Here is a 46,892-nt window from a genome sequence, read left to right as displayed (position 1 = left end):
GCCCGTCCTTTTTGGACGGGCGGGACGCCCATCCCACAATAACAATTAAAATTGTAAGTTATTTAATTCGCGAGCCTAAATTTAGATGCTTCACACTATTGTGGGGTGTTGTATTTTTTGGGCGTCCTGCCCGCCCAAAAAGGCGTAAGGTACGCAGTGCGTACCCCACAAATAGCGTGGTAAGCCCTCTTCAGAATTTCCTCAGAATTGAGCGTTAGTTTAAATAAACAACGATCGCCCCATTCAATCGATCGAGGAAATTTACCATGAAAACAGATTACCTCATCGTCGGCAGTGGTTTATCAGCACTGGTTTTCGGAGCTTTGATGGCAAACTCCGGCAAAACCGTACATATCCTCGAAGCTCACGAGCATCCCGGAGGCTTTGGTCACACCTTTACGATGGCCAAAAAATACACCTTTAATGCCCAATTCCACTACGTGTGGGACTGCGGCGAAGGACATACAGTCAATCGAGTTCTCAAAAAACTCGGTCTCGATCGAGATGTCACCTTTGAACGGTACGATCCGAATGGCTACGACCACATGAGAATGCCTGGGTATGCGCTGGATATTCCCTCCGAACCAGAGGAACTGATCCGCAGATTGTCGGCGCTGTTTCCCGAAGCGGGCGAGAGAATTCGCCAATTCGTCAACGAAGTCGAGAAAACCGGCGAAGGACTAAGAAAACTCGCTCCTCCCGTCAAACCAATTGAATTGCTCAAAAATTTCGGGGACGTATTCTGTGCTGTCCAACACCTCAACAGCACGCTTCAGGACGTTTTCGACAAGTTCCAACTCCCGCAAGCCGCCCAAACCCTATTAGCCCTGCAATGGCCGGACTTTTTGCTGCCTCCGAACCAGCTTTCTTTCTATGCTTGGATTGCCTTGTTTAGAGGCTATCAAGAAGGTGCATTTTACCCGACGCAGCATTTTGAATATGTCATCAATTCTTTAGTTAAAGTCATTGAATCCAACGGGGGGAAAGTTCTACTAAACCATGAAGTCACGAATTTTAGGGTGACAAACAGAACAGTAACGGGAGTTGAAGCGATGGATTTGACCACCCATCAAACCCATGAATTCACGGGCGACACCGTAATTTGCAACCTAGACCCGAAAAGAGCGGCGAAGATGATTGGAGAGGAACTGTTCTCTAAAACAGTGCGGCGCAAACTCAACTATGAGTATTCTGCATCTAACTACATGGTGTACTGCGTTGTCAAAGATATCGATCTCCGAGACTATGGATTTGGCAAGTGGAATACGTTTCATTCGGAACACTTGGATCTAAATGAAGCGTTTGCTCAAATGTATGACCAAAATGATTTTTCTCGTCCGAGTTTTGCAATTACAACGCCAACTTTACTGACCCAAGCGCGGCGGGATTGTCCAGAAGATTGTCAAATTGTAGAATTTCTGACTGTTGCTAATTACAGTTATTTTAAACAACTTTGGGAGAGCGATCGCAAAGCTTACAGACAGAAGAAACAAGAGATTCTGGACTCGATTTTAGATGTAGTTGAAAAACACTATGTTCCGAATTTCCGCAAACACATGGTCTTTCATGTTACCGGAAGTCCGACGACTAACGAGCGCTTCTGCTGGTGTCCTAACGGTAATTCCTACGGTTCCAGCCTGACGCCGCGCAACATGGGAGTCGATCGGCTAAATCATGAAACATCCCTCAACAATTTCTATTTCTGCAACGCCTCTTCGGGCTATCCAGGCTTTGCACCGACATTTTGGACGGGGGCGCTGCTTTATCAACGTTTATCCGGCGATGCGATTTTAGGCTAAGGAAAATTGGCAATAGGTTATTTTCCTGTTTCTCCTGTTCCTTGGCAAAGCCAAGGAATGAATTTCACTCTTGCTCTGCCTCATCTTAAAAATCTCTCATTTCTGCTCTCATTATCTCGTTCCTTGGCTCTGCCAAGCAATGAATTTCTGGAGGCTCTGCCTCCTCTTAAAAATGACGAGGCATAGCAAGACTGAAATGCGTTTCTAGGTTCTACCTGGAAACGATAATTTCTTCCTTATTCCTTCTTCCCGACATCCGTTACATCCGTTACATCCCGTACATTGCTCGTTGCCGAACTTCCTTCTTCCCGACATCCGTTACATCCCGTACATTGCTCGTTGCCGAACTTCCTTCTATCCTTTACATCCGTTACATCTTGTACAGTGCTCGTTGCCGAACTTCCTTCTATCAATCTAGGAGTGAACTATGAGAATTGCAATTGTTGGGGGCGGAGCGAGCGGTATGGCAGCAGCCTACTGGCTCGATAAACAGGGGCATCACGTCACTGTGTTGGAAAGTCAGCCGATTTTAGGCGGACACATTCGGACGCTGAACAAAAATGTTGTACCCAATCAATCGGAGTGCAATGAAATATTAGAAAATGGGGTGCTGGAATTTCCCACGGTGTTTTACAATTTCGTGGCTTTTATGCAGGAACTAGGCGTTGAATTAGAACCAGTGCAGATTGGTTCCGCGCTGTTTTTTAAAGATGGCACCCACTTTTTGTCGGCAGTATCTATCCAAAAGAATTTCACCGGAATCCAACGCCTGATCGAGTATTTGTGGCTTGATAGTCTCTACGCTCGTTCGGCGGGATTTATTTTAAAAATGCGGTTTGCTAAACAGCACGATTTCTACGATGTGCCGCTTTCTGAGTCTTTGAAAAGCTCGTGTGTCCGCAATTATTGGCTGAAGTTGCTGACGATGTACAGCTACTCGATACCGTTTGAATTGCTCGACAATTTCCCGGCAGAATTAGCGATGCCTGTTCTACGCGAATATGGCTTGGTCAACTGGGTGAGGATTAAAGGCGGGGTGTATTCTTACATTGAAAAGATTTTGGAGCGGTTTAAGGGCGATATACGGCTAAATGTGGAGATTGCCAATATTTTTAGAAGTGCGGATGCTGTAAAAATGGTGCTTTCTGATGGGGAAATCCAGGAATTTGATAAGGTGGTTTTTGCGATGCCACCAGACCAAGTTATGAGGTTATTGTCTGATCCAACGGAGGCGGAAAGGAAGCGGTTTTCGGCGTGGAAAGCCAATTATGCCACCACTGTACTGCATTCGGATACATCGATGTACGATCGCTATGGTATCCGCAAGTTATCAGAATTTGATTTTTTCGAGACGGACAAGGGATGGGGATATAATGCGAGCTTGAATCAGCTTTGCGGTATCTCCTCCCCACGAGAGTACAGTTTAGCTTTTCAACTGCAGGAGTCGATCGCCCAACAGCACATTATTCACATTCAGAAACATCACACGCCGCTGTACACTGTCGAGTCTTTTCGATATCGAGATGAAGTTATCGAGACTAATGGCGAAAACAACACTTATCATGCGGGAGCTTATTTGGGGGATGGTTTGCACGAAGGAGCCATTACCTCTGCTTTGCGAGTCGCGAAATTAATCGGGTGAGCTCAATTGTGATGCTACAAACTCTCGCAAATATCAGTAACTTTCCTGTCGGTGCAACACTCTCACAAAAGTCATGATGTTTGCATCAAAAGTTAAACCAATGCGAGAGTCGTCCACTCGGATGCGAAATTAATTTTTGACCTTGCCTAAGCTGCGACACCACGTGCTGCAGTTAAGTAGACATCATGGCTCACAGATGGAGGCATTGTTGATCCGGCTAACTGAGTACCCTCAAAGTTGGTTCCCGTGAATGTTGCCCCGCTCAAGTCGGCTTCACTCAAGTCTGCATAGCACAGCCTAGCCCAATCGAGGTTTGCCTGCACCAAAGAAACTCCCACCAGATTTGCCCTGGTTAAATCTGCTCCCATCAACTTGACGCCCCGCAACTGAGCTCCGCTGAGATTGGCAGCTAACAAGTTCGAGCCTTCCAGGTTTACCCCGTTCAGTTTGGCTTCGCTCAGGTTAACGCCATTGAGATCCGTCCTGCTCAGGTCGATGCCATTGATGTAAGCTTTCCTGAGATAGATGCCTGTTAGTTGAGCGCCAAAAAGCTTTGCACCGCTGAGTTTTGCCCCTCCGCAGTTTGCCCAGTTGAGGTTGGCTCCCGTGAGGTTGGCTCCCCGCAGGTTGATGAATTGCAGGTCGGCTGTACACAAATTGGCGTTCCAGAGGATGGCGCTCCGCAGGTTGCTACCGATGAGTTGGGCGCCACTCAACTTTGCCCTGGGCAATTTTGCTTTGACGAGGAAAGCTCCGCTGAGATTGGCTTTTGTAAGCTCTGCGTCCGCTAATCTAGCTTGGCCCATTTTGGCAAAACTCAGATTTGCCCTGTAAAGGTTTGCGCCGTTTAGTTCTGCTTTGGTGAGATGCGCCCGACTCAGGTTAGCTCCCGACAGGTTAGCCCTCGAAAGGTTTACGCCAACCAACATAGCTCCGCTGAGGTTTGCTCCGCTGAGGTTTGCGTCAGCAAAGTCTCTGTTTCCATTTTCGTACTCTTTGAGCAGCTCGGTTACTTCCATACGGGTCACATTCCTAATAGCGGAAATTTATCTAGAAATAAACACTCTTTATAAATATTTTATCTCAAAGGGAGCGGACGCGATCGCACTTTCAAGAAAGCTGAACAATTAACTTTATATATATACATATATAGCCTTTCTCAAAAAGGTGAGGTACGAATTTTGACCTAGAAAGCTTGACACTACAGGGTTTCTGTATACCTCATGTTACTGAGAAAGGCTATACTTTGTGCTTTTTCCAGAGTTCCGACTTTTTTGATGTCATAGTCTGAAACCCTTGATTTACTTAGCCTCTAGTGTGCTTCGGCAAGCGTGGCGATCGTACTGAGATCCGTGAAACCGTTATTCTCAGTAGGTAAGCCATCAAACCCTGTCCGAAGTGTTAATCAATAGTTAAAATCAATATTCTTATTGTCCACTGTGGCTAACAGCTTTTTTAAACCGAGACTGCAAATTTGTTGGTTGTGTTTGCGTCAGGTGTCGCGAAGGCTGGCATGGCCATAGCTCCATATTTGATATACTGTCATTTTTCATTAAAATTCAATGTGGAACAACAGTTTAATAAGCGAGAATTTTTCTCGGTTGTCTCGCAGCAGTTAGACGATCGTGCTTTTCAATATTTCCTTTAGTCGATCGGGTGAAAAGTAATTTCAGACATTGTACTTCTGAGGAATTTATCGATATACCTAACGGTAGAGGGTATTCGTTCAAAACCTAGCAGATAATATACTGCAGATGGTACAAAACTAACAGCGAGTAATATCTTTATAGGCTCACCCCCTCAACTGGCAGTTAGGCAAATGTGTCAATCTATGTTATGCTGAGTCAAAACTGAGGAATTATCATGTCAAAAGAAAGAAAAAGCAATAAAGAAGTCAAAAAGCCAAAGAAACAACCTGATGGTGTGGCTAAGCCGAAGGATGACAAAAAAAATTATGGTAGCACGGACGGCCGCAAGTAGAGATAGCTGCCCCTCTCGGAATTGCGATTAATTTTGTTGAATTGTCATTACTATCGATTTTTAACAGATTTAAATATCCTATTTTGGGATTATCCGAAAACAGGTTTATTATATCTAGGGTATATGCAGTGCTAAACCCAAAGTATAATGAAATCTGTTTTTAGCGATGAATATGAAACCTTCCGTTGCTGTATGATTGCTGCTCGTAAAGAAGCGCAACTAACTCAGGAGTCTGTTGCTAAATCTCTTAAAAAGCCCCAGTCTTTCGTAGCCAAATATGAAAACGGTGAACGACGGTTAGATGTAATTGAGTTTCTGTTAGTTGCTCATGTAATTGGTGTAGATCCTTGCGATATTATTAGGAAAATTTCCCAAAAAATATCTAAAGCATCTTGTGAGAGGGAGATATGAATACGCAAGATGTAATCAGACTTGCATCCCACTATCTAGATCGCTTATCGGGTAACACTTTCGACGTTTTAGATGTATCTAAACCTGTTACCGTAGATGCAGCAGTCAACCTGTCTAAAGTTATCTCAAAGCTTTCGCCCTTAGTCGGAAATTTAATCGAATTTAACACCGTTGAATTCTTGAATCAACAAAATGAGTTCGCTGAATTTGGAAAGTGGCATAGGCAAGATCCGGGCTTTCCAGATACTATTTTCCTGGGCATAGTTCAACCAACGCCAGGATTAGAAATTAAAGCGTGGTTCCCACTAGCAACAGAGATAACAGCACGTTTCAAAGATAGTCAGAATCACTTTAGGTTCGATCAGACCTACGTTGCTATCCTGGCATGGCTACCCGATAAAATCATCTATGGCAAGCCTCGCATTCTTGATGTGTGCGTTGTCTCTGGTTTATCGGTAGCTGTAGCGAGAGATACCCACTATCACAATCCGCCGGATTATCTTGTTTTAGAGCCGGAAGATACAACTCAAAGAACAGCAAATTTGCAACAAACAAACACCAGTGGATATAAATTCCAAGGCTCTGCTGAGGAGTTTTTAGAAGCTAAGAAAATAGTTGATTCATGGGGTACTCAAGGAAAAGTCTACAAACCAACAAGAGAGTATCAGCGCCTTCTGCGGGAGCTACGGATACGCTATGAATATAGACTAGATACAAATTTTGCAAAGATGGACAGAATTGTACATCCAGGCATTGAGGAATTTAAGCGACGTGTCTACAATACTGAAGTTTCCGCTATGACCGTTGGTCGGTGGAATAAGCTTTTATCAAGTCGCCTAGAAGGCAGCATCAAGAAATCCCTACAAGATTATCTACAGATTAGAGAAGAGAGTATTGATGAAATTATTGATTAAATCTCTGTACACCATAGTAGAAATAGTCGGGGTCTATCTCGCAAGAAAAGGCTTTTCGTTTTAGTTTACGTGCTGACAAAGCTGCACTGAAAAGTCCACCAAAAGGTTCCCATATAACATCGTTTTCATCGCTCGATGCCTCAACAATAAGGTTCATCAGATCCAGAGGTTTTTGGTTGAGATGTAATGCTTTTCCAGAGAGAGCTTTAACTCTCTCATCGCCCCGTAAAGCTTGACGCTCCCAAACGTTTGTAAAACCGTGAGGGCATCTAAATTTCGATCGCATCTTGCTCCATTCTTGTCCCGTTAAAGGCTGATTGCCATCCAGCGAAAAGTATGGTTTTCCTTGAGGACTACCATACTCATTTGCATAGTTCACTAGCCTTTCAAACATCTCGGTCGGAGGGAAATACCACAAATGCCCTTGATCGAAGTATTTCCTGGTTGCTGCATCCACCAGCCCGCAAGCATTATTGGCCCGTCGTAACGGCAACCCAGAGCGTTTCCACTCTCGCAATAACCACGCCTTTAAGGTAAGTTCATTAACTGTTACTTCTCTAACGTATTGAACGCAGACTTCTGTAACGACGGGGAACCTGCGAATTTTCTGTGTGTTAACATTCCCTGCGATATGACCTTTTCCCTTGTTCCAAATATTGGAATTGACATAGCGCCAACCATATTTTTCTAGAAGTGGATGCACAATAGCCCAACCAATCTCTGAATTCCAAAACCAGAGTGTTGTACAGGGTATCGCTGCTTTTGACCAGGCCTCGATATGAGGTTTATACCAATTAGGTAAATCAATGTGATCTGAGGTATCTCCTTCAAACCCAAGAATACCGTAAGCTCCATCTGAAACTATGACAGTAGGTTGCTCCCAATTGTCGTAGTGCTGGAGACTATCGCCGAGATATAAAGTAACGTATTCGTCACTCCATGTAGAAAAATTAAAATTGGTATTGAGATTAGCTACTTTGCCACGACCAACAGTGCTGCTCGCTTTGCGTTTTAAGATGCTGGGAGAATTCGCTTTTGCGTTAGGACTCATTTATTGACTTACGTGACTGTAAAAATTAAGTACAAATATTTTATCCTGTTTTGGGATATTGAGGGTAAGTGATACCAAAGTTAACCTACCTACTTCCGCTTTGTTGACAAAAAAAATAGTTCGATCGCCCAATCCCATCAAATCCCATCAAATGTATCACAGGGATATCTCAGTCACCGCAATATTACCCTCAAAACACACATCAACATCAGTCCCCGCCGCCCGATCGCGCGACCCATATTCTCCCGCATAATAAAAGTATTCTCCCTCCATGCGGTAAACCACTGGCAGTGGCTGCGTCGAAGGCTGGCAAAACACAATATCCGGTTCCGCACTTCCCGGCGCTAAATGCGGCAAATTCACATTCCAGAAACACCCCGACTTTGGTTCCCGATTCAGCAAATCCGCCAACACCCGCGATGTCCACCGAGTAGCGACATCCCAGTCAATTTCGAGCGGCCTTTTAATCCGGTGGGAAATTGCGATTCCCGGAATACCGTGCATGGCTGCTTCGCGCACAGCCGCCACCGTACCCGAAATATACACGTCAACCCCCAAATTGCCACCCGCGTTAATACCCGAAAGCACCAAATCCGGCTTTGCACAAACGTGATGAAGAGCAATACGCACGCAATCGGCCGGTGTTCCCCCTACAGCATACTCAAATTCCGATCGCCGATCGACATGAATCGGACTGTGAGCAGTCACTTGATGCCCGCAGCCCGACAATTGCCCCTGCGGAGCTACCATAATTGTCTTGCCGCTTACTGCTTGCAAAAGTGCTTGAATGCCGGGAGCATCGATGCCGTCGTCGTTGGTTAAAATTATTGTCATTGAAAATGTGTCGGTTTTATAGAACCGATTTGAGAGCGCAGAGGCTGGCAACCTTCTGGTAGCTCTAGCCCAAATTGGTTGTTGGTTGGTGGCGATCGTCAGTATGAGCATTGCCACACATTTATATCATCGCATTAATTGAACAATTGCCCCAGAAATGTGGCGCGCCACATTTTAGCCCAGTCGCACCTTGAGATGACAGCTAAAGCGACTTGTTACGCTTGCCCCAGTGCAGCATTCATGACATCACTGTCGATGCAAACATCTAATCACATAATTTTTTCCTCGGCTCTCCCCGATGCTTAGTGTTAAAAGTAGCAGATGATACTAACTATCTGAGACTGAACGTTGAAACCCTCGATCGTGCTAAATTATTAGCTTGCGTTATCACCATAAGTATGAGAGAGCCGATAATAAGTTAATGTCGATTCCAATTGCGCTTTGAGGCAGGGGATGGGAGAATATATATGAAATCCTTATCAAAGATAGTATCTAAGTGACAGTCCTCATTTCCCCTTCATAAATCAAATACTTATCTACACTGTTACCATTATTATATTTTAACTCAGGAGAGCCACATGAGCGAACCCACTAAAAGCAATACCAAAGCAGGCTGTCCCCCAGTTCCTCAGTCAATTATGACCGCCAGTCGGAAAGAACTATGTAATGTCCCATTGGAGATTGAGGGGGAACTACCAGAAGAGGTACAGGGTTATATCTTCATTGTTGCGCCAGTAGGAACCGTTGAATCAGGAGGTCTTCCTTTTGCCGACGGAGACTCATTTTTGAATGGCGACGGCATGATTTACCGACTTGATTTTAATCAAAAGGGTCAAGTAATTTTGAAAACGCAGATTGCCAAGCCTCTAGATTACCATTTTGACGAAGCAACTAAAGGCACTAAGTTGGGATTTCGCAATCATGGGATCTTAAGGTTTTCCTTACTTCTGGGCGCTCGCAACGAGTTAAATACAGCTTTTCTGCCCGTAAAATTCTCTCAAGACGAACCTGAGCGCTTGCTAGTAACTTATGACGCGGGTCGTCCTTATGAGATTGATACAAATACCCTTAAGGTGGTGACGCCAGTTGGGTCAAATAAAGAGTGGCGTCCTGAAGCTCCTCTGCCCTATCTTTTTCCACCCATTTTTAGTACCGCCCATCCTGCCTTTGATACCGACACGGGCGAGATGTTCGCAGTTAATTATGGTAGATCGTTAGAAAATTTTCTTGAGACTATACCTTTCATTAAAGAGATAGACGAATGCTTTCCAGAAGTTCGTCAATTTTGGGGAAAATTTAAGGGTTTAGAAGATTTCGTCTATCTGATTCGTTGGGATGGCGTAAATCCCTTAGAGCGGTGGACGCTGGTAAATGCTGATGGTTCACCAGTCAGCATTAAGCAAACTATCCATCAGATTGGAGTAACCGAAAATTATGTAATTTTGATGGACACAGCCTTTAGCACTGGACTGGATCAGTTGCTGGGCAATCCTTTTCCAGGCGACAAGGAGCGAGAAATAATTTTAAGGAACTTATTAGCAAGTCCACCTTCACCCGATTCTATTATTTATATCGTTAGTCGCAACGATCTGCAAAAGGGGCAGCGTCCAGCCTTGAACGAACCAGAAGTTAACGTTGTCGCGCGGAAAGTGGTAATTCCCCTCGAAGCAGCTCACTTTTTGGTGGACTATGAAAATCCTAATGATAAAATTACGCTCCACGTAGCCCATATTTGTGCTTGGGACGTTGCTGAATGGCTGCGTAAATACGATCTTTCCGCTTATCAACCCCACAATCCCGTGCCTAAAAACTTGCCTGGGATGGAACTGAATGAGATGGACATCAGCCGTTTGGGACGCTATGTAATTGACGGAAAAAACCAAGTCGAGCCAAAAGTTATCTGGGATATCGAGTGTACGTGGGGGCTTGGATTATACGCCTACCTTGACCGATTACCATCAGGTAAAACTCCCAGAAAGCTAGATAATATTTACTGGATTTCTTTCGGACTGTGGAAGGATTTAACCACCGAGTTTTTGTGCCACTTATACCGAGATTATAAGTATCAGAAAGTACCGCAGTCAGATGTTCTGGCTCTGGCTAAAAAGGGCGTACCAGCTTGCTTGCTGCGACTGGAAACGCAGTCGATGGAAATTGCCGATCGCTATCAGTTTGATCCAGGCTACATCGTGAGTTCACCGCAGTTTATGCCGCGTCGCGGTAATCAAGGTAGTTCAACTGACGGTTATATAGTTTGCACCGTTTTCACTCCCCAAAGAAATGAAATTTGGATTTTCGAGGCTGACAATTTGTCTGGCGGGGCGAAATGCAAACTCAGCCATGAATCCCTTGACTTTACATTCACATTGCATACAGCTTGGTTAGAACAAATAGGGCCTCGTTCAGCTAAATACAAAATCTCGTTGCCGGAAGATTACGAGGAATTAGCAAAGAACTTCCAATCTCCGCCGGAATTCGAGAAAGAGATTCAGGAGTTGTTTGCTAAAGAGTTGTACCCGCGCTTTGAAAGTGAGTAAAAATTTACTAACAGGCAGATTATCCATGAATCTGCCTGTGATTTTGAATAGTTAATGAAAAGGGTAAGGTGAAAACAATGCTCGTTCTTTCAGGATACGAAATCATAGAAAAAATTTACGATGGAGTAAGGACTGTTGTATATAGAGCTAAAAAAGATGGTTACAGACAACCAGTTATCATGAAAATTATTAAATATGAATATCCTACGCTTGAACAAATCACCAATTTAAGGCAAGAATTTATAATTACTCAAAATTTAGAGTGTGAAGGAATTGTCAAAACTTACAACTTAGAAAATTATCAGAATAGTTTAGCGCTAATATTAGAAGATTTTGGGGGTCTATCCCTTTATCATTTTATGGCAGCCAATAACCTGTCAATAACTGAGTTGCTGAGGGTAGCGATCGCTCTCTCCGAAACTTTGATCTATCTCCATCAAGTACCGATAATTCACAAAGACATTAAGCCCTCAAATATCATTATCAATCCAGCGACCGGAAAAGTAAAACTGACTGACTTTAGTATTTCATCGCGCTTGGAATTAAAAAACCAAAGCATTAGCAATCCCAACTTGCTAGAAGGGACTCTCGCTTATATGTCACCCGAACAAACGGGGAGGATGAATCGAGCAATTGACTACCGCACCGACTTCTACTCTTTGGGAGTGACTTTCTATGAAATGCTGACCAACCAGTTGCCATTTACTACCACCGATCCGATGGAGTTGGTTTACTGTCATATTGCCAAACAACCCGTCCCACCTAAAGAGGTAGCAGAAATTCCTCAAGCGGTTTCAGATATTGTGATGAAACTGTTAGCCAAAAATGCGGAAGACCGATATCAAAGTGCGGCGGGATTAAAATTTGACCTGGAAACTTGTTTGCAGCAATTGCAGACAACTGGCAAGATTGAAAATTTTCCCATCGGTCAACGCGATCGCGGCAACCAATTACTTATTCCCCAGAAGCTTTATGGTAGAGAAACCGAAGTCCAAATTCTTCTAGATGCCTTTGGACGAGTCAGCCTCGGTGCCACCGAGATGATGTTAGTTTCCGGTTATTCCGGGATTGGTAAAACTTCAATCGTCAATGAAGTTCATAAACCAATTGTAGCAGCTAGGGGATATTTTATTGCGGGTAAGTTTGACCAGTTTAAGCGCAATATTCCCTATGCGGCGTTAATCCAAGCATTTCAAGAATTAGTTCGTCAGCTATTAACCGAAAGTTCCGAACAAATTGCTATTTGGAAAGCAAACTTATTAAAAGCGCTAGATAATAACAGTCAAGTTATTATTGATGTTATCCCGGAAGTCGAACTAATTATCGGTAAACAGCCTGAAGTTCCTCAACTGGGTTCATCGGAATCCCAAAACAGATTTAATCGGGTATTTCAACAATTTATTCGCGTTTTTTGTCAACCCGAACACCCGCTCGTCATATTCCTAGACGATTTACAGTGGGCAGATTCGGCATCTCTCAAGCTAATCCAACTCTTAGTCACTGACCCAGATAGCAAATATTTATTAACGATTGGAGCTTATCGAGATAACGAAGTCAGTCCCGTTCATCCTTTAATTCAGACAATAGAAAAAATTCAAGAAACTGAAACGGTGGTGAATAATATCACCATTCAGGCGCTGGCTTTGGATAGCGTCAACCAATTAATCGCGGACACTCTCGATTCCAGCATAAATTCAGACAAAATAAAAGTTTTTTCACAGTTACTTTTTAATAAGACCCAAGGCAATCCGTTTTTCTTAACGCAGCTACTCAAAACCCTGTACTCGGAAAATCTGCTGGTTTATCAAGTAGATATAGACCGCTGGGAGTGGGATATTCAACAAATACAGGCGATTGGTATCGCAGATTTCAATATCGTTGAACTGGTTGCCAGAAATATTCGCAAACTCCCAGAAACAACCCAGAAATCATTAAAATTAGCGGCTTGTATCGGCAACCAATTTAACTTAGAAGTTTTATCAATTGTCAATGAAGAATCAAACATAGCGACGGCTGCTCATTTGTGGGAAGCACTGCAAGCGGGTTTGATTCTGCCGCTGTCTGAAAATTACAAAATTCCTCTAGTGTTTGCCCAGGAAGATTTGGCATCTGTACGCGATATCAAAGTTGACTACAAATTTTTGCACGATCGAGTGCAGCAAGCAGCTTATTCTTTGATTCCAGAGTCAGAGAAAAAAGCCACTCACCTGAAAATTGGTCAACTGTTGCTGAATAATACAACAGAGCAAGAGCGAAAAGATAATATTTTTGCTCTGGTTAACCAACTGAATTTTGGCACAGATTTGCTAACTAATCAGTCAGAAAAAGATGAGTTAGCCCAATTAAACCTGATTGCTGGACAGAAAGCAAAGGCAGCTACTGCATATGAAGCCGCTATTAATTATTTGAATGTAGGTATAGAACTCCTGAGTCAAGATAGCTGGGAAAGTCGATACGATTTGACATTTGATTTTTATCTGGAAGCGGCGGAAGCCGAATATCTCAATGCCAATTTAGAACGAGCGGGGAGCTTGTGCGATCGCACTCTCCAAAAAACCAAAACCATCCTCGAACAAGTCAACTTATACGAACTGAAAATTAGGCTTAACCTCGCTAAAAACCTGAACAATTCTGCGGTAGATACCGGACTGCAAGTTCTAGAAATGCTGGGAGTGACCATATCTCAATCACCGCCGCAAGAACTCAATATTGAGGAGTTAGCTAACCTGCCAGAAATGACCGATCCCTACAAGCTGGCGGCTATGCAGTTTTTAGTTCTGATTTTCCCACCAGCTTGCTTCGCAGAAAGCCCGCTATCGCTACCAATTCTATATACTATGATCGAACTTTCTCGTCAGTATGGGAATTCGCCACAGTGTACTTTTGCATATTCTATTTACGGAATACTCGTGTCTTGGCTCATACCAGATATAGATTTTGCCTATCAACTTGGTGAACTTTCTTTACAAGTATTAGAGCAGTTAGATGCCAAAGAGTTTCGTTCTAAAACATTGGTTAATGTTTCCATCTGTATTACGCACTTCAAAAAGCATACTAGGGAAACTATAGAACCCCTTCGTCAAGCAATTAATAGCGGCTTAGAATTTGGAGATATAGAATATGCTTGTCATGCTGCTGATTACTACTGCGCTCATCTGTTTTTTAATGGCGAGCATCTAGACTACGTGCAAGAACAACAAAAAAACTATATTGATTTTGCAGATAAGTTTTCCCAAGAACATCAGTTTTATCTGCTCAAAATTATTGGTCAATTAGTCGCAAATTTACGAGGCATAACAGATAATAGCCTGATTTTAACTGGTGAATTTTTGAATGAGGGAGAAGCTATTGCTTATTTGACAAAAATTAATAATTTAATGTCTTTATTTAGAGTGCTTTTTGCAAAAACCCTACTTTGCTATTTATTTAAAGATTATAAAAATGCTATAATTTATGCTAAAACAGCGTTAAATAATTCAATGCTTGTTCAAGGTAACATTAGTTTTAATAACCACGTTTATTACTATTCTCTGGCTCTTTTAGCTCAGTATTTTCAGGAAACTGAGGAAAAGCAGCAACAATACCTGAAACAAGTAGAAGAAAATCAGGAAAAGATGAAATATTGGGCGTTTCATTGCCCAGCCAATTACCAGCATAAGTATGACTTAGTAGAAGCAGAAAAAGCCCGCGTCTTAGGGCAATCTTTCTCAGCAATGGAATATTACGACCGGGCGATAGATGGAGCCAAGGAAAATGGATACGTCCAGCACGAAGCCCTCGCCAATGAACTAGCAGCAGAATTTTATTTAGCATTAGGTCGTCAGAAAGTAGCGCGTACCTACCTGATTGACGCTTACTATGCTTATATTCGCTGGGGAGCAAAGGCAAAAGTTAAGGATTTAGAAGAGCGCCATGCTGAATTAATCGCACCTATCGTCGGTAGGAAAAATAGCCTGACGAGTGGAAGAGACGAAAGGATTATTCAGAGCAGAACCACTGTAACTTCTACCAGTTCAGGTGCTGCAAACGAGCTGGATTTATCAACAATTATCAAAGCCTCCCAAGCGCTCTCAGGGGAAGTTCATTTAGATAAGTTACTCTCGAATTTGATGCAAGTCTTGCTGGAAAACGCGGGAGCAGAAAAATTTTATTTCCTCCTACCTGACCCAGCAGGTAAGTGGAAAATTGAAGCTCAATGTACGGGTGAACGATGTGAATTAATCTCCAAGTCAGCGACTGAAAGTCAAGAGATTCCTATCTCGCTGGTTAATTATGTAGAACGCACGCAAGAAACTCTTGCGATCGATGATGCAACGAATAAAAGCAGGTTTGCGTCTGACCCGTATATTATTCAGCAGCGACCTAAATCTATTTTGTGTAGCCCCCTGATTAATCAAGGTAAGTTGGTAGGCATCTTATATCTAGAAAATAATTTAACAGCGGGGGCTTTTACGCGCGATCGCTTAGAAGTCCTCAACATCATTTCCGCCCAAGCTGCGATCTCCATCGAAAATGCCCGTCTCTATCAAACTTTAGAAGAAAAGGTGCAACAACGCACCGCCCAACTCGCCCAAGCAAACCAGGAAATTAGCGACCTCAACAACAAACTTAAAGCCGAAAACATCCGCCTCAGTGCTGAGTTAGAAGTCACCAAACGACTGCAACAAATGATCTTGCCCAAACAATCAGAACTAGATAAAATTAAAGGATTAGAAATAGCTGGATATATGCAACCTGCGGATGAAGTTGGCGGCGACTACTACGACGTGCTAACCCAAAATGATCAGGTAAAAATTAGCATCGGCGATGTTACGGGACATGGTTTAGAAAGTGGCGTATTAATGATTATGGCGCAAACCGCCGTCCGCACTCTCCAACAAATGAACGAAACCGATCCGGTGAAGTTTCTTGATGTGTTAAACCGCACCCTTTATGCCAATATCGAGCGCATCGACTCGTCTAGAAACATGACCTTGGCTTTGTTAGATTATCAAGATAGTAACTTTACCCTCAGCGGTCAACATGAAGAAGTTATCGTAGTCCGTACTGATGGTAACATTGAACGGATCGATACAATAGAACTCGGCTTTCCTCTGGGATTAGAGGAAGATATTGCTGATTTTGTTTCCCAAGTTCAAGTGCATCTTAATCCAGGGGATGTAGTAGTGCTTTACACAGATGGAATTACCGAAGCTGTAAATATAAATAAAGTGTATTACGGCATAGAAAGATTGTGCCAAGTGACCAAAGAAAATCGCCACAAAACGGCTGAAGAAATTCGACAAGCAGTAATTGATCATCTGCTGCAACATATTGACAAACATAAAGTTTTTGACGACATTACGTTGGTAGTCATAAAACAGAAATAACGCAAGTGGGTAATTGGTAAATTGTTTGAGCGTCCGACGATCGAAACCGACTTCACGCCCAACAATTTTGGGAATGGTGCGCGGACTCAGGAAGTGCGATCGGCAAACAGAACCGGCGTATTTGTATAAAAAATAACTATTATCTTAGTAATTTTACGCAAATACGGGTTGTAACAGCCGATGGTACCGAAAGTTGCAATAACGGATAGTTAGGCGTGGAATGCCTCCGCAGCAGTCATCCTAGCCTTGGCGACACAACCGAGTTTACGAAAGGTTTAAGAATAAACCTCGCAAAATATTGTTTTGGTAAAGGTATCAAAAATGTATAGACAAACACTTTTAAATGAGCGATGTTGTAAGTAGATACCAAAGGAAATCAATAAAGTCAATCCCCCCAGCGATATAAAAAAGGTCTTACTCTTATGAAAACCAACTTCGCCCAACCACTAACCGCCTGTCTAGCTACTGCTGGTTTAGTTGTTGCTTCTTCCTTACTAACTGCAACGCAAGCCCAAGCATTCAGTTTATCCGTGGCTCCTCAGTACGGTACTACCAACGGCATTGGCACCGGCGCTACTGCAACATTGGACTTCAACTTTGTCCAAAATGGAGCCGATTTGCTCCTGAATTTGGGCATCACCAATACCACGGGCACTCAGGCTACAGCGGGTGGTGCAACAAACTCTTCTCTCGTTGCGGTGGCATTTGACGTATTGAGCGGCGCTACTGCATCGGTTAAACCTACCGCAGGCAGCGCTTTTACAGAGTTTTGGCAAAACGTTGAAATTAGCGGTTTGCAAAAAGACGGTTTCGACTATGGCATTAGCACTCCGCGTAATAGCTTTGAAGGTGGCAACGCTAATGGAGGCTTATATAAAAATGAGTCTACTTTGGTGAGCTTTTTGCTAACTGGCAGCAGTCTGAGTGCGGCTCAGGCAGAAAGTGCTTTCTTGACCGGATTCCAGAATGGTACGCTCAAGGCAGGGGTTCGCTTCCAACAGGTAGCTGGGTCTAATGTTGGCACCAGTGACAAAGTTATGGCCGGAGTTTCGGCTGATGCTGAGCCAGTGCCCGAACCAACCACTATTGCAGGTATGGTGATGGGATTGGGAAGTTTAGTAGCAGCACGCCGCAAGCAGGCAAAAAAGGCTCTTGCTTAAATTTTATCAGGGGTGCGGGTCATCCATCGGCAGAAAAGCTCGCCGCAGTTCTAGTGAATTCAGCTTAACTTCTAGTATCAACTCATAAGAGCCAGCACAGCTATCGTGCTTCTGGCTCTTATTTTTGTTCTTCACCTTGACAAAAATGTAGATTTTGTCAAGGTGAAAAACAAAAAATTTGCGATGCCCGCATTTCCGCAAAAATTGACCTAAAATCCCAAAATCCCCAGAAAATATCAACCAACTTGTGGTAATGTTTTGTGTCGGTTGCTATGTGGCAATCCTTCTGCAAGTTCAGTTAAACGCGCTCTCAGCAATGTTTTTGCCAATTATACCCTTAGCTCAAGCAATCCCGACACCTCCGACCCAACAAGTCATCATCGAGCGAGAATTCCCGCTACCGGAAAACGAACTGGATTTGCCAGCGCCTCCAACAACCGCCCCGCTGAACACTGTGACGGTGCCCCAGCAAGTGCGCGTTTTACCGGGACAACTCGACAGCATCCCGGTTTTCAACAGCAACAGCCCCGAAGTTGTGCAAACCGAAGGCATTTTGCTCTCCACATTTGGGCCCGAAGGAAAACAAGTACCTTCTGCACACTTAAACTTTCCCTTCAAAGGTCGATTTGACATCTTTGCCCACCACATCGCCAAAGCTAAAAATCGCGAAGAAACTCGCACCTTATTTCAAGGAATAATTGTCCACAATCCTAACTCCGAACCTGTTACTTTAAATGTCTTGCAAGGAGCAACTTATTTAACTCGGCCGGATGCCTTGTTTGTCGATTTGCCGTCGTATTTAGAGAATCGATTCGGCACTGTGTTTGCGGGGCCTGGAAGCCGCATCACTAGCGATGTATTGCGGGGGTTCAGACAAGCCATTTTGCCCGCTGCGATCGAGATTCCGGGCAATCAGAGCCGAATGCTGATGAATTTGCCGATACCTGTGGGGAATATCACGCCTTCTTCCAACGGTCGATCGACCTTAATGCGAATGTCGAGCAGCAATTCGGTTTATGTAGCATCATTAGCAATGTTTGCTCCTACAACTCAAGAAGGAGTCGAGCAATATCCGACTTTAGAAGAGTGGGAAAATATTTTAAATACCAAAGGTTTAGCGGGGCCCAGAGATTTAGCACCAACCCCCAGAGGCGAAAATCCGGTGCAAAAAATTTATGGCCGCGTGGCGGGAGTAGCGGAAGGTTCCCAGTGGCAAGCTAAAATTACGGACAATTCGAGAACCGATTATTTAACTATTCCCAAGCGCGGCGAGTCATTTTCCTATGCTCTGAGCACAACGGATACGGGTACTTTTGGAACTGGTCAAATTCAAAGTGCTAAAATGTTAGCTCGCTATCCCGATACTGCTTATTCTGCTCACGGTAATTATGGGATTCAATACAACTTAACTTTTCCGCTTTACAACAAATCTCGTGAATCCCAATCTGTTAGCATTAAAATGCAAACACCGATCAAAGCAAATATAGAAGCGGGGGGATTGATGTTTTACGATCCTCCTGAAAATCGGATATTTTTCCGAGGTACGGTGCGGGTGATGTTTAAGGATGATACGGGCAAGACTTTGACGCGCTACATTCACATCGTGCAGCGCAGGGGACAGCAGGGGGAACCTTTGGTGAATGTGAATATGAAGCCGGGGGAACGCCGTTTGGTGCAGGTGGATTTCTTGTATCCGCCGGATGCGACGCCGCCGCAAGTTTTGACTGTGCGATCGAGTAATTAATTGGTGGTTATACCAATTTAATATGAAGCTGCACAGAACATAGAGCCAGTAGGTTGAATCTTACTGGCAACAATGATAAAGTTTAGACAACTGTTGAATAAGGAGAATAGTTATGTCTGTTCAGATGCAAAGACGGCTATTTACAGTACAAGAATATCACCTAATGGGTGAGGCTGGCATTTTGAGCGAAGATGACCGAGTAGAATTGATAGAAGGAGAAATTGTTCAAATGGCTGCAATTGGTACTCGTCATGCAAGTTGTGTAAAGCGCCTGATCGCTGTGTTCTCCGATTTGGAGAGAAGACGTGCGATTATAGGCGCCCAAGACCCGATCCAGTTAACTGAACGCACCGAACCTCAACCGGATATTGTATTGCTGCAACCTCGCGCTGACTACTATGCTACTGCACATCCAGTACCATCTGAAGTTTTGTTGTTAGTTGAGGTTTCTGATAGCACTGTTTATTTCGATCGCGATGTGAAAGTACCTAACTATGCTCGTGCTGGTATTCAAGAAGTATGGTTGTGGGATCTTGAGATTAATTGTTTAGAAGTTTACCGTTTTCCGACGGCAAATGGCTATACTTCAATGCAAAAGTTTGAGCGGGGAGAAATGGTGGCGCCGCTAGCTTTTCCTGAGTTTGAAGTAAGCGTTGATTTTATTTTGGGTTAGAGCGATATAGAATTATAGCCTTTCTGGTTTGACATGAGGTGTTCTCGTGGGCGATCCTCTTCGAGGGCTTCGCTAACGGGCGATCGGGGAGCGGTTGGGAGCGGTGCTTACCTCATTTTATTGAGAACCGCTATAGATTCAATATTATAAACTCTTAGCTGATTGACAGTCAACTGTCAACAGTTAACTGTCAACAGTTAACTGTCAACAGTCAACTGATTAAAGTGTCAAAGACTGAGGATTTGTCTCAATCAATTTCGCTAAATCTTGCAAGAAAGATGCAGCATCAGCACCGTAAATAATCCGGTGATCGCAAGTAATATTCACCTGCATTTGCCGCTTCACTCCCATCAAACCATCCTCGTTTGCAACTACTTGCGGCCGCGAAGAACCGATCGCCAAAATCGAGCCTTGATTCGGCGGCAAAATCGCGTCAAACTTGTCTACTCCAAACATTCCCAAATTGGAAAGAGTAAAAGTTCCCGTGCTGTACTCATCAGGCTTCAACTGCTTGGTGCGGGCGCGATCGACTAAATCCTTCCAAGTGCGCGAGAGCGAATAAATATCGAGGCGATCGGCATTTTGCAACACCGGCGTAATCAAACCACCGCCATCCATCGCCACCGCTACCGCCACATTAATATCAGCGCGGTATTGAATTCCCGACTCCACATAAGAAGCATTCAGCAGAGGATGTTTTTGTAAAGTTACAGCTACAGCCTTCGCCAGCATAGCCGTCATCGTGACGCCCTTCGACTTAATTTGTTTGTAGAGTTTGTCGAGATTATCAGTAGTAATTGTGTAACCGACGCGGAAAGACGGCACGCTCAAACTTGCTTCCATATTCCGCACCACCGCATTTTGCAGCGCATTCATCGGTACTCTTTGGCCCGAAAGTGCGATCGCCGGGACTGGTGCGGGTGCGGGTTTGGCTGCTGCGGGGGCGGGTGCTGCAGATGCCGGTGCGGGTGCTGCGGGAACTGTTACCGCTTGCTGAACCGGAGCTGGTTGAGCTTTGCCGGCTGCTGCTTCCACATCCTCTGCGACAATGCGACCGTTGGGCCCGCTGCCTTTGATAGAATTCAAATCTACTTTAAACTCTTTGGCTAATTTGCGAGCGCGGGGAGAAACGACGCTGCGGCCGTTTTGGCGACTAACATTTTGCTGTAAACCTGCTGAGGATGTAGCTGCGATCGCAGGAGCGGGGCTGGGAGCAGGGGCTGCTGCTGCGGTTGGGGCGGCTGCTCCTTGCTGCTGAGCTGCGGCGATTTCGGCTTCTGTTTCTGCTACCAGGGCGATTGCCGCCCCCACCGGAGCTACTTCGCCTGCAGGTACGATAATTATTGCTAAATAGCCTTCGTAGAAAGACTCCACGTCCATGTCGGCTTTGTCGGATTCAACCACCACCACCGTTTCGCCTTTTTCTACTTTGTCTCCGGCGGATTTGACCCAGGAAACAATTTTGCCCTCTGTCATGGTAGAACTCAGGGCTGGCATGAAAACTTCGCGAATCATCTGTAAAAAGTCCTTTTGTGTTGATAATAGGTAATCGGTATTTGGCAATTGAGCATTGGCGATCGGCCACTGGCAATACTTATTATTATGCCAGTGTCTCGCATTCTTGATGTGTGACTGTTGACTCAAAATCAATTGCCAATTACCGATCGCCAATTACCACTTACCAATTTCTAAATATCACCTCGAATTTCTTCGACTATGCCGTCGCGGAGGAGAATTTCTACTTGCATTTTTTGAATCAAGTTTTCTCCCAGCCCGACAGTGAATGTGCCGTCAATTTGACCTTGACTCACTTCTTGTTCCAGGTCTAGCACCTGCACTTGCTGAAGCTGTTGCAGGTTTTGGTTTTTCTGTTCTAGCAGTTCGCTTTTTCTTTGATTCACCTGCACTTGAATGTTTTCTATTTGCTGCATTACTTGCGGGCCTGGGGGCTGCAAATTTGACTTTTGGATTTCTGAAATCATCCGCTGCCCTTGCATTTCTAACTGTTGTAGCTGAGAGTCTATTTGGTTGATTTGGGCTTGGAGTTGCTGTTGAGCTTCTTCTTTCCAGCGAGGAGTAACGACGACTTTAACGTTAATCGATCGCTTCAAGAGTAATTGTGGTTCCATAAAGTTGTTGCTTGTCAATTAGGAATTAGGCATTAGTCATGAGTCATTAGTTGGTAAACCTGAACTAATGGCCCAGGACTGAGGACTCGGAATCGGGACTCGGGTGTTGGGATAATTTTTTCTTTTCCATTCCCCAAGTCCAGCGAATATTTCAAAACATCCCGTCAATCATATCGCGGTAGTGTTGCGTCACAACCGGGCGCTTAATTTTCAGGGTCTGGGTCAACATTCCATTTTCCATCGAAAATGGCTCCTGAATCAACCGGAACGGGCCGATGCGATCGTCCGCGCGGTATCCAGGGCGATTTTGCACCTCTCGGTTCAATTCTTTGCGAAATAAATCTTGAATTGTCTTGCTATTCCAGTCAATTTCGTGTATGGGGGGATTCTGAGTTTCTGCCCATTTCTGCACGGCTTCTGCATTGGGGACAATTAAGGCGCCGACGGATTTCTGGTCTTGACCTACTAGCATAATTTGGTCGATGTAGGGGCTGCGGACGCAGGCGTCTTCTATGGGCTGAGGTTCGATGTTTTCGCCGTTGGTGAGGACGATCGTATCTTTGGCCCGCCCGGTCAAGATTAAGTCGTTTCCCGGTGTCAGCCAGCCCAAATCCCCGGTGTCGAACCAGCCTTCGGAGTCGATCGCCTTGGCAGTCGCTTGGGGATTAAGATAATAACCTGCCATGATTTGCGGCCCGCGGCCCAATACCAAGCCGCGCTGGCCTGTGGGCAGTTGCTGTCTGGTTTCCGGGTCTACTATTTTAATTTCCGTATGGGCAATGGGCTGTCCTGCAGAACCTTTAAGATTGTGCCAAGGGCGGCGCACAGTTAAAACCGGCGAAGTTTCGGTTAAACCGTATCCCACTAACAAGCCGATATTCGCTATTTCAAAGAAATTGTCTAAATGCGTGGCCAAAGAACCGCCGCCGCTAATTGCCCACTTAAAACGTCCTCCCGTAGCTTCCCGGACTTTTTGGTAAACCAGTTTTTCGGCGAGGGCGTGGACGGGAAATAATAAAATGCTTTTGATGCGGGCGATGAATTTTTCGGAAGCAGAAGCCGGTTTCAAATTGAGAGTTAATCCTTGGAAAACGCGGCGGGCTTCTATGTATTGCTGGCTAGCCGATAGCAGGAATTTCACCAATTTTTGTTTGTTGGCTGGCTGTTCTCGAAATTGCTTTTGTACTGCCTCGTAAATCGATTCCCAGATGCGCGGAACGCTAATCATGTACTGGGGTTTGTAGGCTTTAAAGTCTTGTTTGAAATAGCGAATATTGGTGTAAATTTGCGTGCATCCTTGGGAAAACATGAAGTATTCGACGCTGCGTTCGTAGGCGTGCCAACTGGGGAGGATGCTGAGAACACCTTCGCCGGCTTCGGGCTGGAGAATTGTGCCGAAGGTGGTGACTTGGTGCAGCAGGTTGCCGTGAGTCAGCATGACGCCTTTGGGTTTGCCGGTGGTGCCGCTGGTGTAGAGGAGGGTGGCAAGGGTTTGAGGCTTGTGGTTGGTGGGTTTGAGGGGACGGTTTGCCCCTGTGGTCATCACTTGGGAAAATTTGACTGTGCTTAGGGTTTGGCTGGTTTCCGGTTCTTCGTCGGAGAGGAGGACGATGAGTTGGATGGGCAAATCTGGGAGGCGGTGTTGCAGTTTTTTCAGTAATGCCAGGTTTTCGACTACCAAGGCGGTGCTGCCGCTGTCTTGGATGATGTACAGGAGTTCTTCGGGGTCGGCGGTGGCGCCTCGAACGGCGTTGGCGCCCCCGGCCATCATGATACCTTGGTCGGCTATCAGCCAGCGGGGACTGTTGTCGGCGAAGAGGGCGACGCGGGGAGGGACTGCTTCTTCGGGATTTTGTTCGATGCCTAGGGCTTGTAAGCCAGCGGCGAATAGCTGGATTTGTTGGTACAGGTCGGTGTAGGTGAGTTTGATTTCTGGCTGGGTGTGGGGGTCGTGGAGGGCGACGGTTTGACCGAATTTTTGTTTGACGATCGCCCAAATTTCGGGTATTGATCGAATGGAACTGTAATCGATCAGCTTGCTGAGGTTCGCGCGATCGCGATCGGTCATTTGAGATGATGTATGGGATGCTGGGTTGTTCATAGGGTATTTTCCTGAGTTTAGGGAGATAAAGTTATTGGCTATAAGTTTAATATCACAGTTATTTTATAACTATCTGGCAGTGTCGTGACAGTTTACCAACCTGCCATTGTCTATTCAGGAAATTAGAGATGCAAGATGATGAAAATTATAGTTGCACAGAAACACATGAATTTAGCAAGTTTGATAGTAGTTACTTTTAGTGCGATCGGTCTAGCATTATTATGAATTTGGTTACTTTTTCAAACGCGATGGATAATCCCCTCCCACAGTTCGGAAATAGGGTGTAATTTACCTTCTTTAATTTGCTGGAGGGAGTTACGGAGACTGGCTAGGACGATTTCGGTGGGTTCGTCATCGGGATCTGCGTGCGGGATGACGATATGGCGACCGATTAATAGTTGGTAGAAGTCGTCCACAGACATTGCAGCGACTTGAGCGGCTTTATCTAGACTGAGGCTGTGCTGCTGATAAAGTCCGATCGCCAATTCTATCCTCACATCGGCTTCAGTCAGGGGGAGATTGTCGGGAATGTCGATCGTAATTTGCATGATTTATAGTACATTTTAATTTCAATTGTCTCTGAAGTGCGATCGTTACAGATTCATTTAACTTTGATTCATAGGCTGTATTCTTCAAGATTAAAACGAGTATATCTTCTGTCAGCACTTTAACATAGCTGGGTGCTTAGGGTACACCTTACCCAATAAAATTTAACTATGAGTGGAACAGGCATCTTGCCTGTTCATGAAACTCATGCAATATCTCAGATTTAAGCGATCTTGCGCGGTGCATCAACCATCGGTGCTGTGCCAAACAAATGTCTGAGATAACTGCGACTGAGCTCGCGGTTCCAGCGCCGCAAACGCACCATCACTCGCGTGAATGTAAAAGTCAATTCCAACACCAAAGAAAGCTGTTTGAGACTGAGTGAATTATTAAACACATCATTGCCGTGCGTGCGTTCAATCTGATGGTGTTTCAGCAAAGCAATCAGGTTTTTGGTAGACCCTTTCATTTGATTGAAATAACTCTGGGAGAATGCCCAGCGGCTGAAACCCCAAAACTTAGCCAAATGATTAATTTCATCCTGTAAAGGCTGGGAAATTGCCTGTTGCAACGCTCCTGTTGAGTGTACCATCAACCATAAATAAACAGAAGTAGCTCCCCACTCGGTACTCAGGCGACTAATCACGTGTTTATAGGTATCTTGCCAAGCGTCACCTGTGGATTGACAACCCTTAACAGAGTTCGGTTTAACTTGCAGTTTGTCGGCTGTAAGTTGCTGGTAAATTTTCCTAAATGTCGGGCAATGTTGGCGTTCTTCTTTTTCCCAGACACCTATCTCTAGAATGTTGCCATTGGCATCAAAAATTCCTCCCATAAACCGCGCCATTTGCGGGTAAATATGCTGTAAGTAGCACCAACTTTCTCTACCGTAGCTGCGGATGGGAGCTTCAATTTCTGCCGCACTTGCCAAAATTTGTAAAAAGATTTCTGGCTTGACACCAATAATTTGGTCGCGATTGATTCCTTGCCAATCTATGGGCTCCCAAGGGCGGGGATGCGGGGCGGAAAATTGCTGGGGTAGATCGGAAAGTCGATCGCTCAAAACTTCCAATGACATATAATGGTCGATGAGGGAGTTAATCCTCGCCCGACTTTGCAAGTAGCGAAGGCTTTGATACTGATTTCCAGCCAAATCAATTGTATACACCTTACCAGTAGCTTTCATTGTTTCTGCCTGTTCGTAACTTTTACAGCTATTGTGCAAAAGGCATTTGGGAAGCCGCAATGAGTAAGGTGCAGGCTGCTCAATTACTAGCAGTTGCCTTGATTGAGCCGAACTCAGGTGAAACGGCATGAAGTAGGGTGAACTAAACAACAGATGATAGGGCTAAGATGTGCCGAAAAGTACCCTTCCTCCCATCCCCAAAATAATTTAACTCGATTGTGCGGCGGCAATCGCTGGGGAGCATCTCATATTTGTAAAAACACTTTTTCTGGCTCCTTCCTTCTTCCTTCTTCCTTCTTCCTCTTTTCTCCTGGCTCCTGACTCCTGACTCCTAACTCGAATTTCTAGCGGAGGGCGGCTTTCATTGAGATGCTCTCAATCGCTGGATTCTGCATAGTTAATTAGTCGCCACAAGTGTCTGGCATTGCATCACAGTAATTAACCGCGAAATCACCACCGTCAATCTTGGTTTCAACAGTGTCGATAATTGAAAATACAAAGACTTGCCACCGCCCGTGGGGATGACAATCATCATATCCAGTTTTTGTAAAGCAGGTTCGACAATTTCCTGAGTTGGTTGTTGGATTCTACACTATTCCCTGCTTTTGGAGAACAAATACACTGAGTGCGATCGCACAAAATTCGTTACGCAGAGAAACCGATACTTTTAATCGGGGTTTAGACGGATAGTGATGGGTAGCGATAGTGATGGGTTTAGGCCATCACAGAAGTCACCCCCAAATCATTGGTAACAAGTTAAGCTAAGAAAGCATTTGTCAATCAGCAATTATGCTCAACTTTTACTCGGATTTTGGGCATCAAACTGAGATTTGGGCGATCGAGGAATCATGCCGAGGGTGATATTTATACTTACTCTCTCTCAAATCGTGAATTTTCCACTCCTAAAAAAGCAGTTTTTTTAAGTAATATTACTGATTGACAAATGCAATTAAGTCTTAACTTGTCACCAATGCCCCCAAATGGAAGGCCGTTATCAAAAGCAAAACTTTTTATTTTACTTTAATTCGTTACATACCCAGATTAGATGGTGAATTAATTGCTTGAATTGCTGCTACAAACTAACAGCCATCAATATTTCTTGACAATGTTCGGAATCTCGACTTCACAAACAAGCGTCAAAAATTGATGGTTTTTGAATCCTGAATGTAAAGTTTTGCGTGTATATACGTATACCAGGCACAACAACTGGAGCGCTCAGCTTCACAGAATCTTCACAAATATCCCGTATAATTACGGTAGTATTATAAAGATTACGTAAAGATTGCCCTTAAAGGTAGCCAAAACCACGATTCTGTAAGTTAAACTGAGAGCCAGCCAAAACCACACTTACGTAATCACCACACAATCCTGAAAAAACGCAATTTTATATATCCTAAAGGCGTTGAAGGGATGTCGTAACTAAGAGGTGTTAGTCGGACATATCGACAAACAGTTTGTAAGCCAACTAAATTGCAACTAAACCAATAAAAATTGCTCATAACCGGGTTAGTTGTAATTCAAAAAAATTGAAACACTTTTTTGACAGGGTAAGTTATGAAAAAAAATTTAGGGGTGGGAAATCAAATTTTTAAAACCCCAGAAGCCTTGGAAAATTTCCCGGCTATTCAGAAAATTTTCGAGGAAGTCGGTGCAGGGCAGACTTTAGTGGCGAAATTAAATACAGCCTGTGAAATTTGCGAGTTTCAACTCGGAGATGAAATTACTCAATATCAAACATCAGATAGCAACAATTTCCTTGAAAAAAAACAGAGCGATTCCCTACGGGATAGCTTCGCTTCACGCAATTTTTATTTAGTTTGCGAGGGAAGAGTCAGGCTGCTAGCGGTAGAAGCGTCTCAACAGCAAGAAATTTCGGCGGTGGTACTGGGAGTCGGAGCAATATTTGGGACAGATAACCTATTTATTGAAAACGGACTGCCTTACAGGGCAATTGCGGCTGGCACTTGCCAAATCGGTCGAATTGCGGCCACCACATTGCAGCTTATTTTAGAGGAATTCCCGCAACTGCAACAGCACTGGCAGCAAGAATTTCAAGAGCGACAGCGGTTAATATTTTTCAAGACACAAACAGATTTGCGATCGCTCCCTCCCCACCAACAACAGCTTCTGTGGCCCCACTTACTTCCTTACATAGAAGAAAGCCGAATTCCGGCCGGAGTTTCCCTCGCTGAGCATTGCCAAAACTCCAACAATATTTTTTGGCTCCGCAGCGGTCAAATTCAAGGTCAAGCACCGCCAATTATCGGCAGTAACTGGGAACATTCAGACGTAAAGAGCGACTGGATAGCGGTAACAGACCTGATAATTTACCAGCTTAGCAGCGAACAGTGGGAAATCGCCCAAGCCACAATTAGTTCCGAAAGTAATTCCCGCCCTAAAATCATCCGCAAGCCTCAAATTTTAAGCTTAGTAACGCCGCCCCAAGATGCCAGATCTACCTCACAAACCGAGCCATCAAAATTAACCGCTGTTGCTCAGCAAAAACCCGCAGCCGGAATCATCAGCTTTCCCAAACCAAAGCAGCGGCGATGGTTGAACAGCCGACACCCATTCATTCAACAACAGAGCGCAGCAGATTGTGGAGCTACTTGTTTAGCCATGATTAGCGAATATTGGGGTAAAAAATTCAGCCTAAATTACTTGCGCGAATTGGCAGAAATCGGCCGCAGCGGCGCGTCGCTCAAGAGTCTGGCAAAAGCAGCGGAAAGGATGGGATTTCAAACCCGTCCCGTGCGAGCTTCTTTAACTCCGCTGCGAAATCAAAATCCCTGGATTGCTCACTGGCAAGGCAATCACTACGTGGCAGTTTATCGCTTTAAAAATCAACAGGTTTTAGTGGCTGATCCGGCGGCGGGCAAGCGGTGGATGAGCATTAAAATTTTTACCGAAAATTGGACTGGGTACGCCCTAATTTTAGACCCGACAGCGGAACTATACCGCAATCACAGTGCCGAACATCAAGGTATCAAACTTAAAAATTTTGTGGGCATAGTCTGGCCCTACCGGGCTGCGATCGCCCAAATTCTGATCCTCTCCTTGTTGCTCCAATTATTTGGTCTAGTTACTCCCCTATTTACCCAAGTAATTCTCGACCAAGTGGTTGTCAGCAAAAGCGTAGTAACTCTGCACGTTTTTGCGATCGGGCTGCTACTGTTTAGTGTTTGGCGAACGTTGTTGGGTGCAACGAGACAGTATTTGCTGGATTATTTATCGAACCGCATTGACTTGACTTTAATTAGTGGCTTTATCAGTCACACTCTCAGTTTGCCGATTAAGTTTTTTGAATCTCGTCAGGTGGGCGATATCTTGACGCGGGTTCAGGAAAATCAAAAAATTCAGGCATTTTTGACCCGCCAAGCTATTACGGCTTGGTTGGATGCTTTGATGGCTGTAGTTTACATCGGACTGATGGTTTACTATAACTGGCGTCTGGCGTTGTTGGTGCTGGCGTTGATTCCGCCGATCGTGATTTTGACTTTAGTGGCAACTCCGTTCCTGCGAAAAGTGTCGCGGGAGGTTTTTACCGAAAGTGCCAAGCAAAATTCATCTTTGGTGGAAATGATTACTGGGGTAGCGACGGTTAAGGCAACTGCTGCTGAGCGAGAAATGCGCTGGCGCTGGGAAGACCAATTAACCTGCATGATTAATGCTAAATTTCGCGGGCAGAAGTTGGCGAATTCTTTGCAGGTGATCGGGGGTGGGATTAATACTTTGGGGAGTACGGCTTTGCTGTGGTATGGGGCAATGCTGGTGATTCAAGATGATTTGACGATCGGTCAATTTGTTGCTTTTAATATGATGATTGGGAGCGTAATTTCTCCTGTGCTTTCAGTGGTGGGACTTTGGGATGAGTTTCAAGAAGTGCTGGTTTCGATCGAGCGTTTGGATGATGTATTCTCTGCCCAACCTGAAGAAAGCCCTTACAAGCCAATGCTGGTGCTGCCTCGCATTCAGGGAAACGTCAAGTTTGACAATGTTTCTTTCCGCTATTCTCAGGATGAGGAACGCAATACGCTGCAAAATCTTTCCTTTGAGGTGCAAGCTGGAGAAACTGTGGCAATTGTCGGCCGCAGCGGTTCGGGTAAGAGCACTTTGGTAAAGCTGCTGCAAGGTTTCTATTATCCAGAAAAGGGGCGGCTGACAATTGACGGCCACGATATTCGGCACATTTCTTTGCAGTCGCTGCGAGTTCAGTTGGGTGTTGTTCCTCAAGATTGTTTCTTGTTTTCGGGAACGATTTTGGAAAATATTACGCTGTATAAAAACGGAAATGATGCTGCTTCTGCAAGCTTGGAACAGGCGATAGAAGTGGCAAAGCTAGCAGAAGCTCACGCTTTTATACAGGATATGCCGCTGGGTTATCAAACTCCTGTGGGGGAAAGGGGAACGAGTTTGTCTGGGGGCCAGCGACAACGAATTGCGATCGCCCGCGCTCTTTTGGGTGATCCCCGGATTTTGGTTTTGGATGAAGCAACTTCTTCGCTGGATACCGAATCTGAGCGCAGGTTTCAGCAAAATCTCGCCCGCATTAGTCGCGATCGCACTGCGTTTATTATCGCTCATCGGTTGTCTACGGTGCGTAATGCCGATCGCATTTTGGTTCTAGACAAAGGCATTTTAGCCGAACAAGGCAACCACGACGAATTGATGGCTGAACGCGGACTTTACTATCACCTCGCTCAGCAACAACTCGATATTTAAGTCATTAGTCATTAGTCATTGGTCATTAGTCATTGGTCATTGGTCATTAGTCATTGGTCATTAGTCATTAGTCATTGGTCATTGGTCATTGGTCATTAGTCATTGGTCATTAGTCATTAGTCATTAGTCATTAGCAACCAACACAAGACTAAATATCATTTTCACTGAATTCTGACTCCTAACTTCTGACTCCTAACTTCTGACTCCTGACTGATAGCTCCTAACAACGGTCAACTGCCAACAGTCAACAGACTAATTTGGAGGAAATAAAATGTTTTCAGAAGATGCCAAAGAATTAGGCCACGCTCCTAACGAAATAGGCGAAGTTTATGGGGGCGTAGCTTCTAGGCAAGAAAACGAAACCCGAAAAAAAGAGCGCTCTTTAGAAGTTGTCGAATCTCAAAATCGCTCATCTCAAACTAATGACGGTATCAATATTGCAAAATTACAGTTACGGCAGCCAGATGCTAATAATTGGTCTACTTCTTTGCACTCGGTACTCGACCAGCCGCCAGTATCTTTTCCGCAGCGGTTGATATTAGGAGGAATGGTTTTTTCCGTAGCTTTTGGAGCGTGGGCAACTTTGGGAAAAATTGACGAGGTTGGTCATGCTCAGGGCAAATTAGTTCCCAAAGGCGCTGTTTACAAAATTCACCCGACGGAGACGGGAAAAATTATTAACCTCGCTATCAAAGAAGGTCAAAAAATCAAAGCTGGACAATTATTGGCCGAATTAGACCCGTCGAATGCTCAGAGCGAGGTGGAGCGTCTTGATAAAATTCTGGACTCTTATCGGATTCAATTGATGCAAGAGATGAGTTCGATCGAGAGAACTAAACTGGAAGTTGAAGCGAGCCAAGCTATTGCTGCTGCAGACAAGCGGGGGGCTGAAGCTGCGATCGCCCGTGCGATCGCTTCAGTGGCCACCACGCAGTCTCAAATCGAGCAATTGCAAGCAGATTTAGTGTCTCAGCAAGCGCGGCAACAACAGCTCAAACCTCTGGAAAAGGATGTGCAAGACTTGCTCTCGCAACTGAAAACAGATATTAATTCCCAGCAAGGGCGGCGCGATCAGGTGAAACCATTGCAACGCAAGACTCAAGAATTGCTGTCGCAATTGCAAGCAAAAGTGGTGGCTCACAAAGAGCGGATCGCGCGTCTCAAACCTTTGGTAGATGAAGGAGCACTGTCAAAAGACGTATTGTTTCAAGCTGAGGAAGCTCTGCGAGAAAGTGAAAATGCCGTGATTAGAAGCCAGTTGGGAGAGACAACTCAGGCTGACGATCGCGCCTTTGAAGTCGAGCAAACCGTTCGCGACAGACAAAGTGCTGCCATCAGGAGTCAACTGTCTGATGCAACTGGGGTTAAGGAAAGGTTGTTTGAAGTCGAGCAAAATTTGCGCGATCGAACTAGCGCCATTTCTAGAGCCCAAGGTGAATTAACTCAACAACTGGCAGAAGTCGATCGACTGCAAGCCGAAGCCGCCAGCAAACAAGCTGCAGCGCGCCAAACGCAGTTAGAAAAAGAGCAAAAAATTCAGCAGTTGGAAATGCAATTAAATCAAGTCAAATCCAAAATTGCCGAAACCCAAACCCTGCTCGCTCAAGCAAAAAATCAGCTCAAACAAAGATTTCTCTACGCACCCGTCAGCGGAGTGATTTCCGCACTCAACATTCACAACACTGGTGAAGTAGTTCAACCGGGTCAAACTATTGCAGAAATGACTCCGAATCAGGCTCCTCTGGTGCTGGAAGTCAGTTTGCCGAACCGAGAAGCGGGATTTGTCAAAACCGGAATGCCGGTGCAAGTCAAATTCGATGCTTTTCCTTATCAAAATTACGGCGTGATTCCGGGAAAAGTTTTATCTATTTCGCCCGATGCCAAAACAGACGAGCGATTGGGTGTTTTTTACCGGGTGGAAGTGAGTATCGATCGAGACTCAGTGAAAGCCAAAAATCAAACCTGGAAACTCAAAGCTGGCCAAACAGCTACTGCGGAAATAGTCATTCGCCAGCGCAGCATAGCCGACATTTTGCTTGACCCTCTCAAGCAGCTACAAAAGGGCGGCATGAGTTTGTAGAAATTAGTCATTAGTCATTAGTCAGTAGTCAGTAGTCAGTAGTCAGTAGTCAGTAGTCAGTAGTCAGTTGTTATTAGCTTTCCAGTCAACAGTCAACAGTCAACAGTCAACAGTCAACTAATTTACAAAAAACAGGATAAAACTATGAATTCCCAATTTCACCATTCTGCCAATCATTCCCAAGTTGGAATCAAACCAGAACAATTGGATGAGATAATTTCAGCCATCCTGGCAGGAAAGTATTCTTGGGCTTGTTTTTTACTTTTGCGGTGCACCGGTTACAACCCTCTCGACTATATCCCTTACCGTACTTCCAACCGCTTGCTGAAGGAAAACAGTCAAACGAGGAAATCGGAAACTCAGCCGGCGCTGAGCAAAATTGCGGATTTAGATTATGTGGAAGTGGTGAGGGAAAAACGAGCCGGAGTTCGAGGGGGTGATGCAATTCAGATTGGTAGCGAGTTGCACTCAGATACCGCAGGTTTTGTAGCTGAAGTAGTCGGCCCAGGTTCACCTATCTCGGCGTTGGCGGTTGATGTTCACAATCAAGGATTTTTTGCTGGATTTAAGACGCGCTGGTTTAATTGGGCGGGTAAGTAAATTAGTCGATTGACCGACAACCCGGTTGCGGGCGTTGGGTGTACCTGTTTTTTGGTTGACTCACCGCGGGCGATCGGGTTTTTGAGTGTCGAACATCCGCGCTGTCGATAAATCTGCCAAAGTGGCAACACGCTGTGGCGATCGTACCTAATACTTTGTTAAGTAGGTCAACCTAAAAAAACGGAATACCCAGATACCCGACTTCTTTAAGAAGTCGGGTATCTAAGATAATAACGTTTTACGTTGATTCAATTCTTTAATCTAAAATCTAAAATCTAAAATCGGTTGACCTGTAATTCCTGCGATTTAGCCGGGGCAGTCTTTATCTATACAAGTTATCAATTGAACCCAATACTACAATCTTCCAGTCTCGTTAATAGACAATAAAACGAGGCTGGTTGTTCTATGTCAAAATACATCTATTTTCTGTAGATTTTGACCAAAAAAATACAAATATTTATGAAGTTAACTTTACATTTTAATTTTCCACAAATCTGCCAAATTGGCAACACAGCTCTAATTAGTCCAGATATATTAGGTACATCGAAAGCAAACAAGATTGCTTCGAGCAAGCAGTTAACCAACAAGGGAAAAAACCATGATTATCTCTGACCTGAACCATGTCGAAGTTGTTTCCGAAGCAACCAGAATCGAAGGCGGTTTCACTGAATTTGATTTGATTGTCGGCAAAGTTTCTTTCATTTCACTGACGGCTGGTATAGCAATTGGTAACGTAGCGGTAGCCGACGCTGGTGCCGGTGCGATCGGTTATGGCTCATTTACCAAGGCTGCTACCAGCACATTTACGACTCCTTTTTCGAGTTCATCCGGTGCATTTTCCGTATCGGTTTCCGATTAGGAATTCAGTCAAGTGCTGCTAGTTAAATAAGTCCGAACTACTGGCAGCCAAACGATAGAATTACACAGTTTTTTAGTCAAGCAAACCTGCAATAGTAAAGGGAAAAAACCATGATTATCTCTGACCTGAACCATGTCGAAGTTGTTTCCGAAGCAACCAGAATCGAAGGCGGTTTCACTGAATTTGATTTGATTGTCGGCAAAGTTTCTTTCATTTCACTGACGGCTGGTATAGCAATTGGTAACGTAGCGGTAGCCGACGCTGGTGCCGGTGCGATCGGTTATGGCTCATTTACCAAGGCTGCTACCAGCACATTTACGACTCCTTTTTCGAGTTCATCCGGTGCATTTTCCGTATCGGTTTCCGATTAGGAATTCAGTCGCCCGCTGCTAGTATAATTAAGTCCGCACTACTGGCAGCGGAACGATAGAATTACACATTTTTCGAGTCAAAAATACAGCCGTATCCAAGAATAATAATCAGATAAAGGTAAAAATCAATGAGAATTGAGAATTTGACATATTTGGATAAAATTTCTGACGAAGGCAATATTGTTGGCGGTTTTGCTTCAGTCGATATCAGTGTTTTTAGCTCCGCGATCGGTGCATTCACCTCAACTGCTGCTAATTCTCAGTCTTGGGCAGTATCTTCGCCTTACGGTGGTTCTCTAGCGGTTGGTTACGGTCAGGTATTTGCGATCGCCTACACTCCCCCGTCATTTCCCAAGTTCCCAAACTAGATTCCGTGAATAATAGAAATTAAATAATTTCTATTATCTCGATAGGGTAATGAAATCACAATAAAAATGTATAGCTCCATTGCTTTTACCCACAGCAATCTTCAGTTGATTTATCAAACTTAAAACAAATTTTAAGGAGATTAACAGCGATGCCTCAATTAGACGCATCTGCTCCTCCTACCCCAACGGTGGGTAGCAGCAGTCCAGAAGACTTGAGCTTGTTAGCGGGTGGAACTGGTGCAAATAGTAGTGAACCTACTAACTATTCAGCATCTTCAGCATCAGCCCCAACAGCTAACAGTTCTAACATTTCTACTCCCAGCGAGGCTTCAGGAGGCAGCAGCACTTCTGCCCAATCCACTTCATCGACTTCCGACAGCGGTGCAGGCAGTACAAGCAGCGCGACAGCCACTTCCCCTACAGGAGAATCTAGCAACAGCAGCCAAACAGTCTATACTCCGGGAGCCACCTCGAGCAGCGGCAGCGCTACAGCCTCGTCGGGGGCTTCTCCGACGACAAGTGCCACAGCTTCGGCCCCGGCAGCAACACCAACAGCAACACCAACAGCAACACCAACACCTGCGCCCGCACCTGCACCTGCACCTGCACCTGCACCTGCACCGTTAGGAGACAGCAGCGGTGCCAGCAGCAGCGCGACAGCGACTTCTCCGACAAGCAGCACCAGCACTCAGACAGCATCGACTCCCGGTGGCACTTCTAGCAGTGCGAGCGCCTCAGCTAGCAGTGGTTTAGATACTCCGCCAACTACTAGCGCCACAGCAGAAACACCAGCGCCAACACCAGCGCCCGCACCAGCACCAGCACCAGCGCCAACACCAGCGCCCGCACCAACACCAGCGCCCGCACCAGCGCCAGCACCAGCACCAACGCCAGCACCCGCACCAGCACCAGCACCAACGCCAGCACCAGCACCAGCACCAACGCCAGCACCAGCACCAACGCCAGCACCAGCACCAACGCCAGCACCAGCACCAACGCCAGCACCAGCACCAACGCCAGCACCAGCACCAGCACCAGCACCAGCACCAGCACCAGCACCAGCACCAGCACCAGCACCAGCGCCAGCGCCTTCAGAGAGTAGCAGTTCGAGCGAAACGAGCTCGATCGCCAATAATCAAGGTGTTACTAACAACAGCAGCGCGACAGTAACTTCCCCCACAGGCAGTAGCACTAGCAATCAGACAGCCTATACTCCGGGAGCTACTTCTGGCAGTGCAGAAGCAACCGCTACTACAGGCGATCCACCAACAACTAACATCACAACTAACATCACAACTAACATCACAACACCAGCGCCAGCACCAGCGCCAGCACCAGCGCCAGCGCCAGCACCAGCGCCAGCACCAGCGCCAACACCAGCGCCAACAGCGCCAACACCGCCAACACCCTCAAATAATGAGGATGCGATCGGTACCGGTGGTGGTGGCAGCAGCGCGATCACTTCTAATCCCACAGATAACAGTAACAGCAATAATTCGATCGCACTTCCCGATCAGAATACGAACAACAGCAATGCTGAGACAACCCCGCCTCCAGAAATGGTCGCCCCAGAAAACTATCCTGCAGCATTAACTATCAGCTACGACAGCAACGGCGACGGATATTGGCTCGGCACCAACGACAGCGATGTGATTAGTGGCGATAGCGGGAGCGATCGAATTTTTGCAGGAAGCGGCGACGATATTGTCCAAGCTAACAGAGGTGATGATGCGATCGATGGAGGCGATGGAAACGACACTTTGCGGGGAGGGAAAGGTCAAGATTTACTGATTGGTGGCAACGGCGACGATTTTCTTTGCGGCGACTTCGGCAGCGATACATTGATTGGAGGTAGTGGCGCTGATACCTTTGCCTTTAGACCGGAAACAGCGAGTGCAGCAGCTAATCCATTGTTAGCCGATCGAGTCCTTGATTTCAATCCCGCTGAAGGCGATAAAATTGGGCTGACAGGGGGGCTTTCGGTAGCAGACTTGACACTCATGGCGTTTGATACTGACGGTTCCGGTACAGCAGACGCGACTCTGGTCAAGTTTAGTTCAAATAATGGCGATCGAATTTTAGCTGTTGTTTTGGGAACAGTTAACGCAGCGGGTGCAACAACTTTGAGCAATGCTGATTTTATTAGTTTGCCAAATGACATCTTGTAGCTAACCGTTAACCGTTAACACCAACTACCCCCCAGGAAGCGTCGGGGGACGAAGTTAATAAAGTTATATGGGTGGAGAGAGAAAGATGAAGGACTTTTACGGCCCATTGATTGAAGCAAGTGAAATCATCGACCAACTCAGACAAGACCAGCAAATAAAGACATTTAGTCAAAAGGTTTTGCAGAAAAAAGTTATTGAGAAAGCCGCCCGGGAACGGGGGTTAACTGTGACTCCCGACGAAATTCAAGCTGTGGGCGACCAGCTCCGCCGCGAGAAGCGTTTGGAGAAAGCGGCGGATACGATTGCTTGGCTGGTCGATCAGATGATTTCTGTAGAAGATTTAGAAGCCGGAATTTGCGATCGGCTCCTTGCCCAAAAACTAGCCGAACACTTGTTCAGCAAAGAAGTAGAAAAGATTTTTATTCAAAACAAATTGCAATTCGACCAAATAATTCTTTATCAAATAGTTCTTGCCAACCCCCAGCTTGCTCAAGAACTATTTTATCAAATTCAAGAAGGAGAAATCAGCTTTTTTGATGCCGCTCACCTTTACGATATTGACGAAAATCGTCGGCATATATGCGGTTGCCAAGGCAAGGTTTATCGGTGGGGTTTAAAACCAGACATAGCCGTCGCCGTATTTAGCGCTAAACCCGGAGAAGTAATTCGTCCCATTGAAACAGAGCTAGGATATCACTTGTTCCTGGTTGAAAAGTTTCTCCCGGCAGAATTAACCCCTGAACGGTATCAAGAAATATTGCACAATCTGTTTAACGAATGGCTGGCTAACGAAGTCAACCATTTATTGTACACTTCTAAAGTGTAGGTTGCGCGCGGAGCACAGAGAAGCCTAAGTGGTTTGACGGGCGAATTATAGCGCTCTCGGTGTGGTGTGCATGGAGCCCTCATCTAGAGGTTCTACATAAGTCGTATAACTGTTACGTTTAACTTGGCAATTTGGATTTAACTATATTGCAAAAATTGATAAACTGGCGAAAAGTAGTCAGTTGTTCTGGATGAACTTTAATTCGGCTCAATAGCTGTCCCAAATAAAATGGCTTGAGTACATCTCCCGGTCGTTTCTTAGAATACGTAATATTTTTAGCTTCAAATAACGCTCTCAAATAAGCTCCATGAAACTGAGCGTGAGTATTAAACTCTTGATATTTTCCCATGTTTTCAGGACAGTTAACTGAAACATCATAATATCTACTATAATCTAATAAAGGTTTGTTTTGAGGATTTTTATAATAAATCTTCCGATTGGCTAGCAGCCAACTTTCCAAGCATCGATTCTGAAATATCAGCACAAGTTCTGCATTGTTTAATTTCAATTTTTGCTGACTTAAAAAATCCTCAATTTCAGTTGTAAGTTCGGCAACAGTATTTTCCTCGGCATCCAGACACACTACAAAATAGCTGTATTTTCCGTTTGAGTTGATTTCCGCGATCGCAGGCGGGATATAATTGTATAACGAAGGATATCCTTCACCACTAATCAGGTAATAATTTTTTTGAGTCACATCATCGCAATTGTCAACTCGCTGCAACTCCGGTAAAAGGTAAGACAGCCAAGCCGGATAAACTTTTTTCTCCGATTGTGTTCCTTCGACCAAAAAATACAGATTCATTAAACTTTAATTCCTTCGCTGTATTCTTCAAGATTAATCAGTTGCATGAAAGCTTGATGCCTCGATTTTCCCAAGTTCAAATCTTTAGCATCTATGACAGTTACAACCCCACCTTTGCGAGTCACTATTTTCCAGTGCTCCATCCCAATATTATTGATTATGTAAGGATGATGGCTGGTGAGAATGAATTGAATATTTCTATTTTCCACAATCAAATCTGTCACAACATCGATACAGTTAATTCCCAAGCTGTTTTCAAATTCATCAATCAGGATTACCGTGCCTTCGGGCGATAAGTACAATTCGCTAATATGAATGAGAGTTTTCAACATTCCTGAAGAAATATTGTTTTGGAAAATCCAATCGTTAACACCCTTTTCTTTGATTTGAATAGGAAAACGGGTAAAAGATGGATTTGCGTTATCTTCTAATGCTTCTAGTTTAATATCTTCTACCTGCTCGAAAACATCTATAAATTTAGTTTTTATTTTATCGAATATATCGGGACAATGGCGAGCTATTAAAGCCAGTTTAAGAAGAATTGGCATATCACTTGCTTGAACATTTTCCAAAGCAAAATTATTATTGGAAATTATCGATAGTACCCTTACAGGGATACCATAAATTCCATTTAACAAGCTAGAATTGTCGCTATAAATGATTTCATTAAAAGCCTGCTGGACAGGTGAAATATCTTCTTCTTGATTTTAAATTTCAACTGCACTTTGAAACGGCGATAATTTGGGCGTTGTCTCCCCTTTGAATTTAATTTCATTATTGCTTCTTTCTATAATTACATTTCCCTCTCTGGATAGATGTTCTCGAACTATTCTAAATTTATTAATTTCGTCTTCCTCAGTAGGAATGATAGCAGGGACTTTTTGCGTTTCAAATTCGCCTTGCCAGCGATATTCTACATTGTTTACTGTCGAGAATGTAACGTCCCATGCTAAACCGTTTAACGAAGCACCATTAGCTATTCGCTGTAAATTCAAAATTCCTTTTAAAATTTGTGTTTTGCCGACACCGGAGACACCAACTAATAAAGCCAAGTTGGAAAAATATATCGGTTCAAAACGCCACTCTCGTAAATAATCCCAAAAAGCTACTTTTTTAATTCTCATTTCCCCCTCCTCTCTATTAATTATCTGCGCCCATCAGCGTTCATCAGCCTACATCTGCGGTTAAAAACCGACATAATTTTGCCGCCACCAAGCGCGCACAAACTTAATCTCCTCAAACGTATAACGTTCTTCCAAAAAATCATAAATTGCTCTCAGTTTTTCATCCCCCATAACTTCAATAGCGTACACTATGGCCTGCTGGCGTTCCGATTCCACCAACAAATTTATATCAACTTCCCTGCCCATTTCCATCAATTCTATCAGATGCCCAGAAATAGTATTAGGACTCATACCCCGCGCATTGGCAATGCCTTGAACTGTCAAACCTTGTCGGTATAATTCCCAGGTTTGCATCTGCGAATAAGACGCAACGTTGGAAAGATTTGGAAGATTAGCGGCCTCAGAAGATGCAGCACCACTTGGCAATCCTTGTTCTTGGCAAAAAGTGCGGATTGCCTCCAAGAAAACCTTACCGTACTTATCTCGCTTGTTGCTGCCAACGCCGTAAACTTCCTCGAATTCGGTGAGATTTTGCGGGCGTTTTTCTGCCATATCTCGCAAGCTTTTATCAGCAAAAACCACGTAAGGTGGCACAAATTGTTCGTCGGCAATTTGCTTGCGTAGTGTCCGCAGTATGCTAAATAAAGCTTCTACTTCTACTGCCAAAGAACGAACTTTCCCCTGTACTTCCCGCTGGGGTTCAATGGCGATTTCAACTGTGCGCTGACGTTTCATAATTTCCCAACTTTTTTCATTCAGTTTCAAAATGGGAAATCCGTCTGTTCTTTCGTCTAAAAAACCTTGATTTAACAGCGAACGACTCAATTTTTTCCAATCTTCGGCACTTCTATCTTTGCCAATTCCGTAAGTAGAAAGTTGGTGGTGCTGGTATTGCAATACTTTTTGATTTTTTGAACCGCGCAGCACGTCAATAATGTGATTCATGCCGAATTTTTCTTGGCATCTCGCGACGCAAGAAAGAAATTTCATTGCCTCAATTGTCCAATCTTCTACGGGTTTTTGGTTGCAACAGTTATCGCAAGTACCGCAGTTTCCTGGGAATGAATCGCCAAAATAACTTAACTGGATTGTGCGTCGGCACTCGGTGGATTCTGCATAGTTGATTACTCGACGCAACTGTTGGCGGGCAATTCGTTGTTCTTGCGGATCTGGTTTTTGCTCGATGATGTAGTCGATCATTTTGACATCGCCGTAGCCAAAAAATAAGCTGCAATGGGCGGGTTCGTTGTCTCGGCCTGCGCGGCCGGATTCTTGATAGTATCCTTCGAGATTCTTGGGTAAGTCGTAGTGAATTACAAACCTCACGTCTGGTTTGTTGATGCCCATACCGAAGGCTATTGTGGCTACCATTACTTGCACGTCGTCGCGAATGAAGCGGGTTTGATTGGTGGCGCGATCGACATCGTTCATGCCGGCGTGGTAGGGTAAGGCTTGGATGCCGCTTTGTTGCAATTTATAGGCAACTTCGTCAACTTTTTTGCGGCTGAGGCAATAGATAATTCCCGAACCGCCTTTTTTTTGGATGATTTGCAAAACTTCGGCAAAACTGTGCTTGGTTTTGGGGCGAACTTCGTAGTATAAATTGGGGCGGTTGAAGCTGGCGACGTGGATGTAGGGATTTCGCAGAGTTAGCTGCTGGATGATGTCTTGGCGGACGCGCTCGGTGGCGGTGGCGGTTAGTCCCATAATGGGAATGTCGGGATATCGATCGCGCACTCGCTGCATTTGCCTGTATTCTGGTCGAAAGTCGTGCCCCCATTCCGAAACGCAGTGGGCTTCGTCGATCGCAAATGCCGAAATTCCTAACTTATTTGCTACTATATCTAAAAACGGTAAAAATCTCTCGCCGAGCAAGCGTTCGGGTGCAACGTAGAGCAATTTAATCTTACCTTCGAGAATTGCTGTTTCGCGCGATCGGGTTTCCTGACTGCTCAAAGTGCTGTTGAGAAAAGTCGCCCCAATTCCATTATCCTGCAAAGCCTCCACCTGGTCTTGCATCAGAGCAATTAACGGCGAAACAACCACGGTCAATCCCGGTTTCAACAGTGCCGGTAATTGAAAACACAAAGACTTGCCACCGCCCGTCGGCATGACAATCATCATATCCCGTTTTTGTAAAGCAGCTTCGACAATTTCCTGCTGTCCCGGACGGAAAGAGTCATAGCCAAAAAAATGTTTAAGAGCTTGTTCCAGGGACAGTGGCACAGAAGATATTGGCGGATGAGACGCTGACATTTGCAGTAGTTGGTTGTTGGCTTCTCAACTATTCTATGCCTTTTGAGCACAAATACAGTTACAATAATTGAGAATCTCAATTTAAGCAGAAAAACTGATGCCGAAAGCAATTTGGAATGGTGCCGTTTTGGCCGAGAGCGACAAGTGCGAAATTGTAGACAACAACTATTATTTCCCCGCCGATGCCATTAACCGTGAGTATTTCAAGGACAGCAGCACTCACACTACTTGCGGTTGGAAAGGTGTTGCTAGTTACTACAGTGTCGAAGTCGGCGGACAAGTTAATAAAGATGCGGCTTGGTACTATCCTACTCCCAAAGATGCTGCTAAAAATATTGCCGGATATATTGCTTTTTGGAAAGGAGTTAAGGTAGAGGCTTAGGTTTTTTCCGCAGGTTTGTTAGCTGGCGATTCCGACAGGCCGCCAGGGAATTAATTCCCTGGCTCATAGCTGAAGTCGTCTTAAGACGACTGTGGAAATCCGGGAGGAATAACATAAGTTGCGATGAGTTCAAATAGAAATAATATCTAATATCTACTGATAGCGATTGCTCCTCTGATAATTGTCAATCCTGTGAACGAACCTGACGGTCAACGGATTACCGTTAGACCGCAGGCTTCTTTTTCCTTTTCTGCAAAGGCTTTTTTGAGTGACGGAGTTCCCCCGCCACTTTCGTAACTCAGGCCAATCTTTTTTATAAGTTTGGCTGAATTTTCATCTCGATCCAAAGATTCCCCACATTGGCAAGAATGCCAGCGCTCCGACAAGTCTTTTGGAACTTTGTTGAGGCAATTCCAGCAATGTTGAGAAGTTCCTTTTGGAGCGACAAACAAAACGCTTTTACCTAATTTCCAGGCGACATATTTGAGAACGCTGGCGAATAGTCCGTGAGCAGCATCAAGCATGGATTTATTCAAACCACTTTTAGCTGACTGACCGTTTGGCAAATAAACTAAATTGCCATCCTCAATATCGGTCTTGGGTTTGGCACGTCTAGTCAGATTTTTGACACTCAAATCTTCAACAACTAAAACATCACATTTGCCGAAGAGCAGCTGTGCCGTTTTGAATTGAAAATCTAGTCTAGCTCTAGCTATAAACTGGTGAAGTTTAGAAATCTTATCCTTGATTATTTTCCAAGGCTTAGAACCTTTAACCCTACTAGCCAGCTTCGCTTGAAGTTTTGCTAATTTCTGGGCAGATTTTCTCAAGAATCTAGGATTTTCAACTCTTTCACCATTGGATAGGTAAACGTAATTAGTAATTCCCAAGTCAATACCAAGAGTGTTTTCTTCAGTCGGTTGAATTTCTGCAACCGTTACGGGAACCGTCTTATCTTCTAGCGTCAGGGAAATATACCACCCATCCGCTTCTCTGATAACTGTACCCGTCTTGACCTTGAATCCTGTTGGTATTGGACGATGGAAAACCATAGGCACTTGACCTATCTTTGCGAGGTCGATACAAATCCTATTTTGTTCGTCCTTGACAATATCTAAGTTGTCTAATTGAGGATAAGTGAAAGATTTGTAGTAGTGAAGTCCTTTGAACTTGGGCTTGCCTCTACGATTGCCATTTTTGTCCGGCGTGGTGAAATTTGAGAAGGAAGTATCCACCCTGTTTACTACATCCTGTAAAACCTGAGAATCCAACACTTTATAATCAGGAAATAGCTTTTTAGTGTTTTTAATGTCGGCAAGCTGTATGGTTTGCCACTGTACATATCCGCCTTCAATGTTCGAGAAAACATCACCCTTTTTAGTTAAAGGATTGCCTGATTCATCCTTTTTTCTACCATCCCTAGTCTGCACTCTGGTTAAGGGAATATTTTGATAAATCTCCTCAACAGGAACTATCGAAACAATCAATGGGCAAGCGTTCATAGGGGTTCTCGTGGCTTCCCACCATCTAAATCTTTCACCGAGTCGGTAGTTGTACTGCCGACGACAGAGTTCTAAATGAGCCACAATTGTTGCTAATTGGGCTTTTGTGGGTTTGAGGCGGTATTTGTATGTCAGTTGCATCGGAAACTTCCTTTTTTCGACCTACTTTAATGTACCATTTTTTCAGTTTAATGTTTAGAAAGTACATCAAAGTTAAAGGTACTTGCAATGTCTAATTGTCGGCTTCCGTCCCTCCATCCGACGCTTCTGGACATCCCTGCGGTAATTTATTCGGGGTACTTCGCGCAGCGCTCAGATTAATCCCCTCTAAATATACCGAGGGACTTCCCGGCTGTTAGTTAAAATATAGGACAGAGCTTAATTAAATTCAATACCATAACCGCTATATTTAACAGTCCTCTTTGAGAGGACTTTCGCTATGAGACGGGGGTTTTGAACCCCCGGCGGACTGTTGGAGAAGCGAAAGCATCCTCAAATTTTAATCTTTTTCCCAAACGGCAACAGCTTCCGAACCCAAACCACGGCGAACAACAATCGGTTCGCTTTGTGTCAAATCGAGAATGGTAGAAACTTGATATCCCGGATCGGAACCGTCATCGACAATGACATCTACTAACTTTGAAAAACAGTCAAACAGCTCAGCTTTGCCAAAGCTTTCTGCTTTTCCGGCCGGGACTGGTGCTGCACCTTCATCATCTGTGGTAATGTTAGCGGATGTTGAAATAATTGGATTTCCCAAGGCTTCCAACAGTGTAAAACAAAGCCGCTGGTCGGGAACGCGAATTCCAGTGGTTTTCCGTTTTGGGTTCATTACCAACCGCGGCACTAACTTAGTAGCTGGCAGCAGAAATGTATAAGGCCCCGGTATTAACCGCTTGATAATTCTGTATGCTTCATCGCTGACAGCAGCATAGTCGGTGATATTTGACAGAGAGGAACACAGGAACGTTAAAGGCTTATCATTGGATAGTTGCTTGATCTGCCTGACTCGTTCTACCGCAGACTTGGAGTTGAGATCGCAGCCGATCGCGTAAACTGTATCTGTCGGATAAAGCATCACGGCCCCATCTTTTAGAGCTTTGTTAATTTTCTCGATCCGGTCTCTTTGGGGTGCAACTGGATGCACTTCGTAAATAGTTGCCATGTTAAGATATTGCAGGCTAAGTGGGCGATCGAAATATCGAGTGAAACAATCAATGCTAAAAATTAATTGTTAACAATGAATAAAATAGCTTATTTTGACTGTCCAACCGGCATTGCTGGCGATATGTGCATCGGAGCTCTCGTCCACGCCGGCGTTCCTTTAGAATACCTAATCGAAAAACTCAATTTGCTCGGCATTTCGACAGAGTACCAGTTGCGGACGGAATTAGTCCACCGGAATACTCAACAAGCAACTAAATTTTATGTCGATTTAGCTGCGGATTTGTCGTTAAAACCGGAAAATCCTGCTACCGAACTCGATCCCTCAGAAACGGAATCCCCGACTTTCGACGCCCGCCGCCACCATCATCATCACGGGGAAGAACATTCTCACAGTCACGGGGAAGAAGATGCAGAAATTAGCCACAGTCATCACCGCAATTTACCCGAAATTGAGCAGATCATCGTCTCTGCAAAATTGCCTCCGCGCGTGGAAGCTTGGAGTTTGGCCGTATTTGGCAAATTAGCAGAGGCAGAAGGTGCCGTACACGGTATCCCCGCCAGCGAGGTTCACTTTCACGAGGTGGGGGCGACGGATGCAATTATTGATATTGTGGGTACTTGTTTGGGTTTGGATTGGTTGGATATTGAGGAGTTTTACTTTTCGGCGATGCCCACTGGTGGCGGTACGGTGAAGGCGGCCCACGGCCGATTAGCGGTGCCGACGCCGGCGGTGATGCGGTTGTGGGAAACGCACCGAGTGCCGGTTTATAGCAATGGGATCGATCGCGAATTGTGCACTCCTACGGGAACTGCGATCGCCTGTACTCTCGCCTCCGCTTTCGGCCCGCCACCGCCGATGCAAATTCAGGCCATTGGTTTGGGTGCAGGTTCTCGAAACCTGGCAATTCCTAATATTTTGCGCCTCTGGATTGGGGAGAAGTCAGAAGGAAGTTCGGCAACGGATTCTGTAACGGATGTAACGGATGTCAGAAAGAGGGCAGAAGGAAGAGGGAAGTTTTTAAACAATACTCAATTCCCAATTACGGATTCCCAATTACCAATTACCAATTCCATAGAAACTATTACGGTACTGGAAACGCAAATTGATGATTTGAGTCCGCAGGCGATCGGCTATGTTTTTGATGCTTTGTTTGCCGCCGGAGCTCTGGATGTTTTTACTGCCCCAATTGTGATGAAAAAGTCGCGGCTGGGGGTTTTGTTAACTGCGATTTGTCATCCAGAATTTGAGGATGCTTGTGAAGCAGTTATCTTTCGCGAGACTACTACTTTGGGAATTAGGCGATCGACTCAACAAAGAACTATTTTACACCGAGAAATCCAGACCGTTCAAACAGAATACGGCGAAATCAAGATAAAAGTTGCGAAGTCTGGACAAACGATTGTTAATGTACAGCCGGAATACGAAGATTGCGCGGAAATTGCCAGACTTAAAAATATTAGCTGGCGGGAAGTTCACCGCTTGGCGCTGCAAAGTTGGTACGATCGAGGTTAGGAATGAGAATTAAATAACTTCCACTCTTGAAAGTGGGATGGGCGTCCCGCCCGTCCAGAAAGGACGGGCGGGA

At 44.8% G+C, this 46,892-nt stretch carries 35 protein-coding genes; 19 read left to right on the top strand and 16 right to left on the bottom strand.

The window, feature by feature from the left end:
- Positions 1 to 266 precede the first annotated feature (266 nt).
- On the top strand, positions 267 to 1,799 hold the full coding sequence (locus QUB11_RS20250) for an NAD(P)/FAD-dependent oxidoreductase (RefSeq protein ID WP_333207163.1): 1,533 nt from the start codon (positions 267 to 269) through the stop codon (positions 1,797 to 1,799).
- Positions 1,800 to 2,035: 236 nt separating this feature from the next.
- On the opposite strand, the gene QUB11_RS20245 is transcribed toward QUB11_RS20250, so the two are convergent.
- The gene (locus tag QUB11_RS20245; RefSeq protein WP_333056292.1) at positions 2,036 to 2,212 is read right to left on the bottom strand and encodes a hypothetical protein; all 177 of its coding nucleotides are present in this window, start codon (positions 2,210 to 2,212) and stop codon (positions 2,036 to 2,038) included.
- A 14-nt stretch (positions 2,213 to 2,226) separates the two neighbouring features.
- Between QUB11_RS20245 and QUB11_RS20240 the strand changes: the two genes are divergently transcribed.
- Entirely contained in the window at positions 2,227 to 3,441 is a 1,215-nt protein-coding gene (locus QUB11_RS20240; RefSeq protein WP_333207165.1) for an FAD-dependent oxidoreductase, read from the top strand.
- Between the two features lie 146 nt (positions 3,442 to 3,587).
- Here QUB11_RS20240 and QUB11_RS20235 read toward each other — a convergent pair whose 3' ends face one another.
- A complete protein-coding gene (locus QUB11_RS20235) occupies positions 3,588 to 4,460 on the bottom strand; it encodes a pentapeptide repeat-containing protein (RefSeq protein WP_333207166.1) in 873 nt (290 codons plus the stop codon).
- 1,108 nt (positions 4,461 to 5,568) lie between these two features.
- Between QUB11_RS20235 and QUB11_RS20230 the strand changes: the two genes are divergently transcribed.
- Together QUB11_RS20230 and QUB11_RS20225 are read left to right on the top strand one after the other, a co-directional pair.
- On the top strand, positions 5,569 to 5,832 hold the full coding sequence (locus QUB11_RS20230; RefSeq protein ID WP_333207167.1) for a helix-turn-helix transcriptional regulator: 264 nt from the start codon (positions 5,569 to 5,571) through the stop codon (positions 5,830 to 5,832).
- Positions 5,829 to 6,746: a hypothetical protein gene (locus QUB11_RS20225; protein WP_333207168.1), complete on the top strand. Its 918-nt coding sequence runs from the start codon at positions 5,829 to 5,831 to the stop codon at positions 6,744 to 6,746. The genes QUB11_RS20230 and QUB11_RS20225 overlap by 4 nt, the downstream gene beginning before the upstream one ends.
- Here QUB11_RS20225 and QUB11_RS20220 read toward each other — a convergent pair.
- Together QUB11_RS20220 and surE are read right to left on the bottom strand one after the other, a co-directional pair.
- A complete protein-coding gene (locus QUB11_RS20220) occupies positions 6,736 to 7,797 on the bottom strand; it encodes a DNA methyltransferase (protein ID WP_333207169.1) in 1,062 nt (353 codons plus the stop codon). The two genes, QUB11_RS20225 and QUB11_RS20220, sit on opposite strands and share 11 nt — an antisense overlap.
- A 156-nt stretch (positions 7,798 to 7,953) precedes the next feature.
- Positions 7,954 to 8,631, bottom strand: coding sequence for a 5'/3'-nucleotidase SurE (gene surE, locus QUB11_RS20215; protein WP_333207172.1), 678 nt, complete (start codon positions 8,629 to 8,631; stop codon positions 7,954 to 7,956).
- A 578-nt stretch (positions 8,632 to 9,209) separates the two neighbouring features.
- Between surE and QUB11_RS20210 the strand changes: the two genes are divergently transcribed.
- The 5 genes from QUB11_RS20210 (at position 9,210) to QUB11_RS20190 (ending at position 20,114) form a co-directional block, all read left to right on the top strand.
- Positions 9,210 to 11,168 (top strand): carotenoid oxygenase family protein, encoded by a 1,959-nt coding sequence (locus QUB11_RS20210; RefSeq protein ID WP_333207170.1) that lies wholly within the window; start codon positions 9,210 to 9,212, stop codon positions 11,166 to 11,168.
- A gap of 77 nt (positions 11,169 to 11,245) precedes the next feature.
- Positions 11,246 to 16,537 carry an AAA family ATPase gene (locus tag QUB11_RS20205; protein ID WP_333391558.1) on the top strand — a complete coding sequence of 1,764 codons (5,292 nt, stop codon included), beginning with the start codon at positions 11,246 to 11,248 and terminating at the stop codon, positions 16,535 to 16,537.
- 422 nt (positions 16,538 to 16,959) lie between these two features.
- On the top strand, positions 16,960 to 17,697 hold the full coding sequence (locus tag QUB11_RS20200; RefSeq protein WP_333205567.1) for a PEP-CTERM sorting domain-containing protein: 738 nt from the start codon (positions 16,960 to 16,962) through the stop codon (positions 17,695 to 17,697).
- Between the two features lie 316 nt (positions 17,698 to 18,013).
- Positions 18,014 to 19,441, top strand: a complete 1,428-nt coding sequence (locus QUB11_RS20195; protein ID WP_445300796.1) for a DUF3370 domain-containing protein — start codon at positions 18,014 to 18,016, stop codon at positions 19,439 to 19,441.
- Positions 19,442 to 19,553: 112 nt separating this feature from the next.
- On the top strand, positions 19,554 to 20,114 hold the full coding sequence (locus QUB11_RS20190; RefSeq protein WP_333205569.1) for a Uma2 family endonuclease: 561 nt from the start codon (positions 19,554 to 19,556) through the stop codon (positions 20,112 to 20,114).
- 219 nt (positions 20,115 to 20,333) lie between these two features.
- Here QUB11_RS20190 and QUB11_RS20185 read toward each other — a convergent pair whose 3' ends face one another.
- The 6 genes from QUB11_RS20185 to QUB11_RS20160 all read right to left on the bottom strand — a co-directional run bounded on the left by QUB11_RS20185 (position 20,334) and on the right by QUB11_RS20160 (position 26,611).
- Entirely contained in the window at positions 20,334 to 21,629 is a 1,296-nt protein-coding gene (locus tag QUB11_RS20185; RefSeq protein ID WP_333205603.1) for a dihydrolipoamide acetyltransferase family protein, read from the bottom strand.
- A 173-nt stretch (positions 21,630 to 21,802) separates the two neighbouring features.
- Positions 21,803 to 22,243, bottom strand: a complete 441-nt coding sequence (locus tag QUB11_RS20180) for a YlqD family protein (protein WP_333054966.1) — start codon at positions 22,241 to 22,243, stop codon at positions 21,803 to 21,805.
- A 151-nt stretch (positions 22,244 to 22,394) separates the two neighbouring features.
- Positions 22,395 to 24,344, bottom strand: coding sequence for a long-chain fatty acid--CoA ligase (locus QUB11_RS20175; RefSeq protein WP_333205570.1), 1,950 nt, complete (start codon positions 24,342 to 24,344; stop codon positions 22,395 to 22,397).
- 239 nt (positions 24,345 to 24,583) lie between these two features.
- On the bottom strand, positions 24,584 to 24,892 hold the full coding sequence (locus QUB11_RS20170) for a UPF0175 family protein (RefSeq protein WP_333205571.1): 309 nt from the start codon (positions 24,890 to 24,892) through the stop codon (positions 24,584 to 24,586).
- 221 nt (positions 24,893 to 25,113) lie between these two features.
- Positions 25,114 to 26,205 (bottom strand): hypothetical protein, encoded by a 1,092-nt coding sequence (locus QUB11_RS20165; RefSeq protein ID WP_333391556.1) that lies wholly within the window; start codon positions 26,203 to 26,205, stop codon positions 25,114 to 25,116.
- A gap of 268 nt (positions 26,206 to 26,473) precedes the next feature.
- Positions 26,474 to 26,611: a hypothetical protein gene (locus QUB11_RS20160; RefSeq protein ID WP_333205573.1), complete on the bottom strand. Its 138-nt coding sequence runs from the start codon at positions 26,609 to 26,611 to the stop codon at positions 26,474 to 26,476.
- A 1,019-nt stretch (positions 26,612 to 27,630) separates the two neighbouring features.
- Between QUB11_RS20160 and QUB11_RS20155 the strand changes: the two genes are divergently transcribed.
- The 8 genes from QUB11_RS20155 (at position 27,631) to QUB11_RS20120 (ending at position 38,070) form a co-directional block, all read left to right on the top strand.
- Complete coding sequence (locus tag QUB11_RS20155) at positions 27,631 to 30,798, top strand: peptidase domain-containing ABC transporter (RefSeq protein ID WP_333391555.1); 3,168 nt, start codon at positions 27,631 to 27,633, stop codon at positions 30,796 to 30,798.
- Positions 30,799 to 31,069: 271 nt separating this feature from the next.
- On the top strand, positions 31,070 to 32,878 hold the full coding sequence (locus QUB11_RS20150; RefSeq protein ID WP_333205575.1) for an HlyD family efflux transporter periplasmic adaptor subunit: 1,809 nt from the start codon (positions 31,070 to 31,072) through the stop codon (positions 32,876 to 32,878).
- A gap of 144 nt (positions 32,879 to 33,022) precedes the next feature.
- The gene (locus QUB11_RS20145) at positions 33,023 to 33,478 is read left to right on the top strand and encodes a HetP family heterocyst commitment protein (RefSeq protein ID WP_333205576.1); all 456 of its coding nucleotides are present in this window, start codon (positions 33,023 to 33,025) and stop codon (positions 33,476 to 33,478) included.
- Positions 33,479 to 34,076: 598 nt separating this feature from the next.
- Positions 34,077 to 34,337: a hypothetical protein gene (locus QUB11_RS20140; protein ID WP_333205577.1), complete on the top strand. Its 261-nt coding sequence runs from the start codon at positions 34,077 to 34,079 to the stop codon at positions 34,335 to 34,337.
- Positions 34,338 to 34,447: 110 nt separating this feature from the next.
- On the top strand, positions 34,448 to 34,708 hold the full coding sequence (locus tag QUB11_RS20135) for a hypothetical protein (RefSeq protein WP_333205577.1): 261 nt from the start codon (positions 34,448 to 34,450) through the stop codon (positions 34,706 to 34,708).
- A gap of 128 nt (positions 34,709 to 34,836) precedes the next feature.
- Positions 34,837 to 35,076: a hypothetical protein gene (locus tag QUB11_RS20130; RefSeq protein ID WP_333391553.1), complete on the top strand. Its 240-nt coding sequence runs from the start codon at positions 34,837 to 34,839 to the stop codon at positions 35,074 to 35,076.
- A gap of 149 nt (positions 35,077 to 35,225) precedes the next feature.
- Positions 35,226 to 37,244 carry a calcium-binding protein gene (locus QUB11_RS20125; RefSeq protein WP_333391551.1) on the top strand — a complete coding sequence of 673 codons (2,019 nt, stop codon included), beginning with the start codon at positions 35,226 to 35,228 and terminating at the stop codon, positions 37,242 to 37,244.
- Positions 37,245 to 37,329: 85 nt separating this feature from the next.
- On the top strand, positions 37,330 to 38,070 hold the full coding sequence (locus QUB11_RS20120; protein ID WP_333205584.1) for a peptidylprolyl isomerase: 741 nt from the start codon (positions 37,330 to 37,332) through the stop codon (positions 38,068 to 38,070).
- 118 nt (positions 38,071 to 38,188) lie between these two features.
- On the opposite strand, the gene QUB11_RS20115 is transcribed toward QUB11_RS20120, so the two are convergent.
- From QUB11_RS20115 to recQ, 4 genes are all read right to left on the bottom strand, one after another.
- Positions 38,189 to 38,875: a hypothetical protein gene (locus tag QUB11_RS20115; RefSeq protein ID WP_333205585.1), complete on the bottom strand. Its 687-nt coding sequence runs from the start codon at positions 38,873 to 38,875 to the stop codon at positions 38,189 to 38,191.
- Positions 38,875 to 39,513 (bottom strand): AAA family ATPase, encoded by a 639-nt coding sequence (locus tag QUB11_RS20110; RefSeq protein ID WP_333391549.1) that lies wholly within the window; start codon positions 39,511 to 39,513, stop codon positions 38,875 to 38,877. Before QUB11_RS20110 ends, QUB11_RS20115 begins: the two co-directional genes overlap by 1 nt.
- A gap of 69 nt (positions 39,514 to 39,582) precedes the next feature.
- On the bottom strand, positions 39,583 to 39,999 hold the full coding sequence (locus tag QUB11_RS20105; RefSeq protein WP_333391547.1) for a hypothetical protein: 417 nt from the start codon (positions 39,997 to 39,999) through the stop codon (positions 39,583 to 39,585).
- A gap of 60 nt (positions 40,000 to 40,059) precedes the next feature.
- The gene (gene recQ, locus QUB11_RS20100) at positions 40,060 to 42,255 is read right to left on the bottom strand and encodes a DNA helicase RecQ (RefSeq protein WP_333205587.1); all 2,196 of its coding nucleotides are present in this window, start codon (positions 42,253 to 42,255) and stop codon (positions 40,060 to 40,062) included.
- 97 nt (positions 42,256 to 42,352) lie between these two features.
- Here recQ and QUB11_RS20095 point away from each other — a divergent pair, with 97 nt between their 5' ends.
- Complete coding sequence (locus QUB11_RS20095; protein ID WP_190738299.1) at positions 42,353 to 42,637, top strand: DUF427 domain-containing protein; 285 nt, start codon at positions 42,353 to 42,355, stop codon at positions 42,635 to 42,637.
- A gap of 209 nt (positions 42,638 to 42,846) precedes the next feature.
- On the opposite strand, the gene QUB11_RS20090 is transcribed toward QUB11_RS20095, so the two are convergent.
- A complete protein-coding gene (locus QUB11_RS20090) occupies positions 42,847 to 44,280 on the bottom strand; it encodes a transposase (RefSeq protein WP_333205588.1) in 1,434 nt (477 codons plus the stop codon).
- 358 nt (positions 44,281 to 44,638) lie between these two features.
- The gene (locus QUB11_RS20085) at positions 44,639 to 45,304 is read right to left on the bottom strand and encodes an L-threonylcarbamoyladenylate synthase (RefSeq protein ID WP_333205589.1); all 666 of its coding nucleotides are present in this window, start codon (positions 45,302 to 45,304) and stop codon (positions 44,639 to 44,641) included.
- Between the two features lie 75 nt (positions 45,305 to 45,379).
- Here QUB11_RS20085 and larC point away from each other — a divergent pair, with 75 nt between their 5' ends.
- Complete coding sequence (gene larC, locus QUB11_RS20080) at positions 45,380 to 46,819, top strand: nickel pincer cofactor biosynthesis protein LarC (protein WP_333205590.1); 1,440 nt, start codon at positions 45,380 to 45,382, stop codon at positions 46,817 to 46,819.
- Positions 46,820 to 46,892: the final 73 nt, after the last annotated feature.

Origin of the sequence: Microcoleus sp. B6-A1 (genome assembly GCF_036705085.1) — a bacterium.
GTDB lineage: Bacteria > Cyanobacteriota > Cyanobacteriia > Cyanobacteriales > Microcoleaceae > Microcoleus.
The sequence above is the reverse complement of the archived record's forward strand: the minus strand, read 5'-3'. Positions and strand labels throughout refer to the sequence as shown.

Bases quoted from the DNA above. Each gene is read 5' to 3' on its own strand.
- QUB11_RS20250 (WP_333207163.1), top strand. From the start codon at position 267: ATGAAAACAGATTACCTCATCGTCGGCAGTGGTTTATCAGCACTGGTT.
- QUB11_RS20240 (WP_333207165.1), top strand. From the start codon at position 2,227: ATGAGAATTGCAATTGTTGGGGGCGGAGCGAGCGGTATGGCAGCAGCC.
- QUB11_RS20235 (WP_333207166.1), bottom strand. From the start codon at position 4,460: ATGGAAGTAACCGAGCTGCTCAAAGAGTACGAAAATGGAAACAGAGAC.
- QUB11_RS20230 (WP_333207167.1), top strand. From the start codon at position 5,569: ATGAAATCTGTTTTTAGCGATGAATATGAAACCTTCCGTTGCTGTATG.
- QUB11_RS20225 (WP_333207168.1), top strand. From the start codon at position 5,829: ATGAATACGCAAGATGTAATCAGACTTGCATCCCACTATCTAGATCGC.
- QUB11_RS20220 (WP_333207169.1), bottom strand. From the start codon at position 7,797: ATGAGTCCTAACGCAAAAGCGAATTCTCCCAGCATCTTAAAACGCAAA.
- surE (WP_333207172.1), bottom strand. From the start codon at position 8,631: ATGACAATAATTTTAACCAACGACGACGGCATCGATGCTCCCGGCATT.
- QUB11_RS20210 (WP_333207170.1), top strand. From the start codon at position 9,210: ATGAGCGAACCCACTAAAAGCAATACCAAAGCAGGCTGTCCCCCAGTT.
- QUB11_RS20205 (WP_333391558.1), top strand. From the start codon at position 11,246: ATGCTCGTTCTTTCAGGATACGAAATCATAGAAAAAATTTACGATGGA.
- QUB11_RS20200 (WP_333205567.1), top strand. From the start codon at position 16,960: ATGAAAACCAACTTCGCCCAACCACTAACCGCCTGTCTAGCTACTGCT.
- QUB11_RS20195 (WP_445300796.1), top strand. From the start codon at position 18,014: ATGTTTTTGCCAATTATACCCTTAGCTCAAGCAATCCCGACACCTCCG.
- QUB11_RS20190 (WP_333205569.1), top strand. From the start codon at position 19,554: ATGTCTGTTCAGATGCAAAGACGGCTATTTACAGTACAAGAATATCAC.
- QUB11_RS20185 (WP_333205603.1), bottom strand. From the start codon at position 21,629: ATGATTCGCGAAGTTTTCATGCCAGCCCTGAGTTCTACCATGACAGAG.
- QUB11_RS20180 (WP_333054966.1), bottom strand. From the start codon at position 22,243: ATGGAACCACAATTACTCTTGAAGCGATCGATTAACGTTAAAGTCGTC.
- QUB11_RS20175 (WP_333205570.1), bottom strand. From the start codon at position 24,344: ATGAACAACCCAGCATCCCATACATCATCTCAAATGACCGATCGCGAT.
- QUB11_RS20170 (WP_333205571.1), bottom strand. From the start codon at position 24,892: ATGCAAATTACGATCGACATTCCCGACAATCTCCCCCTGACTGAAGCC.
- QUB11_RS20165 (WP_333391556.1), bottom strand. From the start codon at position 26,205: ATGCCGTTTCACCTGAGTTCGGCTCAATCAAGGCAACTGCTAGTAATT.
- QUB11_RS20160 (WP_333205573.1), bottom strand. From the start codon at position 26,611: ATGATGATTGTCATCCCCACGGGCGGTGGCAAGTCTTTGTATTTTCAA.
- QUB11_RS20155 (WP_333391555.1), top strand. From the start codon at position 27,631: ATGAAAAAAAATTTAGGGGTGGGAAATCAAATTTTTAAAACCCCAGAA.
- QUB11_RS20150 (WP_333205575.1), top strand. From the start codon at position 31,070: ATGTTTTCAGAAGATGCCAAAGAATTAGGCCACGCTCCTAACGAAATA.
- QUB11_RS20145 (WP_333205576.1), top strand. From the start codon at position 33,023: ATGAATTCCCAATTTCACCATTCTGCCAATCATTCCCAAGTTGGAATC.
- QUB11_RS20140 (WP_333205577.1), top strand. From the start codon at position 34,077: ATGATTATCTCTGACCTGAACCATGTCGAAGTTGTTTCCGAAGCAACC.
- QUB11_RS20135 (WP_333205577.1), top strand. From the start codon at position 34,448: ATGATTATCTCTGACCTGAACCATGTCGAAGTTGTTTCCGAAGCAACC.
- QUB11_RS20130 (WP_333391553.1), top strand. From the start codon at position 34,837: ATGAGAATTGAGAATTTGACATATTTGGATAAAATTTCTGACGAAGGC.
- QUB11_RS20125 (WP_333391551.1), top strand. From the start codon at position 35,226: ATGCCTCAATTAGACGCATCTGCTCCTCCTACCCCAACGGTGGGTAGC.
- QUB11_RS20120 (WP_333205584.1), top strand. From the start codon at position 37,330: ATGAAGGACTTTTACGGCCCATTGATTGAAGCAAGTGAAATCATCGAC.
- QUB11_RS20115 (WP_333205585.1), bottom strand. From the start codon at position 38,875: ATGAATCTGTATTTTTTGGTCGAAGGAACACAATCGGAGAAAAAAGTT.
- QUB11_RS20105 (WP_333391547.1), bottom strand. From the start codon at position 39,999: ATGAGAATTAAAAAAGTAGCTTTTTGGGATTATTTACGAGAGTGGCGT.
- recQ (WP_333205587.1), bottom strand. From the start codon at position 42,255: ATGTCAGCGTCTCATCCGCCAATATCTTCTGTGCCACTGTCCCTGGAA.
- QUB11_RS20095 (WP_190738299.1), top strand. From the start codon at position 42,353: ATGCCGAAAGCAATTTGGAATGGTGCCGTTTTGGCCGAGAGCGACAAG.
- QUB11_RS20090 (WP_333205588.1), bottom strand. From the start codon at position 44,280: ATGCAACTGACATACAAATACCGCCTCAAACCCACAAAAGCCCAATTA.
- QUB11_RS20085 (WP_333205589.1), bottom strand. From the start codon at position 45,304: ATGGCAACTATTTACGAAGTGCATCCAGTTGCACCCCAAAGAGACCGG.
- larC (WP_333205590.1), top strand. From the start codon at position 45,380: ATGAATAAAATAGCTTATTTTGACTGTCCAACCGGCATTGCTGGCGAT.